This window comes from Sphingobium sp. 22B (assembly GCF_001580035.1).
Taxonomy (GTDB): Bacteria; Pseudomonadota; Alphaproteobacteria; order Sphingomonadales; family Sphingomonadaceae; genus Sphingobium; species Sphingobium fuliginis.
The window spans coordinates 1-56,571 of record NZ_LTAB01000010.1 but is presented as its reverse complement, the minus strand read 5'-3'; the positions used below and the strand labels follow the sequence as shown (position 1 = coordinate 56,571).

Genomic DNA, 56,571 nt, shown 5'->3' with positions numbered 1-56,571 from the left:
CGCCGGGCACGACCACCATCTGCGCCAACCCTTGGGGAATGGAGGGGCAGGCGCTGTCATTTTCCAGCGTTCCGCGCACGCAGAGCATGGGCAGACCGCGCAGCCGCTTTATGGCGGGAATGGTCGGATATTGACGGGTCGAATCCATGTCCAGCCAACTGCTCATGTGGAACTGGAAATCGGCGCCGGGGCTGAGGCCCAGCAGCGACAGGCGCTGCACCTGCGCGCGCTGGGGCGCGGGCAGGCCGCCGACGATATAGGGCAGCACGTCCGCGCCGAAGCTGTAGCCGACCAGCAGGACGCGGGGGCGGCGCCAATGGCGCGAATAGCCGCGGATGATGGCGCTCAGGTCGCGGGCCGCGCCCTGGGGCGTGCGCTGGCTCCAGAAATAGGACAGGCTGTCCATGCCGACGACCGGGATGCCCGCATGGGCGAGTTGGCCCGCGACATCCTTGTCCAGCCCGACCCAGCCGCCGTCGCCCGAATAGAGGACCGCCATCATGCCGGTGCGCGGCGCGGCGGCGTCGGTGACGATGTTGAGCGGCAACCCGCTGGGCAAAGCGGCGTTGGCGGGCGGCGCGGCCAGGAAAGGCCTTAGCTGGGAGAGCAGCGCGACTTCCCCCTGCCCCTTGGCGGCCGTCACCAGCCTGCCGCTGCCGGTGCGGGCGACGAAGCGTTGCAGGGCCGGGCGGGGGCGGACGTCGGACAGCACGATCCACGGCGAAGGGAGCTTGCGGCTGGGAGCGAAGGCCAAGCCATGATGCACGGGTGCGGCCTTCAGGCTCCCTGATCGGCACCAGGGCCGCCCGCCGTCCAGAAGCGGGGTGAAGTCCCGCGAGAGCACCGCCTTGTACACGCCATTGGGTCCGGCGGCGAGCGTCGCATAGGCCAACGCCGCCCCCTCGCCCCGGCCGATCAGGACCGGCTTGTCATACATGGGCAGCGCGAGCCGGTGCTGCAGGTCGCGGGCCAGCGCGATGATGCCGTAATTGGGGTTGATGCAACGGCGCGAGGCCTGCAACGCCCGCAGGAAGGCGGGCGTGGAGATGCCCGCCACGAGCGCGCCCCGCGCCGCCAACAGGCGCGCGGTGTCGGCGCTGTCATCGTCCCAGCCATGGCGGTCGGACAGCGCCAGCACGACGCCGCTCGGCGCGCCTGCGGGCCGGTAAACGGCGACCCGGCCCAGCGCCGGGAAGCTATATTGGCTTTCCGCGACCGGACCGGTCGCGCCGGGCACCGGATCGGCCGCCGCCCGGGCCGGATTGCTGGCGTTGGAGGTCGACAGCAGCAGCGCTGCCGCCGCGAGCAGGCCGGGTATCAGCCAGAGACGGACGCGGCGGAACCGGATCATGACTGCCCCGGCAACCGGTCTATCCGGGTCCAGAGCTGCGACTTGCAGATGAGGCCGCCCAATATGCAGCCCTTGACCCGCAACTGGCCCGGCGAAAGCTGGCTGATCTGCGAGCTGAAGCGGCGGCCAAGATCGGGGACGAAGATGGTGCCGCGCCATTGCCCTTTACCCTCGGCGCGATAATCCTCCAGCAATTCGGTGCCGACCAGCCGGGGGGTGCCGCCGTCGCGGGCGTCGGCCTGCGCCTCGCGGTCGGCCCAGACGATCCAGCCGCACAGCCGGTCGCCGCACGCTCCGGTGCGCACGGCGACATTATTGTGCGGGCTGAGCCACAATCCTTCTGGCTGCGCGACGGGCACCTTGGCCGCGAGGACGGGGGCGGCTGCAACCAGAAGCGCCAGCGCCGCCCAAAGCCTCCCTATCGCCATATGACCCATCCTTTCCCGGAACGATCACGGCTTCTAGGCCCGTTCAGATTGCGGGAGGCTCTGCGCTGTCTGAATTTTTGGCAATGTTCGGGGCCGGGTCCGGCAAGGCGCGCAACAGGGTCTTCGCCACCCGTTCCGAATCATCCTCCAGGAAATGGCCGCCGGGCAGGCCGACGACGCGGACATTGGGCTGGCGCCAGCCGGGGCAGAGGCTGCCGCTTTCCTTGACGCCATGGATGCATAGGACCGGGGCCCAGTCGAGCGCACGGGCTGCGGGCGCGGCCGGGCCGTCGTCCCCGAAGTCGAACAGGCCGCCGGGCGTGGCGCGGAACAGCATGGTGTCGGCGGGGACGATCAGCGCGACCATGGCGACGCGGGCGCGCAGGCTGGGCGGCAGGCGCTCCAGCCCGGCGAGCAGCATGTTCGCGCCGAAGGATTGCCCGGCCAGCACCAGCCTGCGCGCGCCGGGCTGAGCCAGGGCGCGGCGGGCCGCCGTCTCCACCAGCCTGCCGCTTTCCTCCGGCGACTGGCGGCGGGCGAAGGCGGCCAGCGAATTGACGCCCAGCACCGGGACGCCGCCTTGCGCCATATGGTGGGCGATCACCGGGCCCATGCCTGCGTTGAACCCCATGTCGCCGGAAAAGAAGACCGCGACGGTGCCGTCTTCCCTGGGTGCGGCAGCGGGGACCGGGGTGAAGATTCGCCCGTTGGGATAGCCCAGATAATGGCAATAGGCGGCGGCGCCTGCGATGAGGGCCGCGAGAAAGGCTAGTATCAGGGTTGTGCGAAGTCGGCGTGAAGCCCGCCTCCTTCCGTCATGCTGAACTTGTTTCAGCATCCATCGCGCCTTCGGAGACCGCGGTTCGTGGGGATAAATGGATGCTGAAACAAGTTCAGCATGACGAGTGGTCGCGGCGATGGTTGGGGGGCGGGAGTCACCTCTCCAATCTAGCGCCGACCCGCCTGCTGTAAACGGAGGGAATAGACCACCCTCCCCCCGCGTATACCGGGCATGAACCATGCCGCCGACCTTCGTGCCGACCCCATGCGCCTTTCCCAATCCCGCCTTGCGCTGTCAGCGGCGCTGGGCCGTCCGCTGCGGGTCGCGCTGTTTTCCGGCAATTATGATTGCGTGCGCGACGGCGCCAACCAAGCGCTAAACCGGCTGGTCGCCTATCTGCTGCATCGCGTGCGGGCGGAGGTGCGGATCTATTCGCCCACCGCGCCGCGCAAGGCGTTCGCGTCGGTGGGCGAGGTGCGCTCCGTCCGATCGATCAGCATTCCCGGCCGCCCGGAATATCGCATCGCCCTGGGCTTCACCCGCGCCGCCCGTCAGGATTTCGAGGATTTCGCGCCCGACATCGTCCACCTCTCCGCCCCGGACCTACTGGGGCGGCAGGCGCAGAATCATGCCCGGGCGCTGGGCATTCCGGTAGTCGCCAGCCTGCACACCCGCTTCGAAACCTATCTCGACTATTATCGCCTGTCCTTCCTCCGCGGACCGGTGGAGCGCTATCTCGACCGCTTCTATGGCGATTGCGACCGCATCCTCTGCCCTACCCTGCCCATAGCGCGGGATATGGCGGCACGGGTTGGCGGAGAGCGGATCGCCATTTGGGGACGCGGCATCGACCCCGCCTGCTTCCGTCCGGCGCTGCGCGATCCGGCCTTCCGGTCCGGGCTTGGCTATGATGCGGCGGATATGGTGCCGCTGTTCTTCGGCCGGCTGGTGCTGGAAAAGGGGCTGCGCGTCTTTGCCGAGACCATCGGCGCCGTCCGCGCCCAGGGCCTGGCCGTCCGCCCGCTGATCGTGGGCGAAGGACCGGCGCGGAACTGGCTGGCCGAGCGGCTGCCCAACGCCACCTTCATGGGCCATTTGTCGGGAGAAATGCTGGGCCGCGCCGTCGCCAGCGCCGACATCCTCATCAACCCCTCCGTCACGGAGGCGTTCGGCAACGTCAATCTGGAGGCGATGGCATCGGGCCTCGCCATCGTCTCCGCCAATGTGCCCAGCGCGTCGGCCCTGATCGCTGACGGGCGCACCGGCCTGCTGGTGCCGCCCAAGGATGTCGGGGCCTATGCGGCGGCGGTGGCGGGGTTGATCCGCCAGCCCGCCCGCCGCGCCGCGCTGGGCGCTGCGGCGGCGGAGGCGGCGGCGCGCTTCGCCTGGGACGATGTGCTGGAGGATGTGGCGCACAGCTATGCCGGGGCGCTGCACATCCCGCTTGCCACGCCCGCCGCGCAGGCGGCATGACATGGCGATGATGGACGAGGGTTCCGGCATCAGGGACGATCTGGTCGCGATGCGGCGCTATGCCCGGTCGCTGACCCGCGACGAGCAGGACGCCGACGATGTCGTGCAGGACGCGATCGTCCGCGCCATAGAGCGGCAGGAGACGTTCCAGCCCGACCGCGACCGCCGCCGCTGGCTGCTGGCGATCGTCCACAATGTCTTCTTCTCCGCCAAGCGGCGCGAGGCGTCGGAGGCGCGGCGCAACAGCCGCTTTGCCGAAACGCTGGTCGACCGGCTGGAGCCGGGGCAGGAGGAACATGCCCGGCTGGTCCAGATCGCGCGGCAGTTCGCGGCCTTGCCGGAGCATCACCGCGCCGTGCTGCACCTGACGGCGATAGAGGGCTTCAGCTACCAGCAGGCGGCGGAGACTTTGGGGGTGCCGGTGGGGACGGTGATGTCGCGGCTGGCGCGGGCGCGGGCTGCATTGAGGGAGCGGGAACAGGGGCAGCAGGGGGCAACGGGCCTCCGGCTGATAGGAGGAAGCGATGACTGATCGTCCGACCGATCCGGAAATTACCGATCTGGAGATTGACGCCTATATTGACGGCGAGCTGGATGTGGAGCGGCGTTTCGTCGTCGAAACCCGCCTCTCGCGCCAGCCCGAGCTGGCCGCCCGCGTCATGGGCGACCTCAGCGTCCGCAGCGCGCTCCGCATGCTGACGCAGGACCGGCGGCCGGTGCCCGCCGGGCTGGCCGACAGGGCCGAACGATTGGCGCAACCGCAGAAAAGCCGCTGGCGCCGCTTGATGCCGGCGGGGTTGGCGACATCGGGACTGGCGGCGGCGCTGGCGGTCTGGATGGTGGGGTTCGAGCGGCCGCCCGCCTATGTCAGCTATGCGGTCGCCTCGCACCGGATCGCGATGCTGCGCGCCGACATGAATTCGCAGATCGAGGCGCCCCGCTTCGATGCGCGGGAAGTCGCGCTCAACACCCGCATCGCCATGCCGCAACTGCCCGACGACTGGCATGTGACCGACGTCCAGCTCTTCCCGACCGACAAGGCCCCCGCGCTGCTGATGGCGGTGCGCACCGATACGGGGCACAGGATGACGATCTTCGCCGTGCATGAGAAGACCGCCGCGCCCGAACATCCCGACGCGGTGCGCGAAGGGGAACAGTCCGTGGCCTATTGGCGGCGCGGCGACATGTCCTATGCCCTGACCGGCGACCAGGAGCCGGGAACGATGGACGCCACGGCGGAGGCGCTGGCGCGGACCTGAATTCGGGGCGGACCGGCGGGCGTCATTCGGGAACCGTCATGCCCAAGCTGTTTCAGCATGACGGAACAGGAGAAGGCCGTTCCCTTCCCGCCTCAAGCCGGGAAATTGCCAGCCGTGACGAATTCCGAAATATCCTTGCGGCCGCTCGGCACCTCGCGCGCCTGGAGCGATTCGGACAGGATGGACTTGTCCGCGATGCGGCCGATGGCGACGGCGGCCTCGATACGGAAACGGTCGGGCACGGCCAGTTCCACGCGCGCCTTGTCGAAATCCACGCCCGACATCGCATGGGCATGATAGCCCAGCCGCGTCGCCTGCAACGCCAGCAGCGCCCAGGCCGCGCCGGCATCGAAGCTGTGGCTGTGCGACGGCTTGAAATCTTCCGATCCGGGCGCGGCGATCAGCGTGTCCGACAGGATGTAGAGCAGCACCGATGCATTTTGCACCCAGCTCTGGTTGAAGGGCAGCAGCACGCCCAGGAAACGGCTCCAATTGGCGCTGTCCCGCGTGGCGTACAGCAGGCGCCAGGGCTGATAGTTGAAGGCGGAGGGCGCCCAGCGCGCGCCTTCGAAGATCGTGTCCAGATCCTCCTGCGGGATGAGGGAGGAATCGAAGGCGCGCGGTGACCAGCGGTCGAGGAAAAGCGGTTCGACGGCACGAGCGGCGACGCGGGCGGTGGCTGACATATGATCTCCAGAACAAGAAGCGGCCGGAATATTGGAGGCAGGGACGGAAAGGGCAAGCCCCGCCCGGCATGTTCACCGCAGTTCGAGCGAGCGTTCCAGCCGTTCGGCCTGTTCCGCGGGCGGCGCGACTGCTTCAGGCCCACGGTCGATGAGGATGCGATCCGGCTCCCGCAGCAATTCGCGTTTCATGGCGTCGCTCCAGCGACCCCAGTGCCGGCCGATCGCCGATCGCCACTCCATATGTCCTCTCCCTGCCGAATCGAGACGGGACGTTATCTAGTTTGCCGGTAGAGATTTGTCTTTCAAGCTTTGCTGATCGGCGGGGTAGAAAAGCTTGACCGAGGGGCAAGCCTGTTTGCCGCCCTGCTTCCCGAAAAGGCGGGATGACGGACCTGGCAGGAGCAGCGTGGAGGGCAGCGCGACGGGACACCTCGTTCAGCCCGTTCAATCATGACCAATAGTTCATGCATGGCCCATCGGCCCGGCAGGGCCGGGCGCGTAAAGGCTGGCCCGAAACAGGGCGACAGCGCGAACGATGACCAGACCCATATTCTTCGATCCCACCGGCCGCAGGGGACTTTGGGCGCGACGCCTGCTGGCGGGCGCGCTGCTGTTGATCCTGCTCGCCGCCATTGCCTTCGCCACCACATTGGTCGCCGTGCCGTCGGAAGGCGACCTCGCCCTGCCCCTGCCCCAGCCGCATGCGGCCCGCCTGTCGGGCATCTCCTCGCTGCGGCGCGACATCGCCAAATGGCTGCCGCATTGGGGCAAGCATCGCGTGCAGGCCCGTCCGCTGAACGTCGGTTTCTATATGCCGGGCGATGAAAGCAGCATCGCCTCCCTGCGCCGCCATGTCGGACAGCTCGACTGGGTGGTGCCGGCCTTGATCACCGTGCCCGGTCCCGGCAAGCCGATCCATGTCGCGACGGACGCGGCGTTCGACCGCATGATCGCCGCCATGCCCCGTCCACCCCGGGTGCTGCCCATGGTGCAGAATATCGGCAGCGAAAGCTGGGACGGCGCGGGCGCGGCGCGGCTGTTGCGCGATCCCGCAGCGGCGCTGGCGCTTGCCCGGCAGCTGAGCGGCTATGTCGCCCGCCGCCATGAGGCGGGGCTGGTCATGGACCTGGAATCCCTGCCGGACAGCGCCATGCCCGGCTATCTGCGCTTCCTCCGCATATTGCGCGCCACCCTGCCGCACGGCGCGAAGATCGCGCTCACCGTTCCCGCCGGGGAACAGGGCTGGCCGCTGGCCCGCTTCGCCGCCGTGGCGGACCGGGTGATCCTGATGGATTACGACCAGCATTGGCAGGGCGGCCAGCCCGGTCCCATCGCCGCCCAGGACTGGTTCGCGCGGCAGGCGGAGGTCTCGCTGCGCGCCATCGGCGCGGACCATATCATCGTCGCGCTCGGCAGCTATGCCTATGACTGGCATGGCGGGACCGCCGACGCGCTGTCGCTCGATGAAGCCTGGCTCGCCGCGCATGACAGCGCCGCGCGCCCGCTCTACGACGCGGCGAGCGGCAATGCGGGCTTCGCCTATGACGAGGCGGGGCAGCGGCATCAGGTCTGGATGCTGGATGCCGCCGCGAGCTGGAACGAGCTGCTGGTGCTGAAGCGCCTGGGCGTCCAGAGCGTCGCGCTGTGGCGGCTGGGCAGCGAGGACCCGGGCATCTGGGCGGATCTGACCGCCTGGCGCACCGGTGGCCGGCCCAGGCTCGGCACCGTGGCGAGCACGCTCAACACCGATGTCGAGGGGTCGGGCGAGATCCTGCGCATCACCGCCACGCCGACGCAGGGCCATCGCGCCGTCGCCTTCGGGCCGCTGGGAACGATTGAACAGGAAAGCTATGGCGCGCTGCCCACCCCCTATCAGGTGGAGCGCACCGGCGGGCAGAACCGCAAGATGCTGGCCCTGACCTTCGACGATGGGCCGGATGCGGTATGGACGCCGAAGATATTGAAGGTGCTGGAACGGACCCGCACGCCGGCGACCTTCTTCGTCATCGGGGAAAATGCGCTGGAGCATCCGGGGCTGCTGCAACGGATCGTCGCTGACGGGGACGAGATCGGCAATCACACCTACGACCATCCCAACCTCGCCACCTGGTCGGAGGAGCCGACGCGGTTGCAGCTCAACGCCACGCAGCGGCTGGTGCAGGCCTATACCGGGCGCAGCATGCGGCTGTTCCGCGCGCCCTATTTCGGGGATGCGGAGCCGACCACGGCGGACGAGCTGGGCCCCGCGCTGGCGGCGCAGAAGCTGGGCTATACGGTGGTCGGCCTGCACGTCGATCCCAATGACTGGCAGCAGCCGGGCACCGACGCCATAGTGCGGCAGGTGATCGATCAGGTGCATGCGGCCAGCACCGACCGCTCCGGCAACATCATCCTGCTGCACGATGGCGGGGGCGACCGGTCGCAGACCGTGGCGGCGCTGCCCCGCATCATCGCTGGACTGAGGGCGGAGGGCTATCGCTTCGTGCCGGTGTCGCAGCTTGCCGGGCTGCCGCAGCAGGCCGCCATGCCGCCGGTCAAGGCCGGCGACCTGCTGGCGGTGCGCGTCGACGTCGCCGCCTTCGTGGCGCTGGCGACGCTTTCGGCGCTGCTCGGCTGGATATTCTATGTCGCGATTGCGCTGGGGCTCGCGCGGGCGGTGCTGATGACGCTGCTCGCCTGGTTCCAGGCGCGGCGGGGACGTCCCGCACCGCCGGACTATCGGCCCGGCGTGTCGGTCATCATCCCCGCCTATAACGAAGCCCGCGTGATCGAGGCGTCGGTGCGCCGCGTGCTGGCCAGCGACTATCCGGGCCTGCAACTGATCGTCGCGGACGATGGGTCGAAGGACGCGACCAGCGCCATCGTGGCGCGGGCCTTTGCCGACGATCCGCGCGTGACGCTGCTGACGCTTCGGAATGGCGGCAAGGCGGCGGCGCTGAACCGGGCGCTGCGCGATGCGACGGGGGAAGTCGTCATCGCGCTCGACGCCGACACCCAGTTCGAGCCGCAGACGATCCGCCGCCTCGCCCGCTGGTTCGCCGATCCCGCGCTCGGCGCGGTGGCGGGGGATGCGCGGGTGGGCAATCGCGTGAACCTCGTCACCCGCTGGCAGGCAGTCGAATATATCACCGCGCAGAATCTGGAGCGGCGGGCGCTCGCCGGCTTCGACGCCATGACCGTGGTGCCCGGCGCGGTCGGCGCGTGGCGTCGCGCCGCGCTGGACGCGGTGGGCGGCTATCCCGAAGACACGCTGGCGGAGGATCAGGACCTCACCATCGCGATCCAGCGGGCAGGCTGGCGCGTCACCTACGATCCCGAAGCCGTCGCCTGGACCGAAGCGCCCGAAAGCTTCCGGGCGCTCGCCCGGCAGCGCTACCGCTGGGCCTTCGGCACGCTGCAATGTCTGTGGAAACATGGCCGCATCCTGCGCGAACGGCGGCCGACGGGGCTGGCATTGGTCGGGTTGCCGCAGGCCTGGCTGTTCCAGATCCTGTTCGCCGCCATCTCCCCGCTGATCGACCTGGCGCTCGTCACCTCGATCCTGGGCACCATCGTCCGGGTGAACCAGCATGGCTGGGCGCAGACCAGCAACGATGTGTGGACCATGGCGCTATACTGGCTGGCCTTCACCGGCGTCGACATCCTCTGCGGCTGGGCCGCCTATGCGCTCGACAACCGGGACATGCGCTATCCGCCGCATCTGCTGGTGGCGCAGCGCTTCGTCTATCGCCAGATCATGTATTGGGTCGTGGTGCGCGCCATCGCATCGGCCATTGGCGGCTGGGTCGTCGGCTGGGGCAAGCTGGAGCGGACGGGACGCGTCGCCGTCCACGAAGGCGCGGCCCCGGCATGAACAAAGCTTAACATGACATGGCGGCGCCCATGGATCATCCTTCCGCCCATGAAAGCGGGTGCATGGACAGGCAGAGGCTGAGCCACGCGGCATCGGGCGTCCTTCTGGCGGCGCTGGCGCTCTGCGCGCTGGTCATGAGCGGCGCCTTTTTCCTGCACGTGCGCCATGCCGGCGACGACCGGATGGAGGTGGCGGCCGCGCAGGCCCGCGCCCTGCCCGGCATCACCCTCAGCAACGGCATGCCGGCGGGATCGGGCGTGGTCGTCACCAGCATGGAAACAGACGGCCAGGCGGCGCGCCTGGGCATCCGCGTCGGGGACGGCGTCGTCAGCCTGGACGGCATGCCGATCCGCTCGCTGGATCAGGCCAGCGCCTATCTGCTACACCATCCCCAGCCGAGGATCATGCTGGGGCTGAAACATGCGGACCATATGCGCGTGGTGATGCTGGACCGGCCGGAAGGGGAAAGATGAGCCACAAGATATTGGTGGTGGAGGACGACGCGGCGACCGCCGCCTATGTGGCCAAGGGCATGGGCGAGGCGGGCTTCACCGTCGACCGGGCGGACAATGGCCGCGACGGCCTGTTCCTGGCGAGCGACGGCAGCTATGGCGCGATCATCCTCGACCGGATGATGCCGGCGATGGACGGCATGGCGATGCTGAAGGCCCTGCGCGCGGCGGCGATCGAGACGCCGGTCATCATCCTTTCCGCCCTCGGCACGCCGGAGGACCGGGTGGAAGGGCTGACCAGCGGCGCGGACGATTATCTGGTGAAGCCCTTCGCCTTTGCCGAGCTGATGGCCCGCGTCCAGTTGCTGCTGCGCCGGGGCGGCGGCGGCAGCGCGGTCGTCACCCATTTGCGGCACGGGGACCTGGAGATGGACCTGCTTTCCCGCCGGGTGAAGCGCGGATCGCGCACCATCGACCTGCAACCGCGCGAGTTCCGCCTGCTGGAATATTTCCTGCGCCATCCCGATCAGGTGGTGACGCGGACCATGCTGCTGGAGGGCGTCTGGGACTATCATTTCGATCCGGGCACCAACGTCATCGACGTGCATGTCAGCCGCCTGCGCCGCAAGCTGGACGAAGGCGGGGACAAGCCCTTGCTGCATACGGTGCGCGGCATGGGCTATCGGCTGGGACCGGAGAGTTAGAGCCGATCGACATTCAGATGATGACGAGCCGTAAATGGTGGTTTTCCGTGGCCCGGAGCGCAGCCTACTCATGGTATGTGAGCACCGGAAGCACGGAAAAGCGTCATTTGCAGGCCGTCAGGGCTGAATGCCGATTGGCTCCAGGGCGTGCGGGACGGCGTCCATGACCGCTTCCGGCCATCCTAAGACCCTCCCCTCCCGCCGCTGGTTCGGCTTTGCCCGTTCGACCATCGGGCGCTTCGTCGGGCTGGCCTTCCTCTGCCAGTTCCTGGTGACCGGCGGCGTGCTGCTGTTCGTGCAGCAGGCGAGCCAGCGCACCGTCGTGGCCGCCGACCGGCAGGCGGTGGAGGACGCCCGCGACGACCTGCTCGCGCTCCATCGCAGCGGCGGGACGGCGGCCCTGCGGTCAGAGATCGCCCGGCGCTTCCGCGCCATAGAGGGGGAGCGCGCCGTGCTGCTGCTGACCGACAGGGCGGGACGGCCCGTCAGCGGCAATCTGGGCGCCTGGCCCGCCGGGCTGGCGGCAGACGGACGCTGGCAGATCATGTCGCTCTACCGCATCGGCCGCGACGCGCCGGAACCGATGGGCGTCATTCCCGTGAAGCTGCGCGGCGGCGGGCAATTGCTGACCGGCATGGTCGTTTCCAACAGCCTGCAACTTACCCGCATCTATGAGGAGGCGCTGACCGTCGCCTTCGTCATGAGCCTGGTGCTGGCGCTGGGCATCGCGATCATGCTGGGCCGCATATTGGCGCGGCAGGTTTCCGACATAGCGGAAACCGCCAACGACGTCGCCGTGGGCGCGCTGGACCGGCGGGTGCCGACCGATGGCAGCGGCGACGCCTTCGACCGGCTCGGCCAGTCGATCAACGCCATGCTGGAACGGATCGACGCGCTGGTGACGCAGCTTCGCATGATGACAGACGGCCTTGCCCACGACCTTAAATCCCCGGTGACGCGGCTGATCTCCATGGTCGAGCAGGCCAGCGCCCAGACGCGGGACGACACCGCGCTCGATGCCTTGGAAAAGGTGCATCATGAAGCGCAGACGCTGCGTTCCATGTTGACCACGGCGCTGCTCATCAGCCGGACCGAGGCGGGCTTCGGGGGCGACCAGCGGCGCGATACCCATGTTGCGGAATTGCTGCGCGACGTGGGCGAAATCTATGGCCCGCTGGTGGAGGATAGCGGCTTTGCGCTGGCCATTTCCGCGCCTGACGCGCTGACCTTTCCGCTTCATCGCGAACTGGTGAGCCAGTCGCTCGCCAATCTCATCGAAAACGCGCTCTATTATGCGGAAAGCGGCGACCGCATCGAACTGAGTGCGGCGATCGAGGGTGGCGACCTTCTCATCGCCGTGGCGGACAATGGCCCGGGCATCCCGGCGGAGAGCCGTCCCGCAGCCTTGAAGCGCTTCGGCCGGCTCGACCCGGCGCGCGGCAAGCCGGGATCGGGGCTGGGCCTGTCCTTGGTGGAAGCGGTGGCGCGGCTGCATCATGGCATGGTGACGCTGGCGGATAACAGTCCCGGCCTGAAAGTCCTGCTGACCCTGCGACGACCGTGAAAAGCGCATCCCGGGCAACGGCCTGAAGCGTGCAGTTCATCCGACCGCCGCCCGGGATGACAGCCGTTGCCTTGCTTGGAGAGTATGACAACGTTGTCTTGTCGCTCTAGACCGTTACCGATGCCGGATCAAGGACAATTTTCACGGCTCCCGCGACCATTTTCCCTGATTTACGTATCATATTTACGATGCCGACATGAATATCGGCGCCTGGCGGTGCCGTTATCCGGGTAAACGTTGTTTCCTCCATCGGCCTTCCATGGCAAGACCGGTGCATGACCGTCCTCTCTTTCGCTCAGCCCCGCTGATGCCCAGCATCCATGACGTTGCGGCACTGGCCCGCGTATCGATCAAGACCGTCTCCCGGGTGGTCAACCAGGCGCCCAATGTCAGCGAGGAGCTGCGCGAAAGGGTGACGGCGGCGATCCGCCAGCTTGGATACCGGCCCAACCAGTCCGCGCGGCGGCTGGCTGGCGGGCGATCCTTCATGATCGCCTTCCTCTACAACAATCCCGCGCCCTCCTATAATGGCGGCATCCAGTCGGGTGCGGCGAACCGGTGCCGGGACCTGGGCTATCATCTGGTCGTGGAGCCGATGCCGCTGACGGGGGAAGAACGGTTCGCCATTCTCGACCGCCTCGTCGCGGCACTGCGGCCCGATGGCGTCTTCCTGGTGCCGCCCCTGTCGGACGACGCGCAATTGCTCCAGCGGCTGTCCGAACTGAAGCTGCCCTGCGCCCGCATCGCCGGATCGGTGATGGCGGAAAGCTTCAACATCCCCACGCCGGAGCGTGCGGCCGGCCGGATGATCGCGGATCATCTGATCGGCCTTGGCCATCGCCGCATCGGCGTGATCACCCCACCCGCCAGCCACAAGGCGGCGATGCAGCGCGTCGAGGGCTTTCGCGACGGCATGGCCGCGGCGAACCTGCCGCCGGAGGAGTCCCTGTTCGTCGAAGGCGCCTTCGATTTCGAGTCAGGCATAAAGGCTGGCGAGCATCTGCTGTCCCGAGGCGAGCGCCCCACCGCGATCTTCGCGACCAATGACGACATGGCGCTGGGCACGCTGACCGTCGCGCACCGGCTGAAGCTGCGCGTGCCGGAGGACCTGTCTGTTGTCGGCTTCGACGACACGCCCGCCGGCCTCACGGCCTGGCCGCCCCTCACCACCGTCAGCCAGCCGCTGGAGGCGATGGGCAGCGCCGTGATCGACGCGCTCGCGGGCGGCTCCGCCGACGCGCCGCACTTCACCTTCAGGCTGGTGCAGCGCGATAGTTCCGGCCCGGCGCCGGCCGGGGCATGAAGCCGGCAGGCGGCGCCTCCAACCTTTCTTAACCATGTCCATGTATGATTCGCCCATCAGATTGGGGGCGAAATGAGCGTAGAAGCCAAATTTCCATCCGATGGTGCAAAGGAATTGCGGCTGGCCGAGGGCGACGGGCGGCAATGGTTCCACCTTCCGCGGCGAATGCTGGTCGGCGGCCTTCTGCTGATCATGGCCGTCGCAGTGCTGGTGCGCAGCTTTATCTTCACGGCGGGTTACAATACCACTTTGGTGGCGGACATGGGCCTGGTCAGGGCGCCGATCTCCGGCGAAGTCGACCGGCTGGGCGCGAACGTCGGCGACCGCGTGACGCGGAACCAATTGCTGGGGAGCTTCGCCGCGCCGGTGGGCCTGTCGGCGGCCGTCCGCGCCGGATCGGAAGATGTGGACCAGCTCAAGGCGAAGCTGGCCAGTATCGACGGCCGGATGGCGGCCCTCAGGGCTGACGCCGACCATATCCGCCGCGAATCGGGCGTCTACCGGTCTGAAAAGCTGGTGCAGATGGATGCCGTCGCGGACGAAAGCTCCGCCCAACTGTCGGCCGCGCAGGCTCGGTTGGCCTTTGCGCAGAAACAGTTGGACCGCACCCGCGCCCTCGCCGGCCGCGGCTTCATCAGCGCAGCCGGGCTTGAGAAGGCGGAACAGGATCAGCGCGCCGCCCTGGCGGACAGGAATGCGGCGATGGCACGCCGCCGCACGAACCTGATCGAGGCGCATGCCGCGGGCCAAGGGCTGTTCCTCAACAACGGCTACAGCAATGTCCAATATTCGACCCAGCGCCTGAGCGATCTCAATCTGGCGTTGAGCGAATTGCGGGGCGAGAGGGAGAACCTGACCGCAGCGCTGGCCAAGGCGCAAAAGCTGAGCGGCGATGGCAAGGCCGGCGCCATGCGGCGGCTGCAGCTTCCGTTGCAGGCGAGCATCGACGGCCGGGTCTGGGCGAAGGTCGCCGCCCCCGGGGAGTCGCTGCGCGAAGGCGATCCGATCTACATGCTGGCCGACTGTTCGTCCTTCTTCGCCTATTTCACCGTGGGCCGCAGCGCCTATAGCAGGCTCACCATCGGTTCGCCCGTGACGTTCATCGCCTTTTCGAACGGCGATCGCTGGCCGGGAACCGTCGTCAACATGGGGGTCAGCGATCCGTCCCAGCTCCGCGTCACCAGCCATGTCCCCAATCCCGCCGCAGGCGAATATCTGATCGGCGCGCGGATCATGCTGGACGCGAAGGGCAAGAAGCAGTGCCCGGTCGGCACGGCGGGCCGGGTGGTGCTGTAACGCGGCCATGAACCCCGCCGAGATCCCGTCCTATTTCTGGGGCCTCGCCACCCTTGGCCTCTGCCTGCTGATCTTTCCCAAACTCAGGCCGGCCAACCCGCTGCATCGGCTGATCGTCAGCGGCGCCGCGATCGGATCGATCCTGATCTACATGACATGGCGCATGGTCGCCACGCTCGACCTGGACACGCCCGGTTCCGCCCTGCTTTCGGTGGGCTTCTTCATGCTGGAGGTCTGTTCCACCCTGGGCGGGGTGCTGGTGCTGGTCGTGCTGACGCGGCGGCGCGACCGACTGAAGGACGTCAGCGGCAACATACGCTGGCTGCATGTCAACAGGCCCAGCGCCGCGATCTTCATCTGCACCTATAATGAAGATGTCGGGATTCTCGACCGCACGATTACCGGCGCCCTCAACCAGAATTATCCGGCGAAGGTCTTCCTGCTGGATGACGGCCGGCGGCCGGAGGTGGAGGCTCTGTGCCGCCGTCGCGACGTGGAATGGCTGACGCGGCCGGATAATGCTCATGCCAAGGCCGGCAATATGAACGCAGGCCTGGCGACACTGGCCGCGGGTGGCGAGATGCCGGATTTCATCGCGATATTGGATGCGGATTTCGTCGCCCTGCCCAATTTCATGTCCCATTGCGTGGCCCTGTTCCAGGACCCGACCGTGGGGGTGGTCCAGACGCCTCAGCATTTCTTCAACCCCGATCCGCTGCAACACAGGATCAAGGGGCATCTGGACCTGCCCGACGAACAGCGCTTCTTCTTCGACACCTTGCTGCCGGCCAAGGACGGATGGGGCACCGCCTTTTCCTGCGGGACGTCGTCCGTCGTCCGCACCGCCGCGCTTGCCGAGATCGGCGGATTCCCGACCGACAGCATTACCGAAGACATGCTACTGTCGATTCGCATGAAAGAGCATGGCTTCGTCACCGCCTATCTGAACGAAAAGCTCAGCCTTGGCCTCGCGCCGGAAGGGATCGGCGAATATTGCACCCAGCGCATCCGCTGGTGCATCGGCGCGATGCAGATCATGCGCAGCGCCGACGGCCTGTTCTCGCGCAAGGGCCTGGGCTGGATCGACAGGATGAGCCTGCTGGAAACCCTGCTCTACTGGATGGGCAGCTTTCCCTTCCGCCTCGCCTGCCTGCTGGTGCCGATCCTCTACTGGATGACGGGCCTCACCATCATGGATGCGCCGATCGGCGAGCTTGCGACATTCCTGCTGCCCCGCATCCTGGTGGAAGCCTTCGCCATCAGCTGGTATTCCAACGGCCGGATACTCCCGCTTCTGACCGACACGTCCCAGTTGCTGGTCGCGCCGGAGATCGTGGCCGCATCCTGCCACACCCTGCTGTTCCCCGGGGAACGGCCGTTCAAGGTGACCAACAAGGGGGGCGACCGTTCCCGGACGGTGATCCACTGGAAATTGCTGTCGCGCTTTGCGGTCGTGCTTCTGCTGACCGTGGGCGGGATGCTGTTCGGCTATGGCTCGCCACTGGCGCCGACCTTCTTCTCGGACCAGAAGGGCATCGTGGCGTTCTGGAGCATGTACAACGTCCTCGTCTGCATCATCGCCATCATCGTCTGCGTCGAAACGCCGCGAAGGGCGGAAGAGCGGGCCCCCATCAGCGGAACGGCGCTTTTCAGCGCGGGGGACAGCGCCACCCCGGTCCGGCTGCTCGACATTTCGTCGAGCGGCGTGGCCTTCGCCAATGAAGGCGGCTGGCGCATAGGCGACAGGGGCACGATTTCCATCAGGGAACTGGGCGAGGTTCCGGCGATCGTCGCGCGCATCACGGATCGCGTCGTGGGGGCCAAGATCCTCCTTTCGCCCCAGCAGCAGGTGGCGCTCACGCATTTCCAGTTCGCCGGCGACCGCATGCGCACGCCGGACGTGTCGACGCTCGGCAGCGTCCTGGCCCTAATCAGGGGTCTTGCGCTGAACTGAGCGGAGGACCGCTCCGGCAAAGCCATTCGAACCCGCGGGCAGCAAGGGTGCAACCTCCGGCAAGGCCCGTCCTTGTTTGCGTCTCTCCTCACTTCCCGAAACGGAACATCGCTGCTGCGCGACGGTTTGCTTGCGAGATCATCGGAGGCAAATCGATGAAGTCCGGCCGCCAGACTGCAAAATTGCTGAAGGTCATCGCGGTCCTGACAGGCGCCGTCGGCACGGCCAACCTGATCGGCGGCATCTGGCTCGCCTCATTGGGCGGCAGCCCCTTCTATGCGGCCGCGGGATTGACGATGCTGGCCAGCGCCTTTCTGCTCTGGAAGCGGCGCGCGGCCGCCCTGCATCTGTTCGCGGCGCTCGTCCTTGCCACGATGGCCTGGGCCTGGGCGGAAATCGGCGTGGACTGGTGGCCGCTCGTTCCGCGCGGCGACCTGATCTTCCTCTTCGGCCTGCTGCTGATCCTGCCATGGACCGTGCGGCGCCTTGCGCCGGCTGGGGGATGGGTGCGAAACGCCGGCCCCCTGGCGGTGGCGCTGGCGATCGCCGGAATCTTCGGCCTGGCCGCGCTGATGCGCGACGTCCACAATCTCGACGGCACGCTTCCTGGCCCGCGCAGCGCGATCGCGGCGGAGCCGAACGCAGTGCCCGATGATGACTGGCAAGCCTATGCCCGAAGCTGGCGTGGCGACAAATTCTCGCCCCTGACCCAGCTCACGCCCGCCAATGTCGGCAAGCTGGAGGTGGCGTGGCAATTGCGGACGGGGGATCTCAAGCGCTCGGGCGATCCGGGCGAGACGACCTATGAAATGACCCCGATCAAGGTCGACGACACCGTCTATCTCTGCACGCCGCATAATCGGGTGATCGCTGTCGACGCGGAGACGGGCAGGGAGCGCTGGAGGTTCGATCCGCTGATCAGGACTTCGGCAAGGAACATGCAGCATCTCACCTGCCGCGGCCTTTCCTATTGGGATTCATCCCGCGCGGGTGCGAGCGCCGCCGACTGTCCCCGGCGCATCTTCCTCGCCACGAACGACAGCCGCCTGATTGCGCTGGACCCGCGCACGGGCGCGCCGTGCCGCAGCTTCGGACGCGCCGGGACCGTCAGCCTGCTCCCGGGGCAACCTCATTATAATGGCGGCTGGTATCAGGTGACGTCCGCACCCCTTGTCGCGCATGGCCTGGTCGTGACCGGCGGCGCGGTTTACGACAATATCTCCACCGACGTGCCCTCGGGCGTCATCCGTGCCTATGACGCGCTCACGGGCCGACTGGTCTGGAATTTCGATCCGGGCAATCCGGACAGCACCGCCCCGCTGGGCGTGGGCCGGCACTACACGCCCTCTTCCCCCAACAGCTGGAGCACGCCGGCCGCTGACGAGGCGCTGGGCCTGATCTATCTGCCGATGGGGATGGGCGCTGTCGACCAATGGGGCGGCAGGCGGCCCGCGACGACCGAACGGTTCGCCACTTCGGTCCTGGCGCTGGACATCGCGACCGGAAGGCCGCGCTGGGTGTTCCAGACGGTCCATCACGACCTGTGGGACATGGACGTCCCGGCCCAGCCGGCGCTGGTCGATCTGGACCTGCCCGGCCGCGGCCGGGTGCCGGCGCTGGTGCAGTCGACCAAGACCGGCAATCTCTTCGTCCTCGACCGCCGGAACGGCAAGCCCCTGTTCCCGGTGGAGGAGCGCCCCGTCCCGGGCGGCGCAGCGCCGGGCGACCGCTTGTCGCCCACCCAGCCCTTTTCCGCCATATCCCTGATGCCCGCCCCGGCGCGTGAAAGCGATATGTGGGGCGCAACCATGCTCGACCAGCTTTATTGCCGCATCCGGTTCAAGTCGCTCGACTATAAGGGGCCCTTCACGCCGCCCTCATTGCGGGGGACGCTGGTGTTCCCGGGAAATTTCGGCGTGATGGACTGGGGCGGCATTTCGATAGACCCGATCCGCCAGGTCGCATTCGCCCATCCCAACCATATCGCTTTCGTGGACAGGCTCATCCCCCGCGCGGAAATGGAGGACCAAGGCGTACGGGGGCCAGCGGGCGGCTCCGACCGGCGCGGATCGGACGAGCAGGGGTACAATCCCAATACGGGCGCGCCCTTTGCGGTCGACATGAACCCCTTCCTGTCCTTCGCAGGCCTGCCCTGCCAGTCACCGCCATGGGGCTATGTCGCGGGCATCGATCTGCGGTCCGGCAGGAAGGTCTGGGAACATAAGAACGGCACGATCCGCGACGAAACCTTCCTGCCTATCCCGTTCAAGCTGGGCGTTCCATCGCTGGGCGGTCCGATGTCGACGGCAGGGGGGCTCACCTTCATGGCGGCGGCGATCGACAATTATCTGCGCGCCTATGACACGCGCACCGGCAAGGTGCTGTGGCGTGCCCGCCTTCCGGCCGGCGGACAGGCGACGCCGATGTCCTATCGGTCGAGGGCGAGCGGGCGGCAGTTCGTGATCGTCGTTGCAGGCGGGCATGGCTCCCTCGGCACGAAGCTGGGCGATCATGTCATCGCCTATGCTCTGCCCAGACAGCCTTAGTTCCCCGGCTCGCTACGTCCGCGGGCACGGCGGGGCCCTGCCCGCCATGCCGCCAGCGGATCAGATCGGCGCTGGCGGCGACGGCAGCTTCCGAACGGCGCCCAGATAGTCCCGCTTCCCGAGGGGCACGCCGTTCGTCCGGAGAATGTCGTAGGCCGTGGAGGCATGGAAATAAAAGTTGGGCTGGGAGAAGCTGAGCAGGAAATCCTTGCCCAGGAAATCCCAGCGCAGCTTGTCACCGATGGTGAATGTCATCGGCCTGTCGCTCAAGCTTTCCACATCGGCAACTTGAAGTGCGCCAAGGGCGTCGGCCGCTTCCATCACCCTGGCGTTCAATTCCTCGAAACTGGCCGGCGGCGCCGCGATGTCAGGCGAGAAATTCCCGCGCTGAACGCCATGGATCGCGCCGATGGAATGGATTGCGCAGCTTTTCACCTGATAGGCGAAGTCCAACATGTCGGGAGCGAGTCTGGCATGAAGCAGCCGTTCCGGGGGGAGAGACTGCGCATCGCAATAGGACTTCGCTTTCACAACCAGTCTCGAGACAGACTCCAAAATCTGAAGGCACCCCGGTACGAAGGCGTCGTAAAGCGTCATCATGGATCCTGAACCTTTTGACTGGCCATCGAATGGACCGGCAATGGCCGATCTGGCCAGGATCGGCAACCGCATCCTTCCCGGCAGCGTCCCACAAGGACTGGAGCGCCCGTGGACGATCGATCGCACCGGATGGGGAGCCCGGGGTTGAATCTCTGGAAGAGGCGCCCGCCATCGTCGGACGTGGATCAACGGGTGAAAGCAACCCTTATCGGGCACAGCTAGCCCACAGGGAGCAGGCGGAACGATTTGCCGGAATTCAGCGACTTGAGGGATAATATGGCGGAGAGGGAGGGAACCAAACATTTCTTACAAGCCCTTGATTTCATTACATCAAATAATGCAACTTTGTTCAGCATGCCCCCTTCAATGCCCCCACTTTCACGTCGAACAATCTAGGATGACCGAAGCCGTCCAGTCGGCTTGCCGAAAATTAGCGGGCAGAATCGCGTAACGGCAGGTGGCTCCTACATCCCGACTACTTTCATTCCAGCGTCTATCAATCCTTCTATGCCACGGCGTACATCGCCGTCGCGGGCAGTGAGCGGGGCTTCCTCGACGATCAGTACCCCTTCACCCGCTGTGACGCTATCCTTGAACAGCGGTTCGCGGCCGAGGAAATAGGGCCAAAACGTCTCCGCGCGCGTGACCGAATAGGCGAGGTCGGCGGAGAAACCGATAAGTTGGTCCTGCCCAAAGACCCTCCCCTGCTGCGCCGCCTCGACGCGCACCCCACGTCCGCCCTTGAGTACGAGCCGCGCAGGGCCGTGGAAAACAAGGTATCGCAGTTGCAGCGTCAGCCAAGCGTTGAGTGAACCGAGCCGCCAATGGCGCGTGATCCGTATTGGACAGCGAATCGGCTGCACGACGGCGGCAAGGGCGCGCGGCTGGAGCACGCAGGCGGCGTCCTCAGGTAGCGTCAGGATCGTGACCTCGGCGAACCCGTCGCGGACCGCCGAGACAGTCGTGACCTCGCCTTCGTCACGGATGCGGGTGAGGAAGGTGAGACCGGTCGCGATGCTGGTGATCGGCTTTTTCCAATCAAGCAGCCATTGCGTGCCCTTCGCGCCAGGATGACTACTGGTCTGGAGATAATCCTGCCGCACGAGCAGCTCCTCCCGCGGCTCCAGCCGCACCGCGACAGAGGTGGTGGAAGGCGCTGCGGGCGGGACAGCTATGGCAATGCGCTGCGGCACCGTGAGGCGGATTGCAGGACGACGCATCGCGATCGGCGCGAGAACGGAGAAGCAGAACAGGCGAATGAGGAATGGCATGGCAATGATGAGCGCGAGGGCAAGGGCCGCAGTGCGCAGGATTTTCGTAAGCTTCGAACGTTCGGCCCAAACCCGCAGCCTTTCGGGAAGGGAGCCCGAAAACTCAATGCGAGCGCGTTCCGCATCCTTGGCGAGAGCAACACCCGCTTCCCGGATCATTTCGGTTGAAGCGGTGGCCCTTGCAAATGCATCCTTCGCACGACGGTTTACCGCGTCCTTTTGGTTAGCCACGGCAACCAATCGATCGCGATGTTTGATCGCTGCCTCGACTGCTTTGCACCGATTGTCCCGCGCAGCGACGAGCGCTTTGTGTTCGGCACTCTCCCACCATTGCCGCAGCTTCCAACCCCACCGCTGCTCGTACATATCGACATTGGATTTCGCCCGATTGCACATTGAATTTAGGCGAGCAACTTCGCGCTTCTGTCGAGCGAGATCCGCCTTTGCTGCGATGGAAGCACCGTCGCTCGTGGCCGCATCACGCGCTGTAGAGATCGCTGCTAGTTCCTGGTCGATCACCGCAACTCGCAATCTGCTAAGTTCGATAGCCAGCAGCGCCTTCTGATTGATGAGGGCGAGCGCCCACGGCAATCTAGCATCGTTGATACGTTGCATCAGCCGAGCGCGTTTCTCGTTCAAGGCACGGCGTCGATCATCGAGCTTACCGATACTCTCGCTGCGCAAAGCGACAGCGGCCTGCCTGAACGATTTCTCCTCAACGTCGCGTTTCGATTCGATTCTGCTTTTCGCGTCCTCCAGCACCTGCATGCGTACTAGAGTCGGCGACCGACCCAAAGCGACCTGCTTCACCCAAGGAATGAAAAAGGTGCTGGCCGCGATAGCTGCAACCAATAAGATGTAAAGGACCGCCTTCCGCCCCAGCCATCCGATCACTCTGCGCATAAACCTTGGAACACCCACCCACTCAGTTGCAGCCAATTTCCTGGCAAAGACGAAGAATTTTCGCAATCGGGCGAGGATGGGCTTGTGCCAATTTCCATTGCTTTGCCAAATTCGCGAGCCTCAGAATGAATTAAGGCAATCGAGGTGACGATTCCATTTTTGGGCATGACGAGCTTAATGCTTAACGGCTCCAAGTGGCGCACCGTTGCCACGCATGCCCCGGATGTACCCTGGAATTCTGCCAAAATGCCTCTGACTTCCATAGATCAGCTGACGGTGCCGTGTCGCAAGATCCTAATTTGCGAACGCGTCGGTCTGAACCTTAAATACAGCCTTCCCCAGTTCTTCGTCGGCTGCGGCCTGCGCGAGGCCCAAGGCAGCTAAAAGGGCATTTGCGCATGCATTGCCGAGGCATTCTCCTATCTCGTCGCTATCAAAATTGAACTCGATACCTCTCTCTGAATTGCAACGCACTAGCAGCGGACCGCCGACATGGTTCATCGCGTTCAATCTTCTGGAATTATGAGCGTGGATGCTGGAGAGCGTGTCCGAATCGAAAGAGCCTTTTGCTTCCAGATCCTGGATCATATTCCAGGTCTTTTGGTTAGAGGTGTCGTCGATGAACTTCTTGATCTGCTCGTCGCTCGCACATTCGAGCAACCAGAAACCGCGAACTATGGCCTCCCAAATCGACCTCGAGAGCATAAATGCCGACGGGAGGTTATTCCTCCGGGTCAGCGCTGCGATTGCGGAATGAACGTCCAGCGCCACCATGAAGGCGCCCCCGGCCAACCGATGACGGTCCGTGGCAATCAACTCCAGATTCTGTATGAGCCGCGACAGCTGGTGATCAACCCACTCCGAGCGCTCGACAGCCTTTGACAAATTCACGTCCATATTTCGCTCTTTCGCCTTCCCAATCGCTGATTTCCGTCTGAGCTGATGTGCAGTTGAAAATTCTTCGGGCCGTTGGTCGTCGTTGCAGTCCATAAAAAGGGTCGGCGGGGACTGACGCCCGAGACAGCATTGTCCGCGCCAATCCGCGGGTTCCTCTCACTCCTACCCGCCGTTGGAAACCGGCCTGAAGGAAGACTTCTCGCGTATGGCTGTCACCAGTTCATCAAGCAGAGCGCGGGCAGCCCTGATGCGGTCAAGAGTCTTTGCGACCGGCGCGAGTGCTGCCTCCAGATCATTGTCCTCGAAGCCGATCGCAAGCGCTTCGCGGTCGACTGGAATGCGAAGCGCGAGCTCTCCCGTTTTGGGGTCGCAAAGAAAGCCTCGATCTACCAGCCCCTCGGCGAGCTTCGTCTGCGCTCTGAGCACCGCCTTCCAGTCTCGCTGCCCGATTGCGTCGGTGGCGAACTCAAAGCGTATGGTGGCGCCTGCAAAGCCGCAGAAATGACCGACCCATGTGTCGGGTTCTTCACCGTCGATGCAATCCGTCGTAGCGAAGCTGAGATAGAGATCGAATTCATCATCGGCATCGCCAGCCATGCGCCACTCGGCGGGCGCCAGCCAAAGCATGTCGTCGAAATCGGTCGGCGCTTCGCCCTCCCAGCCATAGATTTTGCGCCTCTCATCAATGATCGCAGCCGTTGCCTTTTCCAGCATCGGCGTGAGGGAGCGGCGCGCATATCGTAGAGCTGCCTCAAGTTCATCAATATGCTGAACAATGACAGCGCCTACTACAGGATCGGTCATACTCTTATACCTTAAAACTCGGCAACATGATCGCCGAATGCTGCGATCAGATGCTGGACGAAAGTTCGTTTTTCTGCAGAGGCTTGTGCCGCCCGTGATGCTGCGCGAGAGATGTCGCGCCAGCAGCTATCGGCAACCGACGCAAGCTTTCCCGGGAACGGCGCCAGCAGGATAACATGAGGCGTCCGGTCACGCAGACGGGCACGGCGCGCGATCGCCACCTCGTACCGTTGTAGCTGCTGAGGCGCCAGACGTGCTCCAATCTTGACCTCAATGGCCACCAGATGTTTCCCGGTCTCGACAACAAGATCTACGCGATCGGACTTGTCGCCCAGAGGGCAAATCTCCGTCTCGACATGATAGCCAGCCGCGATCTCGGCCATCCAGTCGATGCCGGGAAGGGCCTCTTCAAGAAAGCTGCCGATGAAAAGCTTCGAGCTGCTCCCCCCGAAATCAGCCATCCAAAGGCCAGCAAGCGTCGCAGCATTGCGGACCTCGTCCCGTCCCAGCCCCGCGATCGCCCAAGGGTTGATGAGATCGCCCTGTGCTCTGGCCGCAGCGAGCGGAGTCTTCAGCGCAACGAAGGCAGCCTTCAGTGATTCCAAATCGTAAAACTGTCTGGCTGCTGAGGCTGGGGGCGATAGATAAGGCTGCAACGACTGAAACGCGGCCCGTAGCCTCTCCGCAGCAAGGTCGGGGGCGAGTGAAAGGCGAGCCATCTATATTCCTTAACGGGTTCATTACGGATGCGAAGGGACGCTGGCCATCGCGGGGACAGGCAGCTTCGTCAATGATAAGTCAGCACATTGGCAAGCAAGGTTGCCCTAGCAAAGCTCAAGTCCGTCAAGCTACTCGTGACTTTTCTGAAGCAGCATGTCGAAAAAGGGCCGAGGCTACGCAGCCTGAAGAGTTTTGCGCGGGTGGCAGCTTGCGTAACCCAACCCAAACTTTCAATGGGCATCATTTCTGAACCGTGGCGAAAAGTATGCGACCTGAGCTCAACAAGAAAGAAATTACCCGACGCGTATTTGAACGAGCTGCTTGGGTAATGCACCAGTCATGGGAAGAAAACTGGCGCCACTCGCGTTTGCTCGATGAGCCGTTGATCCCTAACTATATTATTATGGCTGGACGATCAAGAACGTCCGCAGAGCATCGTGAACATGTTGTGCCGTTGGCGCTTATTCGCAACCAGTGCGAAAAGATGTTTTCTTCGGGAGCAGATATGTCCGCCGTGGCGAAGTTGTTGGAGCGGCATTTAAAGATCGTGATGATCTCCAAAGCTGAACGCCAACGCCTTGATTTCGAACTGGGCCTGAAGGTGTGCATGCCTGAAGGTTGGTCATTCGACGACGAGAATGCCGACCCTTTTGCGAGATTGAGCGCCGCCGGCATCGAATGGGATCACATCGAACTGAATGCCTGACCGAGATTGAGAACCACGGAATGCCCCAAATCAATCGGCCTTGCCTCTCAGATTGCCGCTTTCAGCGCGTGCTCATCACCGCTATTTGCGCAACACATCCTCCGCTTCCTGCCGGGCCGTGTTAGAGTAGGGTGACGCTATTCAGTCGGAGGCCGACGGCAGTCCGGAAACCGTAAGCTCCTCCACGATGGCCCGGGCAAGCATCGGTGAGGCCCTCACGAGCTGCTGCAACTCCCGTGTTGCGCCGTCTTCCAGTCCTTGTGCATATTCACCTGCCACCCAAGGGCGACCGACATGACCGGGAGAGGGCGTGAAAAAGCATAGTGCGCCGTTCCCGTTAGTCAAAATCTGAACCCCGTAATGGGCAAGCCTCTCCATAATCAGACCCGCGATCGTCTTGAGAGGTTCTGCGCCTGTTCCAAAGTTGTTCACGTTCTGTTTACTCGTTGATTCTGCGCCAATATTTCTTGTTGGGGTGTGGATAAGGTACGCGACAGATTTGGACGCAGCAGAATTCTTCCACGTTCCAGTGCAGCGGTCGACGTAGCTATCGTCCACCCCGCGCGCAGGAGAGGAAGGCGGGCAAGCAAACGAAAGGGCGCGCCGAAACCGCCGCGCCCTTCCATTGCTACTGAGAGTGTCAGAAGCCGAAGCTAATGCCACCGCGGACCTGACCGAGGCTGTTGTGGCCACCAAAGCCGTAACCGCCAGAGAGGAACAGGTTGACGCGCTTGTTGACCGAGGCATCAACACCCAGTTCGATCAGCCCGTTACCGTCCGGATCCACACCCTTCAGGCGGAAGGCATCGCCGCCGCCCAGATACTGGACCGTACGATCGCTGCCGATGTTGCCCTGGAAGCTGTACTGAACCTTCGCATAGGGACGATAGGCGATCCCATCGGCATCACCAAGCAGAGCGCCGGCCTTCACACCCAGAACGGGCGAGAAGACGGTCTTGGAGGCGTGATCCACCTTCAGTCCGATGCCAGCGCCACCTTCTTCAGTGAAGCCGTTCATCGACCAGCGACGCAGCGCCAGCTTACCATAGGGGGTCACAACCAGACCGCTTCCGGCAGCGAAGTCATAGCCCAGCTCCAGGCTGGCATCCAACTGCTTGCCCTTGAAGTCGCCTTCGATGGTGCGAGCCAGGATCGCCAGGTCGCGTTCGACTTCAAACTTGGAGAAGCCGTAAGCCGCCTGGAAGCTGCCGTAGAACGGACCGAAGCCCTGGGTCGCATAGGCACCGATCGTATAGGTACGAACCTGCGCCTTTTCCGGCGAGCCCTGCGCGGTAACGTCGTGCTGGCCATAGCCAAAGCCGATGCCGAAGGCGCCGTCTTCCTGATAGGCCACGTCGAGACCGAAGGCACCACCATAGCTGTTGGTCTTGATCTTCGACGCACCCGACTTGGTGCCGCCCGTCTTGGCGAAGTTCGCCGACGGGTTGAACCAGATCTGGGTGCCCAGCGCCTCACCATAGCCACGGCGAGCAGCCAGACGGTTGACGGTGGTGTTGAAAACCGCGTTCTGATCGACCGCGGCCAGCGAACCGTAGATCTCCGCCGAGGAAAGCTCGTTGAAGACCTGCGCCGCCTGTGCGCTGTTCAAGCGCCAGTCGAGACCAGCAGCGATGTTGGCGATGTCCTGCGCATTGGCGATCTCCGTAACCGAAGCAAAGCCATTGCCGCCAGCAGCGTCCGTCTTCACCCGAGCAATGACGTCAGCCAGCGCGCTGTCCAGACCCACGGCTGCCGAAGCGGCATTGGGATTGGTTGCGCCCGTGGCGTAGCTCTTTCGGGTCGCCTCGATCGAAACGGTCTTGGCGGTCGCATCATGCTTCAGACCGAAGGTGACGAACTGTGAGGAGAGCGTCGGTGCCGCGGTGGCGGTGACATTGCCGGTACCGGTATAGGTGAACAGCGTATAGCCGTCGCCCGTCGAATAGAGGCTATCCTTCGACACCGTCACCGCGACCTTACCGGCCAGGTTCAGGTTACCGTCCACAGTGACCGACGACGGGATCGAGAAGACACCGGCATCGGTCGGGGTGGTGAAGTAGGGAACACTGACCCCACCGGTGATCGGACCCAGCACTTCGGGTGCTGCGCCGCCATCGTTGACTGACAGGTTGCCGAAGCGGATCAGCGAGGGGTTGACGCCCACAACCGTCGTGCCGTTGGCAGTCTGGGTGTAGTTGCCCTGCTGATAGAGCTCGATGCCCTTGATCGCTTCGGGTCCCGGCGTGACGATGCTGTTGCCAACCGTCTGAACGAAGGTCGGTGCACGACGGCCGAGGACCAGGGTGGCATCATTGTTGATGTTGCCCTTGATGCCGAACACGGCGTCGGCGCCAGCAACGTCCAGCTGAACTTCGCCAGCCTGCACGTTGAAGTTGCCAACATCCATCGTCCAGCCTGCGGGAGTCGAGCCTTCAGCCGGAACATATTCGGCACCCGTCACGACGAAGGTGCCCGCACCGGTCTTGTTGACCGTGTTGACGCCCAGCACGCGAACCGCCGTCGGGCTGAACAGGCCTTCAGCGTCTTCCGGCAGCGTGGCAGCTGGCGCGAAGTTCGCAGGCGTGGTCGCATCGGCCAGCCGAAGCTCGCTCGCACCCAGGAAGCCGGCACCATTCAGGTTGACGGTCGTGTCGGTGAGGAAGGCCCCACTGTCGTCACGCTGTGCGTCAATATCGCCAAGCGTGATCGAGCCGTTGTTCAGATTGATCGTCGCCTTGATGTCGGCGGTCTTGATGGCAGCCTCGCCACCCACGGTCAGGTTGAACGCAGCCGGGTCGACCTGCGATGCATCGAGCGGAACCGCCGGCGAAAGCAGCGAAGACAGCGCGGACGCCACCTCGCTCTGCGTCGAAACAGCGCCGGTTACGTTGAAACCGCCCGACACACCATTCTGATCGACCGTATAGGTCTGCGCAGCCGCAATCGGGGTCACAGTCACATTGGTGGTGTTGATCGTCGCATCGACCGTCGCCGATCCGCTGAACACCGAACCACCAAGCGTGGTGCTGCCCGTCAGGATGCCATTGTTGGTGAACGAGCCCGTCAAGCCTTCCAGCTCGACATCGCCAAAGGCATTTCCGCTGTTAGTGAAGCTGGCGTTACCGCCCACAGGCGTTGCAGCAACCGCCGCAGCAAGCGTCCGCGTACCCGCGTTTGTCGGGTTGGTGTCGGTCAAGGTGACAGTGCTGTCGGCATCCAGAGCCGAAACGCTGAACAGATTGCCGCCGGTGCCCAGATCGCCATTGTTGACGAGCGAAGCGGAGGTCAGCCCCTGAACTTCGACATCGCCAAGAACGGTGCCGTTGTTGATGACCGAAGCCGCGCTGCCTACTGCGGCAGTGCTGAAGGTCGATGCAACCGTGACGGGCGTAAAACCGTCCGCAGCGTAGGTCGTGACCGTCTCATCGCTGCTGCTTTCGCCCAGGCTGTTGGCGAACAGATTGCCGCCCGTACCCGTCGCAGCATCACCGATGACGCTGCCGTCTTCGACAGTGATGGAGGCACCCCCGACGCCAGAGGCGAAGACATTGCCGGCAACGCTCGGCACGCCTTTACCCTGCAGCGCAGCGGCCGTGTCGATCACGACATTGGCCTGGCCACCAGCATCGGCGAAGCTGTCAGTGAAGGTTTGCGACGTCAGCGTGTTGAGGCCACCAGCAACGCTATATTCCGAGGTGGAACCGCTGCTCGACGTGGACGCGAACGCGCTGGCGTTCACCGAACCGCCAACAGTGCCGGTGATGGTGGCCGTAGCGTTGCCGAAGCCCGCTGCAACGGTCGCATCCCCATCGATCCGGCCTGCATTGGTGAGCGTGGCATCAGCAGCGACAGCCGGAGCCGACACGGTGAACAGCGAAGTATCGACCTGAGTGCCGTCTCCCGCCGCGTCCGTCGTCCGCGTGCTGGAGGCCGTAGAGGAGGCATCGCCTACGGTGAAGGCGAATGGGCCAGTCGGGACAGCCGTGCTGACGAACACATCCTGTTCGATCTTGGCTGCCGAGCCGATAGCTGCCGAAGCAGAGGCACCGCCCACAACGCTGACATTGCCGTTAACCAGGCTGCTTCCCTGAAGCGATACGGACGCGTCTCCGCCTGCCCGCGCCTGATTGAACTGCGTGCCGCTTACCGAAGTGGAACCCTGGAAAACGCCCGCGTTATAGGTGTCGGTGTCTTCCGAGGTGAATACCCCGTTGAACGCCACGCCCTGGCTGGTCGAGGACACATTGCCCGACACCTTGCCGCCGTTGATATTGACTGCGCTCGCAGTATCGCCGCGGGAAGTGACATCGCCATTGCGGCCCGAATCGCCTGGCGCGACCGTGCCGGAAATGTTGACCGTGCTCGTGCCGCCGGTCGACGCAACATTGAAGGTGTTGTTGCTGCTATTCACGACCGAGCCGGTGCCCGCCGCGTCGCGCGAATCGGTCGACACGGCCACATTCTGCGTAGCAAACGAAGAGCCAGACGCTTCGGAGTAGATGTCGCCATAGACGGTGCCCGTCACGGTCGCCGTGCTGTTCGCTCCGCTCACCTGAGTGATGCTGCCGTCATTGCCCGCACCGAAGTTCAGCGAGCCATTGATACCCGCATAAGTGCCATCGATATCGCCGCCGACGGTCTGCTGCGAAGTGCTCGACTGGGTGGTCGTGGTAGTGCCCGAAACCGTGGTCGTCGGACCGGTCGACGTGAAGGTCGTGTTGCGGCTGAACGCGTCAGTCTGACCCAAGACCTGGCCATTGTTGGCGATCGTGATCGCGCCGGACTCGGATCCCCCGGACACATCGCCGCTGATGCGGCCAGACGCGGCGTTGGTAACGGAGATCGCCCCTTCGCTGGTCGACGCAAAGGCGCTGCCTGCAACATCGCCGTTGTTGGCGATGCTTACGGTGCCGGTGGTGGCCGATCCATCGAGGTCGCCATCGACGGTGCCAGCGTTGGTGATCGAGACGTTGGCGGCGTCGAGCGCCTGCCCGATAAGGCTACCACCCACTTCGCCGGCCAGGCCATTTGCGAGTGTCACGTCACCAAAGCCAGAGCCGACAACGCTGCCGCCTACAGTGCCATTGTTGGTAACCGATACCGCGCCGCCAAAGTCCGTCGCGCTTACGCTGCCGACGACTTCACCATTGTTGGTGGCGGTGAAGCTGTTGACGGCACTTGCCGCACCCACGCCGCCGAAGCTCAGGCCGGTTACGCGACCATCATTGGTGAGGTTTACCGCGCCGTCGCCCTGACCCGCCGCAAAGCCTCCCGCAACGAAATCATAGCCGACGCTCGCGCCGCTGATATCCGCGCCGCTGGCAATCGTAACCGTGAGGTCGGGATTGGCTGGCCTGGTGATGGCCGTAGCAATGTCGGCGTTTACGGCCGCACCGGTCCCTGCGCCGGTCGGCACGTTCACTGTGGCGGGAGCCGCCAATGCACCACCAGCGTTTGCGAGCAGAGCCGCCGCTGGTATGGAGGCTGACAACAGCAGCATCCGGTTGAACCTCGACTTCTTATTCATTCAAAACCCCTATTGGCTGCGATTCTCAGGCAGATGAGCGGCAAACGACGGGCGCCAGTGCTTTCGCGTACGCAAAAGGCTTTGCGCTGATGCTGTTCGGAACTCCCCCCATGACACCTGTAGTTGCGCAAATATGCGCAACATGCGCAAACATCTATGTGCAGACCGAAAGCCGTGCAAACCTTTTTTGTGAGTTTGCGCCCTCAAAAATGACAGAAATGGTCGCAGCCTCAATATACCGGTATGCCGCACCGCAATTTTTCTGATGTATTTGCGCAAATATTCACTTGCAAATTTGCGCTATTATAGTTTGCGCCGGAATGATCGAAGCGCATAATGATGCAGGCGCGACGGACGACGGCCGCATATGGTCGTGGTTGGCTGTCGCGCTAAGAAAACGGGCGCATACACATGTCTTTTGTCGGTGAGTGGGATCAGGATAAAGCCCGCAGCCTGATCGGTTGCCTGATCAAGGAAACCGGGTTTTCAGCAAGCCAGATTGCACGCCGCTCAGGCCTTGCGCCCTCCACGCTCACCCGGATCTACCCCAACCCTACGGTCGGCTATTCGCTCTCACAACAAAGCGTCGCTAAGCTCAGGGCCACGTTTCCAGATGCATTTTCCATCTGTGAAACGGATGCGTTGCCGCTGCGATCTCCGGCATTCGACATCACGCTGAAGGACGATCCGTCCCTTCCCGTGCTATCGAAGCAGAACGGCATCCCAGTGTACGCGGCGAGTGTCCACTTTCCTGAGGAGAGCGGCTTAGCTTTTTCCGAGCAGCTTGAACTCTGGGAGGCCGATCTTTCTCGTCCAGTTGCCTATATGGCAGCACCTTTCGGGCTGGGTGACGCCGATCGCTACCTTGTCATGTATATCCCTGGCGAAGCTATGGAACCGCGATTCAGAGCCGGCGAGCGGGTGCTATTTGACCGCGTCAAACCGGCATCGATCAATGCGGACGTGCTGGTCCAGCTGCGAGATGAATTAGGGCGCTCATTGTGGATCGCGGGTCGACTGCTAGCCCGCGACCGTAACCTTATTGAGCTGCGGCAATATCGCGAACAGGCAACCGCATCGATCCCTCACAGCCAGATCAAACAAGTTTTCCCAATCATCGGCATGATCGACGACAACGTCTGACCGACTGAAAGCACCGCCGCCCCCTATCTCGGCGCGCGGTGCATGCGCCAAATGACGCGGTCAGCGCGCCGCTACAGAGTTCATCGCTTTTTCTATTCCGGCCCATTCATGCTCATGTGTGCCGACATGATTTTCCATTCCGGGCTTCGTCAGGCAGCCTTTCGGATTGGTGTAGCTGTGGATCGTTCTGGCGGGTTGCTCGAACCAGGATATGTTGAAAGCCCAGTATTTGGGAAAGAAGTAGAGACTGGAGTAAGGCAGATGATCATGAATCCACCATGCAAGCTTCTGCCAAGCGCCCTCCTCCTGGAAGGCATCCCAGAAAGACGGAACAACGATACAGGCCGTCGCCCCCATCATACCGTCGCGCTTCCGATCCCAAATATGACTGGCGTAGTTCCGCTCGTTGGAGGCGCAGTTATAGTCCGCCTTACCGGCATTCATCATCTCGGAGCCAAGTCCGTTGACGTCGCAGGAGCGGAATGCCGAGCGTATGGCCAGCCGACCGAAGCGGTCCTGTAGCGGCTCAAGCAGATCCTGACACAGGCGGCTGCCCGCCTCGATGGCGAGGTCAGGGTCATCAGGTACGTTTGGAAGTCCGTGAATTGCCGCGATGTCCGAGAACAAAAAGTCGCGCATGAAAAACGACTTTGACAGCCGCACCCTTCCAAATTTGCTCAGACTGGCGACGCTCACCGGCTTTTTCATAGACGCTCCTTTTCTTTCGCCTTTGCTAGCCAGATGCGACATTTCCGGTCACAGTAGATGGCCACCTTTCGCACTGATAGCCATCATCCGCCGCTCCTCGACAATCGCCGTATTCGCGCCAATGGCAACGCGGATGATTGAACTGACTTCATTCGTTGCTTGGAGCCCAAAATTCAGCGATCCAGGGAAGGCGGGTAGCCATCTCAAGCTCCGCCATCATCTCTCGCACTGACCCGCTTCGCACCTCAGCGCCGTCGATCCACCCCAAGCGATCATCCCTGGCCTGATCCAGACATGTGATCGCAAGCGACGGCGTGACGGCCATAGTATCCCCCGCCACGGCCAGGTCAGCCGCGATACGGCGGCCGAGACGAGCCGGATCGAGAAGGCCGAAGCGCAAGGTTTCCTGCCAAGGATTGGGAAGGTTTGTTGCATCATCTACGCTGAACCATTGGTCAATCGACCTTTCATCCTCCATCCCTCCACGTCCATGACGGGTGAGATAGCAGCGGGTGACGTAGACCGCTTCAAGCTCCCCAAGCCCCGCCTCTGTGGCGATGGCAGTGATGTTGGCAAGACCCGTACTGGAGCGCGTGACGAATGGGAAACCAGCTGCACCCTGGTCGAGAAGTAAGCCCTGCGCTGCTTCGAAGATGATCGGCCCCATCCTGGGCAGATCGGCATCGGACTGCAGCACAACCCGTTCCGAAAAAGCCCGGCACTGCTCTACGAAGCGCTCAAGCAATGCATTTGCCGCCGCAAATGCCAGCGGGCCAGAATTCAGGTCGATGCCGAGTTGCGCGCAGCGCACAGGCAGCCATTCATCCCGGATTGCCCGCAACTTACCCACAAGATCAGGCCTACAAAGATCTGCAACTGTCAGCGTGAAGGAAGTCTGCTCGGAGCGCCCTACCGTCTCTCCGAAACCAAGGCCACAGCTACCATGCCGGCGTCCGCCGCGCGCCAGTTCCGCCGCCTGATTGACCATCATGTCCCAGGGGGTCGTGACCCAGCCGCGCGGATCCGCCGTGACCTGCGGCGGATCGCCGAAACCGATCAACGTCTCCCGTTCATCGGCAAAAAGGATGGGATGCGAAACCATGAAGCGTGACAGATGCGTACGTCCCTGCCGCAGCGTCGCCGAACCGAAATGATGGAACACATGACGCCGCCCGCCCGTCACCACGGTATGGCCTGCCTGCGCGCCACCATTGCTGCGCACTACGACGACGTCGGGGCCAAGGGAAGCAGCCAGCCAGTCGACCGTCCGCCCCTTGCCCTCGTCACCGTAATTCGCGCCGATCACGGCATAGGCGCGCATCTCAAATCCTCCCCAGCCCGGCCCAGCGAAGGCGCCGCAGCGGTTCGGGCAATAAGGTGGCAAGACTGCTCGGGGCTGTTGCGGGACGACCGCTCGCCAGTTCAATCGTGGCCACGATCGTTTCGGCAAGCCGCGCCGGGTCCTTCAGATGGATAACCCGTTCGGGCAGGATCGCCTCCCACGATGCCCGCACCTTCCGCATGTTGCGCGCCGCGTAGCTGCCGTCGACAATGATGTGAAACACTTCATAGCCCGCGCTCGCCAGCTTCACCGCTTCCCGGCCCGACACACCCCGCTGCGCATCGATGCCCAGCACTCGAGCCAATTGATCACGCTCGACACCGTCCAGCACGGGTTCATCGCCGACCGTGAACAGGAAGCCTTTGCGGCGGCGCTTCTCCATGGCGTCGTGCTCGGTCTTGAGGCCCGCGAAGACATGGGCGAGGCAATAGCTCTCTCCCTCATTGCCCCCACCGCCGCCTTCCAGCCAGAGCTGGCGTAGCTGCTCGACGATACGCAGGTCCGCCTCGAACTGCGTGACCTGCAACGGCGCCCGATCGCAATAGGCATCCCCGATCGCCATCGCCATGACATGGGGGTCGCTGACCGGCCTGCGATCCATCAACATCGTGAATGTCTCATTGAGGCCGCGCACAACCAGCTCTTCCGCCAGCATGCCCATCGAGCCGGTCACATCGACCCCAATGATGATCGGCGTGGAATCCGGATTGTCGTTGCTGTCACGCGATTCGCGAACGCCGACCCGCGCTGGATCATAGGCTGGATCCATGCCCCGAGCGCCGAAAAGCTCGCTGCGGCTGCGCCCATGAACCGAGCGGGCCGCATAAGCCTCCCAATCGCGGGCGCTCCAATTTCCGTGTCCCATGGTCAATCTCCTTACCGACTCAATAAACGTCATTTTGCATTTTATTAGATAAGATGCAAGATGCAGTTTATGATTCCGTCGTTCGAAAAGCCGATCCTGACTGTCGACATCGTTCCGCTCACATTGAACGAAGGCCGATTATGCGTGCTGCGGGCCCGGCGAGGCGCGGACCCTTTCGCCGAGCGCCAGGCCTTGATTGGCGGCTATGTCCATGTCGGTGAGGACAGCCATTTGGGCGATACGGCGCGACGGGTACTCAGCACGAAGGCGGGACTCACCGATCTCTATGTCGAACAGCTCTCAACTTTCTCCGGCGCGGATCGCGATCCACGGGGATGGTCGGCCAGCGTCGCCTATTTTTCATTATCCCCCCGCGATCGACTGGAGCCTGCGTTGAAGATCGAGGGACTGGAACTCAAGCCAGTGGAAGTGGCCGGGGGGATGCCCTTCGACCATGACAGCATCCTTGCTGCCGCGGTCGCGCGTCTGCGGGGCAAGGGCGCCTATTCCGATCTGCCTGCGCGTTTCCTGGGGCCGACGTTCACCCTCGCGGAATTACACGGCGTCTATGAAATTGTCCTGGATGAAAAGCTTAACATCGACGCCTTTCGGAGGAAGGTGATCGAACGAGGTTTTCTGGAAGAAACCGGAGAAAAGCGTCGCGAACCCGGGGCCAATCGTCCCTCCCTTCTCTACCGGCTCAGAAAAGGCCATTCCGTCTTCGACCGTCGTGTCTGAATACCGCACATCGGCCCGATCTTCCTTTCAGACCATTAGCACGATGCCGGCCGCTGAACGGCTTAGTTTGGCCGATTCCTGCTGGTCGGCTTAGGGAATAATTTTTGTAGCAAGCTGCCGTTTGCAGCACAGGTGAATAAGTGGGCGACCGTTGAATTCGAGTTCGTCAGTGCCGCGCGAAGACGCGGGTCCCAGCCGGTCCAAAGGCCAGGACATCATAATGCTGGGCAGGCTGGCCCGGCACGTCCATGCCCGGAGAACCCATGGGCATACCGGCCACGGCAAGTCCCGCTATCCCGCGAGGACGCTGCGCCAGAAGCCGCTTCATATCGACAGTCGGCACATGACCTTCGAAGATCAGACCATCTACGATCGCCGTGTGACAGGAGGAGAGTTTGGCCGGCACCTTCCGCGCGGTCTGGAAGGCTTGCCGTTTGGCATCGTCGATCAGGATGAGCTTTCGGCCGAAAGCGGCGCGGACCTGCGCTGCCCATTGTTCGCAGCAGCTGCAGCCGGAATCGCGATGCACGACGATCGGCGTGACTGCCAGAGCAGCCGCCGGAATGGCAAGCGCCCATGCTGCCGCGATCGCCCTGAAAAGCGTCATGTCTCTTACTCCTCTTGCTTCCCCGCATTGAGCCGACAGATTCCATTATGCAAGGATCGATCTTCTCCCTTGCAAATCCGAACAGAAACGTCGCTGTGCGATACGCGATCAATCCGACGCGTCGACCCGATTGCCGAGTGTCGCCAACACTTTTTGGGTAAGGGCAGAGCAATCGCTTCCCGCAAAGGGGAATGCGCCGGCCAGACTCGCTTGCAATTCCGGAGCGAGCGCCTCACGCAAGCGGCGCCGCGCGCGAAGTAGCCGCGTCTTCACTGTCGCGGACGGGATGGCCATGGCATGCGCCACTTCCTCGATCGACATGCCCTCCACCTCACGCAGGACGAAGACCAGTCGAAACTCGGATGGCAAGGACGCGATTGCCCTCTCCAGCATCTCGCGCATCTGGCTACGGGCGAGGGCTGCCTCGGGGCCTTGATCGATCGATCCGCGCATGAGCTGTTCCCGATAGGTTTCAAGGTCCGCCACAGACTCCGCGTCGAGACGGGCGCTCCGTCGCGCGACCGCCCGGGCTCGACCAAGCGCTTCGTTGATGACGATCCGTGTCAGCCAGGTCGACAGCGAAGCGCGTGCTTCGAAACTGCCGATAGCGCCCAAAGCGCTGACATAAGCGCTTTGGACCGCATCCTCCGCCTCGGCACGGTTGCCCAATATACTCCACGCGGCGCGGAACAAGCGCTGGTTGTTGCGCTCCGTCATCAGCCGGACAGCCATGGGGTCAAGTGAAGCAATCCTTCGGGCCAATTCACCGTCGGGGAGACTGGCAATGTCTTCGGCAAGGTTGGTCATGATCCTTCCTGACTGGGCGGCGCTGAACGGCAACGCGGGCAACATCTGCTGTCAGCCCATTGGATACCGGGATCGCTCAAAGGTTCCTCATTGTCACCCCGCGCGGGAACTTTCTCTGCCGCCTAGCATCAAAGGCTCGGAACCGCGGCGCTGTGCCAGCGGAAAATTCGGGATAGGACCATGTCTGGAAAGATCGCTCTCGTGGCTTCAGCCGCCCTGCTCGCGCTAACGGCGGCTGCGCCTCCAAAGGAAAGCGCACCTATCAACGACGCGCAGATCGCCCATATCGCCTACACGGCCGGCACCATCGACATCAGTGCCGGCAAACAGGCACTGGCGAAATCGAAAAACAAGACGGTCCGGGCCTTCGCGCAGGAAATGGTACGCGATCATAGTGCGGTGAACGATCAGGCGCTGGCGCTCGTCAAGAAGCTCGGCGTGACCCCGCAGGATAATGCGACCAGCGCCTCACTCAGCAAAGCTGCGGCTGAAAAGGCGAAGACGCTGGGGCAGTTGAATGGCTCGGCATTCGACCGTGCCTATATCGCGAATGAGGTGGCTTATCATCGCACAGTCAACGGCGCGTTGCGTGGCACGCTGATTCCCGGAGCCCAAAATGCCGAACTGAAATCGCTGCTCCAGACCGGCCTCAAACTGTTCGGTGAACATCAGATGCACGCCCAACATCTGGCGGCTCGTCTGAAATGAGGATGTGCAAAATCACGGCGGCGCTCCGTTGCGCCGTCGTGCTGGCAGTCGCTTTACCCATGTTGGGGGGCGTTGCCACGGCGCGATCCCCCCGGACCTACACTATTGTGATGGACACGATGGCGTTTGGAGCCGTTCCGGCAGAACTGCACAGGGGAGACACTATCCGATGGGTGAACCGGGACCTGTTCCGCCACAGCGCCAGCGCAAAGGATCGCAGCTTCGATATCGATCTGATGCCGGGCCACAGCGCAATCATGGCGTTGAAGCGTCCCGGTACGATCGCTTTTTCTTGCAAATATCATCCCGGGATGAAAGGAACGCTCAAGGTCGCTCCCTGATGGCTGACCGATCAAGACTGCGCCGGAGGACCAGACGCCGGACGATGCGTATCCTGCCTCCCGCGACAAGTAACGGCGCCCCCGCTTGAGGAGGCGCCGCATGTGCAGATCAGTTCTTCCCACCCATGAAGTTATAACGCAGCGTCACCATCGCAGCACGCGGCGCTCCGGGCAGGTTGAGGTTGGCGCTCGTTCCATGTCCCGACACGATATAATGCTTGTCGAAGATGTTGGTGACGTTGACCTGCGCGGTGATCGGACCCAGCCTATACCAGGCCATCGCGTCCATGGTGATATAGCTCGGCAAGGTAACGGTGTTGAGCGGGTCAGCGAAGCGGTCGCTCACATAATTGCCGCCAGCGCCGAGGCCGAAGCGCTGCCCGAAATCTTTGGCGATCCAGGCATTGGCGGCATGGCGCGGGGTGATTGTCGCGCGCTTGCCCAGTAGGCGGACATCAGCGGAGTCCACCACCTTCGCGTTGAGATAGGCATAACCGAGAATGGCCCGCCAGCCATTGTCCAGATTCACCGTGCCCGACATTTCGATCCCGCGCGTGCGCTGCACGCCAATGGGGATCAGGACCGTCGGCGCGACCGGATTGGCTGCCTTGATCCCCGAACGGCGCAGGTTGAACGCAGAGATGCTGGTGGCAATCTTGCCGTCGAGGAAGCTGAACTTGGCCCCGACCTCCTTGTTCTCGGTCTTTTCCGGCGCGATGTCGGCATTGTTCGCCGCGATCGAGAAAGCTTCGCCGGAGGGCTGAAAGGACCGGCTCCAGGACAGATAATAGGATTGGCTTTCCGTCGGCTGCCAGACCAGGCCAGCGCGCGGGCTGCCCTTGGTGTCGGTGCGGCTCAGGTCGGAACGGCCCGGCAGATGATCATCAGTCGACTGCCTGAACCTGTCGTAGCGCGCGCCCACCAGCGCCTTCAGATGCGCACCGATCGATACCAGATCCTGCACATAATAGCCCAGCGTGTCGAAAGTACCGCGATTGTCGGTCGCAAGCGTCCCGTTGCTCGTGATGACGGGCAGGACGGGGTTGAACAGATCGACCGTGGCGATTCCATTGCGCGAGAAGGTCCGGATATCCTTGATCTGCCGTCCGACCTCGACACCGAAGAGCAGCTGATGCTCCATGCCACCAAGGCGGACCTTGCGCGTCAGTTCCAGCTGGTCGAACCAGCCATGCTCGTTGCGATCTAGCGCCGAGCGATTGAGCGACGCCGTGCGCGCCACCTCATTGACTGAGCCGACCAGCGTGTTCTGCCGGTCAAGGCGATAGTCATAGTAGCGCAAGGCATTGCGGATACTGGTGTCTTCGTCGATCGTGTGGGTCAACGTCACCGTGCCCGAATAGACCCGCGACTGGCTATAATCGTCCTTCCGTGCATTGGCCGAACCATAATAGGTGGAACGCGGCACATCGACCGGGCGGCCTTGAAAGGCGGGGATGCCGAAATCGGTTACGCGCCGATCGCGCAGATAATCGCCCTGCACCAGCAGCTGCGTCCGTTCACCCAGCTTCAGCGCAACCGATGGCGCGATCGCTTCACGCCGCAGAAATTGCTGGCTGCGGTAGCTGTCGGCGCGTTCGACCGCGCCCGTCAGGCGGTAAGCCGCGATGCTGTCATCCGGCGCAAGCCCAATATCCGCTTCAGCGCGGCGATCATCCCAGCTGCCATAGCTGACGCCGATTTCGCCCAGGTTGACGCCCGGTTTCTTGGTCACGCGGTTGATAAGGCCGCCGGATGAACCTCGCCCAAACAGGACTGACGCTGGCCCTTTGATCACTTCCACCCGCTCGATGTTCGATAGGTCGCGGAAGTAGAGCGCGTCATCGCGCAGGCCGTCTACAAACTGATCGGCGATGGCGGAAAAGCCGCGGATCGACACCTGGTCGCGCTGGCCGTCGCCATGTGAAAAACCGACGCCCGGCACATTTTTCAGCACATCCTGAAGAGACAAGGCGCGCTGGTCGCGGATAACTGCTTCTGTCACGACATCGACCGTCTGCGGAATGTCTTTCAGAGGCACATCGATCTTCAATGCGCTGACCTTTTTCGGCGCATAATCCAGGCGGTCTGCCGTAACGATGATGTCCGAGCCGGTTGTGTCTTCTGCATAGGCCTGGGCAGACAACGCCATCGCGGCAAGTCCCACGGATGCTCGCAGGGTAGCCTGCAAAACCCGAGGAAACACTGACTTTTCCTGAACCATTCGACCTCCTGCTGATACATTCTGCGACATATGTGCTATTGCGAGGCGGTCGCATAAAAGCCCTTCCCTTGCCTGTCAATGCGGATTTCCGGTCATCGCTTGCCGACTTAACTGTTCAGAAACGGGTCAGATTCGTGTCGCAATAAGCCCCCTGTGGAGACGGAAATCGTCTGTGGAGGAGATGAAAAAGTGAAACGGAACCCCTTGCTGGCCTTGTCGCTGGCTGCATCGATACTCGCGGGCCTGCCAACCGCGGCCCATGCCGATCATGGCGGGCGTAGTTGGTATCGCTATGAAGAATATCGTCATGATGACGATGATGATGACGACGACGATCGTCCACGTTACCGCCGCAGCTATTATGAGGAACGGGAATATCGTCGCCCGCATTATGAACCTCGGCGCTATTATCGCGGTGAACGGCGTCACCGCTGCGGCGGCAGCGGGACGACCGGCCTGATCCTCGGCGGTGCGGCGGGCGCGCTATTGGGACGCTCAGTCGATCGCTATGGGGACCGGGCGCCGGGCACCATCATTGGCGCGGGCGCAGGCGCGCTGCTCGGCCGGGAAGTCGATCGCAATTCCGGTTGCTGATCGACCCGATCAAGCTGGAACGCATCTGAATATTCTCCCGTGGCGGGAGCCTATCGGGGCGTGGACAAACAATCCACGCCCCTTTTTTGGGTTAGCCGGGCAGTCGCGGAATTCAGACCGCGTTCAGTGGGCCTGTGGTCCAATGACATCATAGCCCGGCCGCGAGGAGCGAACGGGACAAATGCAGGAGACTGGAGATGAAAATGCTCCGTAACGCGGCCCTCGGTATGGCGCTGATAGCGTCGATGCCGATCAGCGCCACGCCTGCCGAAGCACGTGACCACTACCGCCATTATTCCCGTCATTATGACAATGACGCGGCTGTCGCATTGAGCGCAGGCATAGTGGGCCTTGCTATCGGTGCGGCGATAGCGTCGGATCGACCGCGCTCTTATTATGACGACGATTATTATTATCGCGAAAGATATTATCACCCACATTACCGGTCATATTATTACTATGATAGCTATCCGCGCTATTATGACAGGCGCTGGTATCGCTATAATGACCATCATTGGCGTCACCATCACCACGACGATGACGACGACGATTGATACAGGCAGCGATGATGATCGTCGAAGGCCGGCCCGCCAATTAGCCTTACGGTTTATTGGCGAGGTCTGGCCCTATCGGTAACCGGATTTCGATGGTTAGACCGGTCGCTGCGGGCACGACCCGCGCTTCTCCCCGATGGGCAGCCGCAATGGCGGCTACCATATTGAGACCAAGGCCATAGCCTGTTGTCGACCGGCTGCTGTCGAGCCGGACAAACCTCTCGAAAATCCATTCGTGATCCTCATCCGCTATGCCCGGGCCATCATCGCCAACGATAAGCGCCAGCCATTCACCACGCGCTTCCGTGGAGATCGCGGCGCTCGTGCCCGGTGGCGTATGCGCCAGCACATTATCCAGCAAATTGGCCAGGCATCTTTGAATGAGTTGCCTGTCCCCGAGAATCCTAGCCGGCGCGATCATCAGCGTGAGTGACATCGCCGCCTGTTCGAAGGCCGGGTGAAAAGCCTCGGCAATTTCTTCGATAAGTTCATCCAGTTCGATCATCTGGAAACGGCTGCGCACCGTCTGGCCTTCGATTTCGGATATGGCCAGGATCGAGGAAAACAGATCGAGCAGATCGTCGGCTTCGCGCATCGCCGCCACGAGTTTCTCCTGCTGGCCGGCCTCCGTTGCCATTCGTTCCGCCGCTTCCAGCCGCCCGCGCAGACGGCTGAGCGGGGTTCGCAGATCATGGGCAATATCGCTGGAAACCTGCTTGAGGTTGTTCATCAGCACCTGAATGCGATTCAGCATGGCGTTGAGGATCATGGCCAACCGGTCGAACTCCTCAGCTGAGCCGTCCAGCGGCATGCGGCGAGACAGATCGCCTGCCATGATCGCTTCCGCTGAATCCTCGATCGTTGAGAGCCGGCTCCTGACCAAGCGGCCCAATCCGATCACCGCAGCAGTGCCCACGGTCAGGATCAGGATGAAGGCGCCCAGGAACAACCCCAGCAGTTTCATGTCCATCTGATCGACAATGGCCCGGTCAGCCGCGACAATGAGATGGCCCCCTCCAGGCAATGGCGTGTTGATGGCCTGCGCCAAGGCGGGCGTCCCGTCGGGCGCATGGAAGGGAACAAATTCGCTCCATCCCGTCGGCGGCACCATGGCAGCAAGCGATCCAGCTCGACGTCGACCCAATGCATCGGTCACGATATAACCCATGCTCCGGCCCTTGATGTCGGCGCCTTCCAGATAGCTGACGTCTTCCGGGCCGGCACGATGGTCAAGCGTGTTGACCAGATCAACCAGTCCGGCAAAGCCATGATGCCTGTGATGAGCGAGCAAGGCATCGGCTTCGATCCTGATCCGCTGGTTGATTTGGCATTCGATCTCCTCGTGGACGAACCGAAAGGTGGTCAATCCGAGCAAGGCGATAATAAGGCCCGAAATGATCGCAACGCCCAGTGACAATCCCTTGATCGAGCGGGGCAGCAATCTATCAGGCACGCGAAGCGATCATATAGCCTGAGCCGCGCACGGTGCGGATCGCGTCATCCGAAAAACCTTCGTTGAGCTTGGCCCGGAGCCTGCTCATATGGGTTTCGACGATGTTAGTCTTTGGATCGAAACCGAAATTCCAGACACGATCAAGCAACATCGTCCGGGTGACAACCCGGTCGGCGTTGCGCAGCAATTGTTCAAGCAGGCTGAATTCTCGCGGTTGAAGGTCGATGATCCGATCATCACGGCGCACTTCCCGGCGCAGCAGGTTCATGCTGATGCCGCCTGCCTCCAGCACGGTAGCGGTTGCGCAGGAAGGAAGGCGCCGCCCGAGGGCATTCACCCGGGCCGCCAGTTCCACAAAGGCGAAGGGTTTTACGAGATAGTCGTCCGCCCCGGCTTCCAACCCATCGACGCGATCCTCGATGGACGCCATGGCGGTCAGCAACATGGCTGGCGTCTGGCATCCCTGAGCGCGCACCATGCGCAAGAGCGAGAGGCCATCCAGATCGGGCAGCATCCGGTCGAGCAGCAGGACATCAAAACCAGCTGTCGGAATGACGCCCAACGCCTGCCGCCCGTTGGGGAAGCATTGGACCTGATGTCCCAACTCCTGGAGACCGCGCGCGACATAGGCGCATGATTCCAGATCATCCTCCACGAGCAGAATCTTCATCGCCCGCTCTCACCTCGGCCGGGGTGACCAGGCCGGGATGAAGCCCTGATTACCATTTCCATACAGTTTCCCAATGTTTCCATTCTGTGCTGGACCGACCTTACAGCAAGCCGCTAACGGCGCAAATGAGAACTGTTAGCAATTGCAAGTGAGGGGCGCATATGACAAGAAACGGGATAATCATTGGGCTTGCGGGGGCGGTCGCCGCTTCTTCGACGCCAGCCATCGCCGGTGAACCGCTGTTCGGCTATGTCTATACGACGGACGTCATGCCCAAGGACAAGACCGAGATTGAACAATGGGTTACGTTGCGCGAGGATCAGGCCAACGGCCATTTCCACGACGTCAAGCTCCGCACCGAGGTGGAGCATGGGATCACGGACAATTTCCAAATCTCCGGCTATCTGAACTCGAGCTACATCTCTGCCAATCGCAATAGCGTCAACGGCACGACGGAAGGACTCGACATCCCGCCGGCGCATGATTCGGCGCGGCCATATAATAAATTCCGCTTCGACACTGTATCGGCCGAAATGATCTGGCGGGTGATGAGTCCCTATAAGAAGCCTTTTGGCCTGGCCTTCTATGTCGAACCGGAGATTGGTCCGCATGAGCGCGCGATCGAACTGAAGGTCATCGCGCAAAAGAATTTCCTCGATGACCGGCTGGTGCTGGCCGCCAACGCCTTTGTCGAGTTCGAGCATGAGCATCAGGACGGAGAGACCGAAAAGGCAACGCAGCTGGAATTCGATGCCGGCGCTTCCTATCGCTTCCGCCCGAACTGGTCCTTTGGTCTTGAGTATCGCAACCATAATGAGTTTGTCGGCTACACGCTCGGTCACGGCAGTCAGGAGCACACGGCCCACTTCGTCGGACCGAACATCCATTATGCCAATCAGAAGTGGTTCTTCACCCTCTCCGCGCTCTACCAGATCCATGCCAAGGGCTATAATGACGAGCAGCGGGACAATATCGCCAATGGCCGCATCTATGGCGATGAGCATACCCGTTGGGACGGCATCCGCCTGAAGGTCGGGAGGGTGTTCTGATGTCGGCCTGCCGTCTATCCTTGCTGGCTCTGGTTCCGGTGGCGCTGATCGCGCCCCCGGCCCACGCCGCCACTTATCTCACCCTCGCGCAGGCCCAGGCGTTGATGTTCCCCGGCGAAACGCTGACGCCTGCCTTCCAGGCGCTCAACAGCACGCAGGTGGCGGCAATCCGCAAAGCCAGCGGCGTATCACCGCTCAATCGGCAACTCAAAGCCTGGCGCGCAACCCGTGGCGGCTGGCTGATTGTCGATCAGGTTGTCGGCAAGCATGAGTTCATCACCTTCGCCGTCGCGCTCGATGCGTCCGGCGCGGTGCGCTCGGTCGAGATCATGGATTATCGCGAAAGCTATGGCGATCAGGTGCGCAATCCCAAATGGCGTGCCCAGTTCGTCGGCAAGCGGAACGGGGCTGCATTGCAACTCGACAAGGATATCAAGAACATCTCGGGCGCAACACTATCCTGTCGGCATGTCACCGACGGGGTCAAGCGGCTGCTGGCGACCTATGCCATCGTCCTTGCAGGATAAGGTCGTCACCCGTTGCCAGCCGTGGCTGGGAACCTTTGTCGAGATCAGCGTCGGCCAAGCGGATATCGATGCGGTTGATGCCGCGTTCCGGGCAATCGCGCACATCCATGCGCGAATGTCCTTCCATAGCGCCGATAGCGACCTGGCGCGGCTTCGCGCCGCCGATCCGGGCGAAATCGTCGCGGTGGACGAAGAGACGGTGGCAGTCCTGCGGATGGCGATCACGCTTCATGAAGCAAGCGACGGCCTGTTCGATGTTGCGGTCGGGAGGGCGCTGGTTCGCTCCCGCTTTCTGCCACGCGACGGTATAGCCCATCTCAGCCGCTTTGCAGGAACGACCGCTGATATTGAGATCGTCGATGATCGACATATCCAATGCGGGAAGCGACTGCTGATCGACCTTGGCGGTATCGCCAAAGGACATGCCGTCGACCGTGCGGTGGCAGCTTTGCAGGCTGCTGGCGTCCAATCGGGCCTGGTGAATGCCAGTGGCGATCTGCGCGCTTTCGGTCCACGCAAGTGGCAGGTACAACTGCGCGATGCGGATGATGTGGCGCGCCACGCGCTCACCATTCGCGATTGCGCCATGGCAAGTTCCGCCAACCTGCTTGACCGGCACATGATCCGGGGGATGCAACACAGCCCGCACATCGGGCGGAACGGTATCCCCTCGCTTGTCGATCATCGCGTGACCGTGCTGGCCAGCCAATGCGCCATTGCCGACGCGCTGACCAAGATCGCCATGGTCGATGCCGACCTCGCCGACAGGATATTGGCGCTGCACGATGGCTATGTCCTGCGCCCGTCCATGATGAGGGAGGCGACCTGATGCCTCATCGTCGTACAGCCCGTCTTGCCAAATGGCAGCTTGCTCTCCTGACCACCAGCGGTCTGGGCCTCTGGTTGAGCGGAATCTGCTGGCTCCTGCTCCATTATTTCGGGCAGATCGAGGGCGATTTCGGTCCAGAGGTCAATCCCGCCGAACCCTGGATGATGAAGGTTCACGGGCTATTCCTGATCGCCGCGCTCCTGGGGATTGGGGGCATGTTCGTGGCCCATATTCCGAAGGGTTGGCCGCAGCGGCATCAGCGCTTCGCAGGAATCGCCCTCAGCGTCATTCTCGGCTTCATGATCCTCAGCGGATATATGCTCTACTATGTCGGATCGGAGGATGTTCGGGCCTGGACAGGTGTCGTCCATTGGTCAGTGGGCCTTTCGCTGCCAATCATCTTTGCATGGCATTATCCGAACGCCCGGCGTGCCCGTAAACGAAAGCATAAATGAGCTGTGTGATTTTCGACCGGGATCAGCAGCTCTCAGCCCACTCCGGTTCATAACCAATGCACGCGACCAGTTTACTACCGAGGACATCGGCACGTTCCGGGCACGAGATGCCGGCTACCCGACGAAATATCTTGGCGGGAGAAGCACCGTCGATCCGTCCGATCCGTTCCGACGAGTCATGCGTTACCCTTGCAGGTGTGTGCCTTGGCGCACGACCACGAGACGTGTTCGCCACGCCTATTGGGGAATGATATGTCGATCAGAAGCCTACTCGTCGCTACTGCGCTCGGCGCACCTGCCGCAGCCTTCGCCCAGACCATGCCCGGCATGGACATGGGCGAACATCAGCGCCAGGCAGAACCGCCCGTAGAGTCCAAACCGGCGCCGGCGCCCCCTGCTTCCCAGGGGACTGCGGAACTACTGCCCACTGATCTCCATACCGAGATAAACCACGGCACCGAGCACGGCACCGCCCGAAATCCTGCCAGCGATGATGCGATGCCTGGCATGGATAGCGATGACATGAACCACGGCTCGATGCCCGGAATGAACCATACCGGCATGGACATGAAAGGCATGAAAGGTGCGCTTGGCGGCTACGGCATGATGCGCGATGCCTCCGGCACCGCCTGGCAACCCGATAGTTCACCAATGTGGGCGATCATGGGCAAGACCGGCGCCTGGTCAACGATGGCCCATGGTTTCGTCACGCTCATCCACGACAATCAGGGCGGGCCGCGCGGCGACAGCAAGACGTTTTCGACTTCGATGCTGATGGGGATGGCGCAGCGCACGCTCGGCGCTGGCACGCTCACGCTACGTGCGATGGGCAGCCTCGACCCGCTCATGGGCAAGAGCGGCTACCCGCTGCTACTCGCCACGGGCGAGACGGCGGACGGCCGCACCGAGTTGATCGACCGTCAGCACCCGCACGACGCGTTTATGGAACTGGCTGCCACCTACAGCTATCCACTCGGGCAGGACCTGTCGGGCTTCATCTACCTTGGCTTGCCCGGCGAGCCCGCACTCGGACCAGCGACCTACATGCACCGCTTCTCAGGCATGACCAATCCGGAGGCCCCGATCTCCCACCACTGGCTCGACAGCACCCATGTCACCTTCGGCGTCGCGACCGCTGGCCTGATCTACAGGGGACTGAAGCTGGAAGGGTCGATCTTCACGGGGCGCGAGCCTGACGAGCATCGCTGGGACATTGAGCGCCCTCGCATGGACAGCTGGTCCGTTCGCGCGACGGTGAACCCGACCGCCAACCTGTCCCTGCAGGCAAGCCATGGGTTCCTGAAAAGCCCTGAGGGGCTGCACCCGGAGGAGAATGTGCGCCGTACTTCGGCATCCATCACCTGGAACCTGCCGCTGGGTGAGAACCGCAACTGGCAATCAACCCTTGCATGGGGACAGAATGATCCCTCGGGGAACGAGCACGGCCACAGGACCGATGCATTCCTGCTCGATAGTGCGGTGCAGCTCGGTCGCTGGACCGTCTTCGGGCGCGCGGAGAATGTCGACAAGGACGAGCTGTTTGGCGACGTCCACCAGGGCGATTCACTCTCCGGTCGGGTCTTCAATGTCAGCAAGTTCAGCCTGGGTGGCTATCATTCGGTGCGGCTGGGCAAGGTGGCACTCGACCTTGGCGGCCTTGTCAGCAAATATGATCTGCCGCGCGACATTCAGCCCCGCTATGGATCAAACCCGACCAGTTTCATGCTGTTCACGCGCCTGCGCATCACAGGCTGAAAACTTCAGACCCACTTGCGCGTTCCATATCTCCATAGTTAGCGGCTACGTCGGCCGACCGGCGGTCTTGGTAATTACGCAGGCGGAATGCTGGCGCCTTCGGACATTATCTGCCCCGTCGCCGCGACAGCAGAAAATTATAGATCGAACCGAACACGAGAGCGACATACCATCCCCAGGCGACGCTTTCCGCCAGACCTGTCCAAAAGCTCCTCCAGGTCAGGAGACGGAAGCCCGGAAGGAAGATCGCCAGGGCAGAGTGCTCGATAGGCAGGTTTGGCAGCAGCTTATAGCCTGCGATGCATAATATATAGGACAGCGCCAGGAACAGGCTGAGCGCGAGGCCCAGCGTCGCTATGGGGACCGGCCCTGATGCGCGCTTTTCATGATCCATCGCAGCCTCCTTCGGTCTGCTGCTTCAGTGACGGTTAGAGACAGCGCCTCCCAGCCGGGGAAGGAAGGCCGGCACGCGCACCATATAGTCGCGATACTCCTGCCCGAATGCGGCGATGGCGTCGATTTCCTCATGCCGGGCGAGCCGGACATACATGACGACCAGAACAGGGAACATCGCCAGCGTCAGCAGTGTCGGCCATTGCAGCAGGAAACCGAGCATGATGAGGATGAAGCCGTCATATTGAGGATGGCGCACGCGGCCGTAGATGCCAGTCGTGACCAAGCGGTGCTGGCGCTGAGCTGTGTGCAAAGCATTCCAGCCGACCGAGATCAGCCAGAAGCCGGCTCCGATCAGTATGAAGCTTCCGAAGTGGAAGGGGCCGAAATGCGGATTGACCTTCCAGCCGAACATCATCTCCAGCAGATGCCCCGCATCGTGAGAGAACCAATCGACATTGGGATAGCGCGACTGAAGCCAGCCGGAGAGCAGATAGATCGTCAGCGGAAATCCGTACATCTCCGCGAACAGCGCGATCAGGAAAGCGCTGAACGCGCCGAAACTGCGCCAGTCACGCTTGGTTTCGGGTTTGAAGAAACTGAAGGCGAACAGGATAAAAACGGCCGCGTTGACGAATGCGATGCCCCAAAGTCCATAACCAGACTGGTTTGTGTGCGTCATGGCCGGTCTCCGGCAATGGGGGAGTCAGTGGCGATGGCAGGCTGGCTTCCGGAGGCATCGTGTTCGCCATGACCATGGCGGCCGTGGCCGTGATGCATGAAGAGGTGCATAAGCGGACAGGCGAGCAGCAGCAAATAGGGCAGAACGCCGAACAGATGCGCCCGGTGTTCCGACAGCAGGAAAAAGCCGACGATCACCATGAAGCCAATCAGGACGATTCTCGAACGAAATATCCTCTGGCGTGATCGCTCTGCCATGGTGGTGATCCCTTCAGTTGTGCTTGTGATTATTCTGCGGAGCGGCATGGTCCTGCGACGGGTTCATCGTGCCGTCCTTCATCATATCCGCCCCCATCGCCTTGTCCGTGGCCGCACCGTGATCGGCGCTTTCCTTGCCCATCATCGGGCAACAGTCGTGGCGATGCTTGCTGTGCCTTGGAGGCTTCGACACGTTCGTAGCGGGTTTGCCCGGCACTGTTGCTTGCACGGCAGGCTGGTGATCCGCATGCGGATCTACCTGCTCGGCAAGTGCGGGAGCAGCTGTCATGACCAGCAAGAACGTCCCGATCTTGACCGCACACCGCATCTTCGTGTCCTCCGAATGTTGAGATGCAGCGAGCATCGACCCTCAGTCATGCAGGCGATATAGGTATAGTACCGTAGCGCGTCCCCAGTCCGACCAACCTACTTCAGGCATTCATACGACCCAACGGGTCGTCCATGGCCTATCCGTACCCACGCGACGTCAAGGACAGAAACGAAGATCAGATGAGGAACTGAGATGGACCATGCCCGTCACGATCACCACGCCCCGATGGTGGAGCAGGACGTGCGTGATCCCGTCTGCGGTATGACGGTCGATCCGCATGACACCACGCATCACGCCGAGCATGGCGGCATGATCTTCTATTTCTGTAGCAGCAAATGCGAGGCAAAGTTCGCGGCCGATCCCCTGCGCTATGCTGGCAAAACGCCCTCCATCCCGATCAAGGCGCCAGAAGGCACGATCTGGACCTGCCCAATGCATCCGGAAGTGCGGCAGGATCATCCCGGCGCCTGTCCGATCTGCGGCATGGCGCTCGAACCGGAAATGGCGCGCACGGAGAGCGGCCCCAGTCCTGAACTGACGGACATGACACGCCGGTTCTGGATTGGCCTCATTCTCACATTTCCCGTGCTGGTACTGGAAATGGGCGGCCACCTGTTTCCAGCGCTCCATCATCTCGTGCCCATGCCGGTTTCGATAGGGATCCAGCTAATGCTGGCAACGCCCGTCGTGCTGTGGGCGGGATGGCCGTTTTTCGAGCGTGGCTGGAGCTCGGTCACAAACCGCAGCCTCAACATGTTCACCCTGATAGCCATGGGTACCGGTGTCGCATGGGCTTACAGTATGGTCGCCGCGCTGGCCCCAGGGCTATTCCCTCCAGCCTTCCGCAACGGCGACGGCACGGTGGCTGTGTATTTCGAGGCCGCAGCGGTGATCACTGTCCTTGTCCTGCTCGGCCAGCTGCTCGAATTGCGCGCCCGCGAACGAACATCAGGCGCGATAAAGGCACTGCTCCGCCTTGCCCCCAAGACGGCCCGCCGTCTGCTCGCAAATGGGGAGGACGAGGAAGTCAGCCTCGATCTCGTCGGCGTCGGTGACCGACTGCGGGTGCGACCGGGCGAAAAGGTGCCCGTCGACGGCACGGTCGAGGACGGACGTTCATCACTCGACGAGTCCATGGTGACGGGAGAATCCATGCCGGTCACCAAGGCCAGGGGTGACACCGTCATCGGCGGCACGCTCAACCAGACCGGCGCGCTTGTTGTCATGGCCACCAAGGTCGGCCGCGACACGATGCTGGCCCGCATCGTACAGATGGTTGCCGAGGCGCAGCGTTCGCGCGCGCCGATCCAGCGTATGGCCGATCAGGTTTCGGGGTGGTTCGTACCGGTCGTCATCGCCATCGCCCTACTTGCTTTCGCCGGTTGGGGCATCTGGGGACCCGAACCCCGCTTCGCCTACGGGCTCGTCGCGGCTGTCGCCGTGCTCATTATCGCCTGCCCCTGCGCGCTGGGTCTGGCGACTCCGATGTCGATCATGGTGGGCGTCGGCCGGGGCGCGGGCCTTGGCGTACTCATCAAGAATGCCGAGGCCCTGGAGCATATGGAGAAAATCGACACACTGGTCGTCGACAAGACCGGGACACTCACCGAAGGACGTCCCGCCGTGACCGCCATTGTGCCGGCGGAAAGCCATGTGGAGGCCGACGTGCTCCGCTTCGCCGCCTCGGTCGAACGGGCTTCGGAGCATCCGCTCGCTACCGCCATCGTCGAAGCCGCCCGCAGCCGGTCGATAGCCTTGCCGGAGGTCAGCGAGTTCGATTCTCCGACCGGGCGCGGCGCGACGGGCATCGTTGAAGGCCATCGGATCGTGCTGGGCAATGCGCGATTTCTTGGTGACGAGGGCATCAACACCAGTGCGCTCGCCGGGTCCGCGGACGATCTACGTCGCGACGGCGCAACCGCAATCTTCGTTGGCATCGATGGCGAGGCGGCAGGCATTATCGCCATCGCAGATCCCGTCAAGCCAACGACCCCGGAAGCATTGGCCGCACTGCGCGACGAAGGAATCCGCGTGGTGATGCTGACGGGCGACAACAAGACCACGGCGCAGGCGGTGGCGGCGAGGCTGGGCATTGACGAGGTCGAGGCGGAAGTGCTGCCCGATCAGAAGAGCGCGGTGATCGCCAGGCTCAAGAGCGAAGGCCGGGTGGTCGCCATGGCGGGCGATGGCGTGAACGACGCTCCCGCCCTGGCCGCCGCCGACGTCGGCATTGCCATGGGGTCCGGAACGGACGTCGCTATCGAGAGCGCCGGCGTGACGCTGCTCAAGGGCGATCTCAACGGCATCGTTCGCGCGCGCCTCCTCAGTCGGGCGACCATGTCGAACATTCGGCAAAACCTCGTCTTCGCGTTCATCTACAACGCGGCGGGTGTCCCGATCGCGGCGGGTCTGCTCTACCCGCTGTTTGGTATCCTGCTTTCACCTATGATTGCAGCGGCGGCGATGGCGCTTTCATCGGTCAGTGTCGTCACCAATGCCCTCAGGCTGAACAGGCAGTCTTTATAGACATCGGCATGCGTCGCGTCAGTTTGAGTCGCCACTGACCGTTCGGATGGCTCATCGACAGCGTCGGAAGGGGGCATTCGCAATGGGTTCGGCGAGCAAATCTCCTGACGGAATCCTGACTGCGGCATTCACAGCGCATTCAACGCCAGCGGCCTATTTCAGGTCTCACTCTGGAAGGAGAGGTAGAATGCGTAAACTTGGCTTGATGGCGGCGGCCTCGTTCCTGGCTCTGGGCGTTACCGCCCCCGCAATGGCCCACCCGACTGGCGGTTGGGCACAGTCGCAGCATGACGACGACCACGACCAGATCGATCAACAGCATGATGACGAACACGATTATCTGGGAGAAGTGCATCGTGAGGCGCATGAAGAGGGCTTGACCTCCTGGGAGCATCGGCAGCTCCATCGTGACTTGAAACGCGAGCACAGGCGCGAACATCGGGAGCTCGACCGCGAGCACCGTTGGGAACATCGGGAAAACGGTTGGAATCCCTCATATTATGGATGGGGTGCGCCGCGTTATCGCTACTATCGTTATTACGGCTATTAATCCCGACCGAATATAGCGTTCCCGTTAAAGGCAGCCTCGTGGGACAATTGGCAGATCAAGGAGTATGTCGTGCAACGTTCTTCCTTTCTTCTCGGGGCGGCTGTCGTTGGTGGCCTTGTATTAGCCGCTCCAGCACAGGCCCATCCACGGCTGATTGCATCTAACCCGGCTAACGGTACGACAGTCGGCAACGTGAGTTCGGTCCGACTGAAGTTCAGCGAAAAACTCGTCCCCGCGTTTACTCGCGCAGAGTTGATCATGACGGGCATGCGAAACCATCGACCTATGAAGGTGCCTGCACGCAGGACGGTGCTTAAGGATGGCCGCACAATGGTGGTGACAAGCCCTGTCAAGCTGCAAGCAGGCCGCTATCGGCTCGATTGGCATGCTGTCTCGACGGACACGCATCACATCGACGGTCAGGTGAGCTTCGCAGTTCGCTAAATGGGCGACCTACCCGCCGCAGCAATCCGCTTTGCAATCTATGCTGATCTGCTGGGGTTGTTTGGGCTTGCGGCCTTTTTGTGGTTGGCCCTGGGTCGGAGTGAGCGGCACCGCGCGTTCGGATTTCCACCTCCGCGCGTCTTTCTTCTGCTGGTCGTTGGCGCCATCCTGCTTTCAGGATTGGGCCTTATGGCCGTGACGGCGCAGATGAGTGGAACAGCGATCGCCGGCGTCGATCTTTCGTCGATCAGGGTCGTGCTCTTCGAGACATCGTTAGGGACTTCGTGGATCGCACGGATTGCAGCTCTGGTTTTGGCCCTTAGCTGCACCCTGACGCCTCGTCCCATTTGGCCGGGGATCGTGATCTCCTCCGGTGTGGCGCTGGCGACTCTCGCTTGGGTCGGGCATGGCGTCATGCACGAGGGTCCCGAAGGCTGGGTGCACCTGGGCGCCGACATCCTCCATCTTATCGCCGCAGCCGGGTGGTTTGGCTCGCTCGTGGGATTCCTGCTGCTGCTCGCCGCGTCCCGGACGGAGCCCGAACTGCTGCACGTCGCGCATCGCGCGCTCAAGGGCTTCGCAACAATCGGGACCGGCCTTGTCTTCACGATCATCCTGACCGGCCTGATCAACGCCTGGTTCACCGTTGGTATCGGATTTGTCGGTAGGCTGCTCACCAGCGGCTATAGCATTCTGCTTCTGGCCAAGCTCGCGCTGGTCATGATGATGCTCGCTCTGGCTTCCATCAACCGCTTTCGCTTCACACCGGCTCTGGGACGGTCCTTCGCGATTGGCCACGCCGACGACGCGCGCAAGACGCTCTGGATCAGCGTTCTAGCGGAGGCGATGCTCGGGGTCGTGGTTCTCGCCGTCGTAGCTTGGCTAGGGCTGTTGGAGTCGCCTATGTCCACATGATGTGCGGAGCCTGAAATAATTTGCGATGCTATCAGTCATATACAATACTTTCACGGCCCTCCGGACAGGCAGTGTTGTCGAAGCAGCTCTACTGGCGAACATCAGAACTGAATAGCGCCGCTGTCCGCAGACCATCCTTTGGCTGAGAAATTTCTTCGGCTATTCTTGGTTATGGCTTCAGATATACTAAGCCGAATTTGCTCGGTTTAAGGACGTCAGCACGATCATTTATTGATTTTCATGCGGACCGCAAATTTCTTCGTCAGGAACATGTAAGAACATCTAGTGTTCACTGCTGGCAGGCTTGCCTGCAGTGCGACCCAAACTGCGCCCGCCTCCTGTCAGGGAGGCGGGGCTTTTTCATCTTACTTCGGCGAAACGGACGACTGGCGGTCGATCACCGGCTTCTCACCCTTTTCCTTGTAGATGGACATGGAGCGCGAACGCACCTGGCCATCCTTACGGACATGAGTGTTCGTCATGGAGCGAGCTCGCTCGTCGTCGTCGCGCGCTGTGGCCGTAGACCGCTGACGCGCCATGTTTTCATTGAATTTGGCGCGAGAGTCCGTGCTGGCCGTGCCACCGTCTGCAGCTGTGGCCGTCCCGCCGCCGGAAATGCCGACGCTATTGGCATCGGTCGTGCCCGAGCCATAGGTGCCTGCGGACACGTCTCCGCTGGTGGGCGTCGAAGATTGCGACCCAGCCTGGGTCTGGGCGGTAGCGGTACCCGCCGCCAGGACGGCTACCGCCGTCAATGTGAAAAATGTTCGTTTCATCTTTAGCTCCATTTCAGCGGCGCTCGTCGACGATGATCCTGCATCCCTCTGCATCGCGCGTGACCGTTACCGAGCGTCCATCGCTGCTCGATGAAGCCGATGCGCTTGCCGAGGATCGGGGATCGCTCGAAGACGCGCTGGAACTGCGCGAAGACGAGGCCGAAACATGGGTTGATGATCGTCCCGATCCTGATGACGTAGCGGAGGCCGATGCGCCTGCGCCCTGATCGACAACGACCGACGTTTCAATCCGCCCGTCCGGGTAGATATGTGTCTTTCGGCATGTGTCATCGGGCGAAGAAGTTGCGGCTGCCGCGATTATCATGAGACCATAGATCATGACGCCTCTCCAGGGGACGACATCGCCGTCCCCCTCATATCAGAGGATTAGCGCGGATTGGTGGAGTCGGCTGTCGAATCCCCGTAAACCTCGCCGGTCGAACCATTGCGGTCAGTCGATCCGTAGGCGTCGATCGACGTCGACGTGCTCTGCGACCCCGTTCCGCTGGCCGAACCGCCTGCGGTCACGCCGCCAGTTGCGCGATTCTTGTCCGTATAAATGGTGCCCGACCCATAGGTAGAAGCCGAATTGGAGGTAGCGCTATCGCGACGATCCTCGCGCTTGTGCCGCTTGCCGTCATGCTTGCGCGCGGCCTTGTCATTGGTTCCTGCGGTCGCGCCACCAGCGATCGAACCGTCCGGGGTGGACGCAGAAACGCCGCCGCCCGCCGTGGTTTGCGCATAGGCGCTCGTTCCCAGCAGACCAGCTGCGGCCAGTGAAGCGATGATCAGTCGGCTACGCATGATTGTCTCTCCTCGTTATTGCTACTCACCGATTTGCCTCCAGGTGTTCCATGAGGCTCCGAGGTAGCGTCTGGCGTGCTGGTAAGTTCAACGGCCGGTCGCAGCATTTCTCAGTTCATCGCTTATAAACAAGAGATTAACGCGATCGTATTGCGAGGTTCATATAGAAAAAGCCCTTCGCTTTCACGAAGGGCCTTCCACGTCGACGGCGGTAATTGTTACTTCTCGCCGTTGTCGCGCACGCCTACCGTGGGAACGTCGATTTCTTCCTTCTTGGTTCCAACGACTACTTCTTTAGAGTCCACGTCGACCTTTGGAACTTCGCCGCCTTTAACGCTGACCTCCGGCATGTCAGAGGTGGCCTGGCAAAACTGGACAGTGAGCTAAGTGGATTTTCTGCCTGACGGCGGCCAGGATGGCCGCGAGACAGGAGCAGAGATGAGCAAACG

55 protein-coding genes (1 of these 55 only partly in view) are annotated in these 56,571 nt (G+C 62.6%); 28 read left to right on the top strand and 27 right to left on the bottom strand.

Translation table 11 applies throughout. The features are described from left to right. The 3 genes in view from A0J57_RS11255 to A0J57_RS11245 are tightly spaced (at most 43 nt apart) and all read right to left on the bottom strand, a layout consistent with a single transcriptional unit that may run on beyond the window. Positions 1-1,351, bottom strand: partial view of an AcvB/VirJ family lysyl-phosphatidylglycerol hydrolase gene (locus A0J57_RS11255; RefSeq protein WP_061935639.1) — the 5' portion only. It extends 65 nt beyond the left edge of the window; only the first 1,351 of its 1,416 coding nucleotides appear in the window; the start codon lies at positions 1,349-1,351; its stop codon lies beyond the left edge, outside the window. Then, complete coding sequence (locus tag A0J57_RS11250) at positions 1,348-1,779, bottom strand: DUF2147 domain-containing protein (RefSeq protein WP_101756459.1); 432 nt, start codon at positions 1,777-1,779, stop codon at positions 1,348-1,350. Before A0J57_RS11250 ends, A0J57_RS11255 begins: the two co-directional genes overlap by 4 nt. A gap of 43 nt (positions 1,780-1,822) precedes the next feature. Beyond that, positions 1,823-2,617 carry an AcvB/VirJ family lysyl-phosphatidylglycerol hydrolase gene (locus tag A0J57_RS11245; protein WP_061935633.1) on the bottom strand — a complete coding sequence of 265 codons (795 nt, stop codon included), beginning with the start codon at positions 2,615-2,617 and terminating at the stop codon, positions 1,823-1,825. A gap of 207 nt (positions 2,618-2,824) precedes the next feature. Between A0J57_RS11245 and A0J57_RS11240 the strand changes: the two genes are divergently transcribed. From A0J57_RS11240 to A0J57_RS11230, 3 genes are read left to right on the top strand one after another with little or no spacing between them, the layout of a single operon-like run. After that, complete coding sequence (locus A0J57_RS11240; protein WP_061935827.1) at positions 2,825-4,033, top strand: glycosyltransferase family 1 protein; 1,209 nt, start codon at positions 2,825-2,827, stop codon at positions 4,031-4,033. Between the two features lies 1 nt (position 4,034). Continuing rightward, on the top strand, positions 4,035-4,565 hold the full coding sequence (locus tag A0J57_RS11235; RefSeq protein ID WP_082718654.1) for a sigma-70 family RNA polymerase sigma factor: 531 nt from the start codon (positions 4,035-4,037) through the stop codon (positions 4,563-4,565). Then, complete coding sequence (locus tag A0J57_RS11230) at positions 4,558-5,292, top strand: anti-sigma factor (RefSeq protein WP_025549333.1); 735 nt, start codon at positions 4,558-4,560, stop codon at positions 5,290-5,292. Before A0J57_RS11235 ends, A0J57_RS11230 begins: the two co-directional genes overlap by 8 nt. Before the next feature lie 92 nt (positions 5,293-5,384). Here the strand turns inward: A0J57_RS11230 and A0J57_RS11225 are convergent, their stop codons facing one another. Beyond that, the gene (locus A0J57_RS11225; protein ID WP_061935630.1) at positions 5,385-5,978 is read right to left on the bottom strand and encodes a nitroreductase family protein; all 594 of its coding nucleotides are present in this window, start codon (positions 5,976-5,978) and stop codon (positions 5,385-5,387) included. A gap of 72 nt (positions 5,979-6,050) precedes the next feature. Further along, positions 6,051-6,218: a hypothetical protein gene (locus A0J57_RS26360; RefSeq protein ID WP_157846853.1), complete on the bottom strand. Its 168-nt coding sequence runs from the start codon at positions 6,216-6,218 to the stop codon at positions 6,051-6,053. 295 nt (positions 6,219-6,513) lie between these two features. Here A0J57_RS26360 and A0J57_RS11220 point away from each other — a divergent pair, with 295 nt between their 5' ends. From A0J57_RS11220 to A0J57_RS11185, 8 genes are all read left to right on the top strand, one after another. Then, positions 6,514-9,831 (top strand): glycosyltransferase, encoded by a 3,318-nt coding sequence (locus A0J57_RS11220; RefSeq protein ID WP_061935627.1) that lies wholly within the window; start codon positions 6,514-6,516, stop codon positions 9,829-9,831. Between the two features lie 29 nt (positions 9,832-9,860). Next, positions 9,861-10,304, top strand: coding sequence for a PDZ domain-containing protein (locus tag A0J57_RS11215; protein WP_082718659.1), 444 nt, complete (start codon positions 9,861-9,863; stop codon positions 10,302-10,304). Next, the gene (locus A0J57_RS11210; RefSeq protein ID WP_025549336.1) at positions 10,301-10,987 is read left to right on the top strand and encodes a response regulator transcription factor; all 687 of its coding nucleotides are present in this window, start codon (positions 10,301-10,303) and stop codon (positions 10,985-10,987) included. The genes A0J57_RS11215 and A0J57_RS11210 overlap by 4 nt, the downstream gene beginning before the upstream one ends. A gap of 271 nt (positions 10,988-11,258) precedes the next feature. Continuing rightward, a complete protein-coding gene (locus A0J57_RS11205) occupies positions 11,259-12,551 on the top strand; it encodes a HAMP domain-containing sensor histidine kinase (RefSeq protein WP_061935821.1) in 1,293 nt (430 codons plus the stop codon). A gap of 307 nt (positions 12,552-12,858) precedes the next feature. Next, on the top strand, positions 12,859-13,854 hold the full coding sequence (locus tag A0J57_RS11200) for a LacI family DNA-binding transcriptional regulator (protein ID WP_061935624.1): 996 nt from the start codon (positions 12,859-12,861) through the stop codon (positions 13,852-13,854). A 72-nt stretch (positions 13,855-13,926) separates the two neighbouring features. Beyond that, positions 13,927-15,150 carry an HlyD family secretion protein gene (locus tag A0J57_RS11195; protein WP_235600846.1) on the top strand — a complete coding sequence of 408 codons (1,224 nt, stop codon included), beginning with the start codon at positions 13,927-13,929 and terminating at the stop codon, positions 15,148-15,150. Between the two features lie 7 nt (positions 15,151-15,157). Next, entirely contained in the window at positions 15,158-17,104 is a 1,947-nt protein-coding gene (locus A0J57_RS11190; RefSeq protein ID WP_061935621.1) for a glycosyltransferase, read from the top strand. 155 nt (positions 17,105-17,259) lie between these two features. Then, positions 17,260-19,650, top strand: coding sequence for a membrane-bound PQQ-dependent dehydrogenase, glucose/quinate/shikimate family (locus A0J57_RS11185; RefSeq protein WP_061935618.1), 2,391 nt, complete (start codon positions 17,260-17,262; stop codon positions 19,648-19,650). A gap of 60 nt (positions 19,651-19,710) precedes the next feature. Here the strand turns inward: A0J57_RS11185 and A0J57_RS11180 are convergent, their stop codons facing one another. The 5 genes from A0J57_RS11180 to A0J57_RS11160 form a co-directional block, all read right to left on the bottom strand. Then, positions 19,711-20,316 (bottom strand): DUF1993 family protein, encoded by a 606-nt coding sequence (locus A0J57_RS11180; protein WP_235600845.1) that lies wholly within the window; start codon positions 20,314-20,316, stop codon positions 19,711-19,713. Positions 20,317-20,714: 398 nt separating this feature from the next. Next, complete coding sequence (locus A0J57_RS11175) at positions 20,715-22,415, bottom strand: hypothetical protein (RefSeq protein WP_153023168.1); 1,701 nt, start codon at positions 22,413-22,415, stop codon at positions 20,715-20,717. Between the two features lie 303 nt (positions 22,416-22,718). Next, positions 22,719-23,321 carry a hypothetical protein gene (locus A0J57_RS11170; RefSeq protein WP_061935612.1) on the bottom strand — a complete coding sequence of 201 codons (603 nt, stop codon included), beginning with the start codon at positions 23,319-23,321 and terminating at the stop codon, positions 22,719-22,721. A gap of 162 nt (positions 23,322-23,483) precedes the next feature. After that, positions 23,484-24,125, bottom strand: a complete 642-nt coding sequence (locus A0J57_RS11165; protein ID WP_153017822.1) for a hypothetical protein — start codon at positions 24,123-24,125, stop codon at positions 23,484-23,486. 11 nt (positions 24,126-24,136) lie between these two features. After that, entirely contained in the window at positions 24,137-24,844 is a 708-nt protein-coding gene (locus A0J57_RS11160) for a PD-(D/E)XK nuclease family protein (protein WP_061935604.1), read from the bottom strand. 266 nt (positions 24,845-25,110) lie between these two features. On the opposite strand from A0J57_RS11160, the gene A0J57_RS25980 reads away from it, so the two are divergent. Continuing rightward, the gene (locus tag A0J57_RS25980; protein WP_153017821.1) at positions 25,111-25,551 is read left to right on the top strand and encodes a hypothetical protein; all 441 of its coding nucleotides are present in this window, start codon (positions 25,111-25,113) and stop codon (positions 25,549-25,551) included. 141 nt (positions 25,552-25,692) lie between these two features. On the opposite strand, the gene A0J57_RS25975 is transcribed toward A0J57_RS25980, so the two are convergent. Continuing rightward, a complete protein-coding gene (locus A0J57_RS25975) occupies positions 25,693-26,109 on the bottom strand; it encodes a hypothetical protein (RefSeq protein ID WP_153017820.1) in 417 nt (138 codons plus the stop codon). A gap of 82 nt (positions 26,110-26,191) precedes the next feature. Further along, the gene (locus A0J57_RS11145; RefSeq protein WP_153017819.1) at positions 26,192-31,078 is read right to left on the bottom strand and encodes an autotransporter domain-containing protein; all 4,887 of its coding nucleotides are present in this window, start codon (positions 31,076-31,078) and stop codon (positions 26,192-26,194) included. Positions 31,079-31,489: 411 nt separating this feature from the next. On the opposite strand from A0J57_RS11145, the gene A0J57_RS11140 reads away from it, so the two are divergent. Beyond that, on the top strand, positions 31,490-32,221 hold the full coding sequence (locus A0J57_RS11140) for a hypothetical protein (RefSeq protein ID WP_061935595.1): 732 nt from the start codon (positions 31,490-31,492) through the stop codon (positions 32,219-32,221). A gap of 60 nt (positions 32,222-32,281) precedes the next feature. On the opposite strand, the gene A0J57_RS11135 is transcribed toward A0J57_RS11140, so the two are convergent. From A0J57_RS11135 to A0J57_RS11125, 3 genes are all read right to left on the bottom strand, one after another. Beyond that, positions 32,282-32,929 (bottom strand): hypothetical protein, encoded by a 648-nt coding sequence (locus A0J57_RS11135; protein ID WP_061935592.1) that lies wholly within the window; start codon positions 32,927-32,929, stop codon positions 32,282-32,284. Positions 32,930-33,077: 148 nt separating this feature from the next. Next, complete coding sequence (locus tag A0J57_RS11130) at positions 33,078-34,250, bottom strand: adenylosuccinate synthetase (protein WP_061935589.1); 1,173 nt, start codon at positions 34,248-34,250, stop codon at positions 33,078-33,080. A 1-nt stretch (position 34,251) separates the two neighbouring features. Beyond that, positions 34,252-35,136: a hypothetical protein gene (locus A0J57_RS11125; RefSeq protein WP_061935586.1), complete on the bottom strand. Its 885-nt coding sequence runs from the start codon at positions 35,134-35,136 to the stop codon at positions 34,252-34,254. 60 nt (positions 35,137-35,196) lie between these two features. On the opposite strand from A0J57_RS11125, the gene A0J57_RS11120 reads away from it, so the two are divergent. Further along, positions 35,197-35,874, top strand: a complete 678-nt coding sequence (locus A0J57_RS11120) for an NUDIX hydrolase (protein WP_201030936.1) — start codon at positions 35,197-35,199, stop codon at positions 35,872-35,874. A 166-nt stretch (positions 35,875-36,040) separates the two neighbouring features. Here A0J57_RS11120 and A0J57_RS11115 read toward each other — a convergent pair whose 3' ends face one another. Beyond that, positions 36,041-36,481, bottom strand: a complete 441-nt coding sequence (locus A0J57_RS11115; RefSeq protein WP_061935581.1) for a DUF411 domain-containing protein — start codon at positions 36,479-36,481, stop codon at positions 36,041-36,043. Positions 36,482-36,589: 108 nt separating this feature from the next. Beyond that, on the bottom strand, positions 36,590-37,288 hold the full coding sequence (locus A0J57_RS11110) for an RNA polymerase sigma factor (RefSeq protein ID WP_061935813.1): 699 nt from the start codon (positions 37,286-37,288) through the stop codon (positions 36,590-36,592). A gap of 180 nt (positions 37,289-37,468) precedes the next feature. On the opposite strand from A0J57_RS11110, the gene A0J57_RS11105 reads away from it, so the two are divergent. Continuing rightward, a complete protein-coding gene (locus A0J57_RS11105) occupies positions 37,469-37,996 on the top strand; it encodes a DUF4142 domain-containing protein (protein WP_061935578.1) in 528 nt (175 codons plus the stop codon). A 173-nt stretch (positions 37,997-38,169) separates the two neighbouring features. Beyond that, positions 38,170-38,337 (top strand): hypothetical protein, encoded by a 168-nt coding sequence (locus A0J57_RS26890; protein ID WP_235600844.1) that lies wholly within the window; start codon positions 38,170-38,172, stop codon positions 38,335-38,337. A 109-nt stretch (positions 38,338-38,446) separates the two neighbouring features. On the opposite strand, the gene A0J57_RS11095 is transcribed toward A0J57_RS26890, so the two are convergent. After that, on the bottom strand, positions 38,447-40,486 hold the full coding sequence (locus A0J57_RS11095; protein WP_173664348.1) for a TonB-dependent siderophore receptor: 2,040 nt from the start codon (positions 40,484-40,486) through the stop codon (positions 38,447-38,449). Positions 40,487-40,747: 261 nt separating this feature from the next. Between A0J57_RS11095 and A0J57_RS11090 the strand changes: the two genes are divergently transcribed. Both A0J57_RS11090 and A0J57_RS11085 read left to right on the top strand, forming a co-directional pair. Then, the gene (locus A0J57_RS11090) at positions 40,748-41,152 is read left to right on the top strand and encodes a glycine zipper 2TM domain-containing protein (RefSeq protein WP_235600843.1); all 405 of its coding nucleotides are present in this window, start codon (positions 40,748-40,750) and stop codon (positions 41,150-41,152) included. 197 nt (positions 41,153-41,349) lie between these two features. After that, positions 41,350-41,706, top strand: coding sequence for a hypothetical protein (locus A0J57_RS11085; RefSeq protein ID WP_153017818.1), 357 nt, complete (start codon positions 41,350-41,352; stop codon positions 41,704-41,706). Between the two features lie 46 nt (positions 41,707-41,752). Here the strand turns inward: A0J57_RS11085 and A0J57_RS11080 are convergent, their stop codons facing one another. Next, complete coding sequence (locus A0J57_RS11080; RefSeq protein WP_235600842.1) at positions 41,753-43,147, bottom strand: HAMP domain-containing sensor histidine kinase; 1,395 nt, start codon at positions 43,145-43,147, stop codon at positions 41,753-41,755. Positions 43,148-43,151: 4 nt separating this feature from the next. After that, complete coding sequence (locus tag A0J57_RS11075; RefSeq protein ID WP_061935572.1) at positions 43,152-43,829, bottom strand: response regulator transcription factor; 678 nt, start codon at positions 43,827-43,829, stop codon at positions 43,152-43,154. Positions 43,830-43,990: 161 nt separating this feature from the next. Here A0J57_RS11075 and A0J57_RS11070 point away from each other — a divergent pair, with 161 nt between their 5' ends. The 5 genes from A0J57_RS11070 to A0J57_RS11050 all read left to right on the top strand — a co-directional run bounded on the left by A0J57_RS11070 (position 43,991) and on the right by A0J57_RS11050 (position 48,444). After that, positions 43,991-44,878 (top strand): DUF6662 family protein, encoded by an 888-nt coding sequence (locus A0J57_RS11070; RefSeq protein ID WP_061935569.1) that lies wholly within the window; start codon positions 43,991-43,993, stop codon positions 44,876-44,878. Then, positions 44,878-45,405: an FMN-binding protein gene (locus A0J57_RS11065; protein WP_061935566.1), complete on the top strand. Its 528-nt coding sequence runs from the start codon at positions 44,878-44,880 to the stop codon at positions 45,403-45,405. Before A0J57_RS11070 ends, A0J57_RS11065 begins: the two co-directional genes overlap by 1 nt. Further along, positions 45,347-46,234, top strand: coding sequence for an FAD:protein FMN transferase (locus A0J57_RS11060; protein ID WP_082718653.1), 888 nt, complete (start codon positions 45,347-45,349; stop codon positions 46,232-46,234). Before A0J57_RS11065 ends, A0J57_RS11060 begins: the two co-directional genes overlap by 59 nt. Then, entirely contained in the window at positions 46,234-46,689 is a 456-nt protein-coding gene (locus A0J57_RS11055; protein ID WP_061935561.1) for a hypothetical protein, read from the top strand. The genes A0J57_RS11060 and A0J57_RS11055 overlap by 1 nt, the downstream gene beginning before the upstream one ends. A gap of 252 nt (positions 46,690-46,941) precedes the next feature. Further along, positions 46,942-48,444 carry a hypothetical protein gene (locus A0J57_RS11050; protein ID WP_064232647.1) on the top strand — a complete coding sequence of 501 codons (1,503 nt, stop codon included), beginning with the start codon at positions 46,942-46,944 and terminating at the stop codon, positions 48,442-48,444. A gap of 106 nt (positions 48,445-48,550) precedes the next feature. On the opposite strand, the gene A0J57_RS11045 is transcribed toward A0J57_RS11050, so the two are convergent. The 4 genes from A0J57_RS11045 to A0J57_RS25970 all read right to left on the bottom strand — a co-directional run bounded on the left by A0J57_RS11045 (position 48,551) and on the right by A0J57_RS25970 (position 50,140). Next, positions 48,551-48,838: a DUF5676 family membrane protein gene (locus tag A0J57_RS11045; protein ID WP_061935555.1), complete on the bottom strand. Its 288-nt coding sequence runs from the start codon at positions 48,836-48,838 to the stop codon at positions 48,551-48,553. Between the two features lie 24 nt (positions 48,839-48,862). Continuing rightward, a complete protein-coding gene (locus A0J57_RS11040) occupies positions 48,863-49,519 on the bottom strand; it encodes an isoprenylcysteine carboxylmethyltransferase family protein (RefSeq protein ID WP_061935552.1) in 657 nt (218 codons plus the stop codon). Then, positions 49,516-49,719, bottom strand: coding sequence for a DUF2933 domain-containing protein (locus A0J57_RS11035; protein WP_235600852.1), 204 nt, complete (start codon positions 49,717-49,719; stop codon positions 49,516-49,518). Before A0J57_RS11035 ends, A0J57_RS11040 begins: the two co-directional genes overlap by 4 nt. A 70-nt stretch (positions 49,720-49,789) precedes the next feature. After that, on the bottom strand, positions 49,790-50,140 hold the full coding sequence (locus A0J57_RS25970; RefSeq protein WP_153017817.1) for a hypothetical protein: 351 nt from the start codon (positions 50,138-50,140) through the stop codon (positions 49,790-49,792). A 159-nt stretch (positions 50,141-50,299) separates the two neighbouring features. Between A0J57_RS25970 and A0J57_RS11030 the strand changes: the two genes are divergently transcribed. The 4 genes from A0J57_RS11030 (at position 50,300) to copD (ending at position 54,542) form a co-directional block, all read left to right on the top strand. Beyond that, positions 50,300-52,633, top strand: a complete 2,334-nt coding sequence (locus A0J57_RS11030; RefSeq protein WP_061935546.1) for a heavy metal translocating P-type ATPase — start codon at positions 50,300-50,302, stop codon at positions 52,631-52,633. Positions 52,634-52,820: 187 nt separating this feature from the next. Beyond that, positions 52,821-53,183, top strand: a complete 363-nt coding sequence (locus A0J57_RS25965; protein WP_153017816.1) for a hypothetical protein — start codon at positions 52,821-52,823, stop codon at positions 53,181-53,183. 69 nt (positions 53,184-53,252) lie between these two features. Then, positions 53,253-53,627, top strand: a complete 375-nt coding sequence (gene copC / locus A0J57_RS11020) for a copper homeostasis periplasmic binding protein CopC (RefSeq protein ID WP_061935540.1) — start codon at positions 53,253-53,255, stop codon at positions 53,625-53,627. Continuing rightward, positions 53,628-54,542 carry a copper homeostasis membrane protein CopD gene (copD, locus tag A0J57_RS11015; protein ID WP_061935537.1) on the top strand — a complete coding sequence of 305 codons (915 nt, stop codon included), beginning with the start codon at positions 53,628-53,630 and terminating at the stop codon, positions 54,540-54,542. 365 nt (positions 54,543-54,907) lie between these two features. On the opposite strand, the gene A0J57_RS11010 is transcribed toward copD, so the two are convergent. Next, positions 54,908-55,318, bottom strand: a complete 411-nt coding sequence (locus A0J57_RS11010) for a hypothetical protein (protein WP_153017815.1) — start codon at positions 55,316-55,318, stop codon at positions 54,908-54,910. Positions 55,319-55,350: 32 nt separating this feature from the next. Here A0J57_RS11010 and A0J57_RS11005 point away from each other — a divergent pair, with 32 nt between their 5' ends. Then, positions 55,351-55,545, top strand: coding sequence for a hypothetical protein (locus tag A0J57_RS11005; protein WP_061935531.1), 195 nt, complete (start codon positions 55,351-55,353; stop codon positions 55,543-55,545). A 160-nt stretch (positions 55,546-55,705) separates the two neighbouring features. Here the strand turns inward: A0J57_RS11005 and A0J57_RS11000 are convergent, their stop codons facing one another. Further along, positions 55,706-56,122: a hypothetical protein gene (locus A0J57_RS11000; protein WP_061935526.1), complete on the bottom strand. Its 417-nt coding sequence runs from the start codon at positions 56,120-56,122 to the stop codon at positions 55,706-55,708. A 218-nt stretch (positions 56,123-56,340) separates the two neighbouring features. Further along, entirely contained in the window at positions 56,341-56,472 is a 132-nt protein-coding gene (locus A0J57_RS27160; protein WP_268873886.1) for a hypothetical protein, read from the bottom strand. Between the last annotated feature and the right edge of the window lie 99 nt (positions 56,473-56,571).

Coding starts and splice junctions, on each gene's coding strand:
- A0J57_RS11225 (WP_061935630.1), bottom strand. CDS start 5,978: ATGTCAGCCACCGCCCGCGTCGCCGCTCGTGCCGTCGAACCGCTTTTC.
- A0J57_RS11095 (WP_173664348.1), bottom strand. CDS start 40,486: ATGGCGTTGTCTGCCCAGGCCTATGCAGAAGACACAACCGGCTCGGAC.
- A0J57_RS11085 (WP_153017818.1), top strand. CDS start 41,350: ATGAAAATGCTCCGTAACGCGGCCCTCGGTATGGCGCTGATAGCGTCG.
- A0J57_RS25980 (WP_153017821.1), top strand. CDS start 25,111: ATGCGACCTGAGCTCAACAAGAAAGAAATTACCCGACGCGTATTTGAA.
- A0J57_RS11050 (WP_064232647.1), top strand. CDS start 46,942: ATGTCGATCAGAAGCCTACTCGTCGCTACTGCGCTCGGCGCACCTGCC.
- A0J57_RS11045 (WP_061935555.1), bottom strand. CDS start 48,838: ATGGATCATGAAAAGCGCGCATCAGGGCCGGTCCCCATAGCGACGCTG.
- A0J57_RS11250 (WP_101756459.1), bottom strand. CDS start 1,779: ATGGCGATAGGGAGGCTTTGGGCGGCGCTGGCGCTTCTGGTTGCAGCC.
- A0J57_RS11060 (WP_082718653.1), top strand. CDS start 45,347: ATGTCACCGACGGGGTCAAGCGGCTGCTGGCGACCTATGCCATCGTCC.
- A0J57_RS11120 (WP_201030936.1), top strand. CDS start 35,197: ATGCAGTTTATGATTCCGTCGTTCGAAAAGCCGATCCTGACTGTCGAC.
- A0J57_RS11115 (WP_061935581.1), bottom strand. CDS start 36,481: ATGACGCTTTTCAGGGCGATCGCGGCAGCATGGGCGCTTGCCATTCCG.
- A0J57_RS11215 (WP_082718659.1), top strand. CDS start 9,861: ATGGATCATCCTTCCGCCCATGAAAGCGGGTGCATGGACAGGCAGAGG.
- A0J57_RS11010 (WP_153017815.1), bottom strand. CDS start 55,318: ATGAAACGAACATTTTTCACATTGACGGCGGTAGCCGTCCTGGCGGCG.
- A0J57_RS11070 (WP_061935569.1), top strand. CDS start 43,991: ATGACAAGAAACGGGATAATCATTGGGCTTGCGGGGGCGGTCGCCGCT.
- A0J57_RS11065 (WP_061935566.1), top strand. CDS start 44,878: ATGTCGGCCTGCCGTCTATCCTTGCTGGCTCTGGTTCCGGTGGCGCTG.
- A0J57_RS11000 (WP_061935526.1), bottom strand. CDS start 56,122: ATGCGTAGCCGACTGATCATCGCTTCACTGGCCGCAGCTGGTCTGCTG.
- A0J57_RS11075 (WP_061935572.1), bottom strand. CDS start 43,829: ATGAAGATTCTGCTCGTGGAGGATGATCTGGAATCATGCGCCTATGTC.
- A0J57_RS25965 (WP_153017816.1), top strand. CDS start 52,821: ATGCGTAAACTTGGCTTGATGGCGGCGGCCTCGTTCCTGGCTCTGGGC.
- A0J57_RS11195 (WP_235600846.1), top strand. CDS start 13,927: ATGAGCGTAGAAGCCAAATTTCCATCCGATGGTGCAAAGGAATTGCGG.
- A0J57_RS11105 (WP_061935578.1), top strand. CDS start 37,469: ATGTCTGGAAAGATCGCTCTCGTGGCTTCAGCCGCCCTGCTCGCGCTA.
- copD (WP_061935537.1), top strand. CDS start 53,628: ATGGGCGACCTACCCGCCGCAGCAATCCGCTTTGCAATCTATGCTGAT.
- A0J57_RS11165 (WP_153017822.1), bottom strand. CDS start 24,125: ATGACCGATCCTGTAGTAGGCGCTGTCATTGTTCAGCATATTGATGAA.
- A0J57_RS11040 (WP_061935552.1), bottom strand. CDS start 49,519: ATGACGCACACAAACCAGTCTGGTTATGGACTTTGGGGCATCGCATTC.
- A0J57_RS25970 (WP_153017817.1), bottom strand. CDS start 50,140: ATGCTCGCTGCATCTCAACATTCGGAGGACACGAAGATGCGGTGTGCG.
- A0J57_RS11210 (WP_025549336.1), top strand. CDS start 10,301: ATGAGCCACAAGATATTGGTGGTGGAGGACGACGCGGCGACCGCCGCC.
- A0J57_RS11220 (WP_061935627.1), top strand. CDS start 6,514: ATGACCAGACCCATATTCTTCGATCCCACCGGCCGCAGGGGACTTTGG.
- A0J57_RS11145 (WP_153017819.1), bottom strand. CDS start 31,078: ATGAATAAGAAGTCGAGGTTCAACCGGATGCTGCTGTTGTCAGCCTCC.
- A0J57_RS26360 (WP_157846853.1), bottom strand. CDS start 6,218: ATGGAGTGGCGATCGGCGATCGGCCGGCACTGGGGTCGCTGGAGCGAC.
- A0J57_RS11240 (WP_061935827.1), top strand. CDS start 2,825: ATGCGCCTTTCCCAATCCCGCCTTGCGCTGTCAGCGGCGCTGGGCCGT.
- A0J57_RS11110 (WP_061935813.1), bottom strand. CDS start 37,288: ATGACCAACCTTGCCGAAGACATTGCCAGTCTCCCCGACGGTGAATTG.
- A0J57_RS11035 (WP_235600852.1), bottom strand. CDS start 49,719: ATGGTGATCGTCGGCTTTTTCCTGCTGTCGGAACACCGGGCGCATCTG.
- A0J57_RS11125 (WP_061935586.1), bottom strand. CDS start 35,136: ATGGGACACGGAAATTGGAGCGCCCGCGATTGGGAGGCTTATGCGGCC.
- A0J57_RS11230 (WP_025549333.1), top strand. CDS start 4,558: ATGACTGATCGTCCGACCGATCCGGAAATTACCGATCTGGAGATTGAC.
- A0J57_RS11190 (WP_061935621.1), top strand. CDS start 15,158: ATGAACCCCGCCGAGATCCCGTCCTATTTCTGGGGCCTCGCCACCCTT.
- A0J57_RS11140 (WP_061935595.1), top strand. CDS start 31,490: ATGTCTTTTGTCGGTGAGTGGGATCAGGATAAAGCCCGCAGCCTGATC.
- A0J57_RS11185 (WP_061935618.1), top strand. CDS start 17,260: ATGAAGTCCGGCCGCCAGACTGCAAAATTGCTGAAGGTCATCGCGGTC.
- A0J57_RS11200 (WP_061935624.1), top strand. CDS start 12,859: ATGCCCAGCATCCATGACGTTGCGGCACTGGCCCGCGTATCGATCAAG.
- A0J57_RS11235 (WP_082718654.1), top strand. CDS start 4,035: ATGGCGATGATGGACGAGGGTTCCGGCATCAGGGACGATCTGGTCGCG.
- A0J57_RS27160 (WP_268873886.1), bottom strand. CDS start 56,472: ATGCCGGAGGTCAGCGTTAAAGGCGGCGAAGTTCCAAAGGTCGACGTG.
- A0J57_RS11170 (WP_061935612.1), bottom strand. CDS start 23,321: ATGGACGTGAATTTGTCAAAGGCTGTCGAGCGCTCGGAGTGGGTTGAT.
- A0J57_RS11130 (WP_061935589.1), bottom strand. CDS start 34,250: ATGCGCGCCTATGCCGTGATCGGCGCGAATTACGGTGACGAGGGCAAG.
- A0J57_RS11160 (WP_061935604.1), bottom strand. CDS start 24,844: ATGGCTCGCCTTTCACTCGCCCCCGACCTTGCTGCGGAGAGGCTACGG.
- A0J57_RS11135 (WP_061935592.1), bottom strand. CDS start 32,929: ATGAAAAAGCCGGTGAGCGTCGCCAGTCTGAGCAAATTTGGAAGGGTG.
- A0J57_RS11245 (WP_061935633.1), bottom strand. CDS start 2,617: ATGCTGAAACAAGTTCAGCATGACGGAAGGAGGCGGGCTTCACGCCGA.
- A0J57_RS11055 (WP_061935561.1), top strand. CDS start 46,234: ATGCCTCATCGTCGTACAGCCCGTCTTGCCAAATGGCAGCTTGCTCTC.
- A0J57_RS11030 (WP_061935546.1), top strand. CDS start 50,300: ATGGACCATGCCCGTCACGATCACCACGCCCCGATGGTGGAGCAGGAC.
- A0J57_RS11005 (WP_061935531.1), top strand. CDS start 55,351: ATGATCCTGCATCCCTCTGCATCGCGCGTGACCGTTACCGAGCGTCCA.